At 71.4% G+C, this 55,949-nt stretch carries 57 protein-coding genes (2 of these 57 only partly in view); 23 read left to right on the top strand and 34 right to left on the bottom strand.

Annotated features, from left to right (window positions below):
* Together ACGFQ9_RS20320 and pyk are read left to right on the top strand one after the other, a co-directional pair.
* Positions 1–479, top strand: the 3' end of a protein-coding gene (locus ACGFQ9_RS20320; RefSeq protein ID WP_393575333.1) for an acetate kinase. The gene continues 730 nt to the left of window position 1, outside the view; only the last 479 of its 1,209 coding nucleotides appear in the window; its start codon lies beyond the left edge, outside the window; it ends in the stop codon at positions 477–479.
* 62 nt (positions 480–541) lie between these two features.
* A complete protein-coding gene (gene pyk / locus ACGFQ9_RS20315; protein WP_393575331.1) occupies positions 542–1,972 on the top strand; it encodes a pyruvate kinase in 1,431 nt (476 codons plus the stop codon).
* A gap of 100 nt (positions 1,973–2,072) precedes the next feature.
* Here the strand turns inward: pyk and ACGFQ9_RS20310 are convergent, their stop codons facing one another.
* From ACGFQ9_RS20310 to ACGFQ9_RS20295, 4 genes are all read right to left on the bottom strand, one after another.
* Complete coding sequence (locus ACGFQ9_RS20310) at positions 2,073–3,401, bottom strand: hypothetical protein (protein ID WP_393575330.1); 1,329 nt, start codon at positions 3,399–3,401, stop codon at positions 2,073–2,075.
* Positions 3,391–3,927, bottom strand: coding sequence for a DUF6114 domain-containing protein (locus tag ACGFQ9_RS20305; protein WP_393575328.1), 537 nt, complete (start codon positions 3,925–3,927; stop codon positions 3,391–3,393). Before ACGFQ9_RS20305 ends, ACGFQ9_RS20310 begins: the two co-directional genes overlap by 11 nt.
* A 118-nt stretch (positions 3,928–4,045) precedes the next feature.
* Positions 4,046–4,687: a DUF6230 family protein gene (locus ACGFQ9_RS20300; RefSeq protein WP_393575327.1), complete on the bottom strand. Its 642-nt coding sequence runs from the start codon at positions 4,685–4,687 to the stop codon at positions 4,046–4,048.
* Positions 4,688–5,254: 567 nt separating this feature from the next.
* On the bottom strand, positions 5,255–6,238 hold the full coding sequence (locus tag ACGFQ9_RS20295) for a tetratricopeptide repeat protein (RefSeq protein WP_393575325.1): 984 nt from the start codon (positions 6,236–6,238) through the stop codon (positions 5,255–5,257).
* Positions 6,239–6,501: 263 nt separating this feature from the next.
* Between ACGFQ9_RS20295 and ACGFQ9_RS20290 the strand changes: the two genes are divergently transcribed.
* Positions 6,502–7,125 carry a TetR/AcrR family transcriptional regulator gene (locus ACGFQ9_RS20290; RefSeq protein ID WP_393575324.1) on the top strand — a complete coding sequence of 208 codons (624 nt, stop codon included), beginning with the start codon at positions 6,502–6,504 and terminating at the stop codon, positions 7,123–7,125.
* 129 nt (positions 7,126–7,254) lie between these two features.
* On the opposite strand, the gene ACGFQ9_RS20285 is transcribed toward ACGFQ9_RS20290, so the two are convergent.
* The 5 genes from ACGFQ9_RS20285 to ACGFQ9_RS20265 form a co-directional block, all read right to left on the bottom strand.
* The gene (locus tag ACGFQ9_RS20285) at positions 7,255–8,955 is read right to left on the bottom strand and encodes a methylmalonyl-CoA mutase (RefSeq protein ID WP_393575322.1); all 1,701 of its coding nucleotides are present in this window, start codon (positions 8,953–8,955) and stop codon (positions 7,255–7,257) included.
* Positions 8,956–9,095: 140 nt separating this feature from the next.
* On the bottom strand, positions 9,096–9,425 hold the full coding sequence (locus ACGFQ9_RS20280) for a DUF3817 domain-containing protein (protein ID WP_393575321.1): 330 nt from the start codon (positions 9,423–9,425) through the stop codon (positions 9,096–9,098).
* An 87-nt stretch (positions 9,426–9,512) separates the two neighbouring features.
* Positions 9,513–10,022 (bottom strand): MarR family winged helix-turn-helix transcriptional regulator, encoded by a 510-nt coding sequence (locus tag ACGFQ9_RS20275; RefSeq protein ID WP_393575320.1) that lies wholly within the window; start codon positions 10,020–10,022, stop codon positions 9,513–9,515.
* 21 nt (positions 10,023–10,043) lie between these two features.
* A complete protein-coding gene (locus tag ACGFQ9_RS20270; RefSeq protein WP_393575318.1) occupies positions 10,044–11,279 on the bottom strand; it encodes an MFS transporter in 1,236 nt (411 codons plus the stop codon).
* Positions 11,280–11,334: 55 nt separating this feature from the next.
* Positions 11,335–12,078: a tyrosine-protein phosphatase gene (locus ACGFQ9_RS20265; protein ID WP_393575316.1), complete on the bottom strand. Its 744-nt coding sequence runs from the start codon at positions 12,076–12,078 to the stop codon at positions 11,335–11,337.
* Between the two features lie 18 nt (positions 12,079–12,096).
* Between ACGFQ9_RS20265 and ACGFQ9_RS20260 the strand changes: the two genes are divergently transcribed.
* Positions 12,097–13,101 (top strand): DUF5937 family protein, encoded by a 1,005-nt coding sequence (locus ACGFQ9_RS20260; RefSeq protein ID WP_393575314.1) that lies wholly within the window; start codon positions 12,097–12,099, stop codon positions 13,099–13,101.
* A gap of 84 nt (positions 13,102–13,185) precedes the next feature.
* Entirely contained in the window at positions 13,186–14,244 is a 1,059-nt protein-coding gene (locus tag ACGFQ9_RS20255; RefSeq protein WP_393575312.1) for a glycoside hydrolase family 6 protein, read from the top strand.
* Position 14,245: 1 nt separating this feature from the next.
* On the opposite strand, the gene ACGFQ9_RS20250 is transcribed toward ACGFQ9_RS20255, so the two are convergent.
* From ACGFQ9_RS20250 to ACGFQ9_RS20240, 3 genes are all read right to left on the bottom strand, one after another.
* Positions 14,246–14,581: a hypothetical protein gene (locus ACGFQ9_RS20250; protein ID WP_393575310.1), complete on the bottom strand. Its 336-nt coding sequence runs from the start codon at positions 14,579–14,581 to the stop codon at positions 14,246–14,248.
* 135 nt (positions 14,582–14,716) lie between these two features.
* Positions 14,717–15,013, bottom strand: a complete 297-nt coding sequence (locus ACGFQ9_RS20245; RefSeq protein WP_393575309.1) for an MTH1187 family thiamine-binding protein — start codon at positions 15,011–15,013, stop codon at positions 14,717–14,719.
* Positions 15,010–15,369, bottom strand: coding sequence for a DUF3817 domain-containing protein (locus tag ACGFQ9_RS20240; RefSeq protein WP_393575308.1), 360 nt, complete (start codon positions 15,367–15,369; stop codon positions 15,010–15,012). Before ACGFQ9_RS20240 ends, ACGFQ9_RS20245 begins: the two co-directional genes overlap by 4 nt.
* Before the next feature lie 162 nt (positions 15,370–15,531).
* Here ACGFQ9_RS20240 and ACGFQ9_RS20235 point away from each other — a divergent pair, with 162 nt between their 5' ends.
* The 5 genes from ACGFQ9_RS20235 to ACGFQ9_RS20215 all read left to right on the top strand — a co-directional run bounded on the left by ACGFQ9_RS20235 (position 15,532) and on the right by ACGFQ9_RS20215 (position 18,479).
* Positions 15,532–16,170, top strand: coding sequence for an AIM24 family protein (locus ACGFQ9_RS20235; protein WP_393575306.1), 639 nt, complete (start codon positions 15,532–15,534; stop codon positions 16,168–16,170).
* Entirely contained in the window at positions 16,170–16,820 is a 651-nt protein-coding gene (locus ACGFQ9_RS20230; protein WP_393575305.1) for an AIM24 family protein, read from the top strand. Before ACGFQ9_RS20235 ends, ACGFQ9_RS20230 begins: the two co-directional genes overlap by 1 nt.
* The gene (locus tag ACGFQ9_RS20225; RefSeq protein WP_393575303.1) at positions 16,817–17,725 is read left to right on the top strand and encodes an AIM24 family protein; all 909 of its coding nucleotides are present in this window, start codon (positions 16,817–16,819) and stop codon (positions 17,723–17,725) included. Before ACGFQ9_RS20230 ends, ACGFQ9_RS20225 begins: the two co-directional genes overlap by 4 nt.
* Before the next feature lie 70 nt (positions 17,726–17,795).
* Complete coding sequence (locus ACGFQ9_RS20220) at positions 17,796–18,272, top strand: MarR family winged helix-turn-helix transcriptional regulator (protein WP_393575395.1); 477 nt, start codon at positions 17,796–17,798, stop codon at positions 18,270–18,272.
* A gap of 132 nt (positions 18,273–18,404) precedes the next feature.
* Complete coding sequence (locus ACGFQ9_RS20215) at positions 18,405–18,479, top strand: 50S ribosomal protein bL37 (RefSeq protein WP_373297613.1); 75 nt, start codon at positions 18,405–18,407, stop codon at positions 18,477–18,479.
* A gap of 90 nt (positions 18,480–18,569) precedes the next feature.
* On the opposite strand, the gene meaB is transcribed toward ACGFQ9_RS20215, so the two are convergent.
* Together meaB and ACGFQ9_RS20205 are read right to left on the bottom strand one after the other, a co-directional pair.
* Positions 18,570–19,529 carry a methylmalonyl Co-A mutase-associated GTPase MeaB gene (gene meaB, locus ACGFQ9_RS20210; RefSeq protein WP_393575302.1) on the bottom strand — a complete coding sequence of 320 codons (960 nt, stop codon included), beginning with the start codon at positions 19,527–19,529 and terminating at the stop codon, positions 18,570–18,572.
* Between the two features lie 108 nt (positions 19,530–19,637).
* Entirely contained in the window at positions 19,638–20,840 is a 1,203-nt protein-coding gene (locus ACGFQ9_RS20205) for an acetyl-CoA C-acetyltransferase (RefSeq protein WP_393575301.1), read from the bottom strand.
* A 136-nt stretch (positions 20,841–20,976) separates the two neighbouring features.
* On the opposite strand from ACGFQ9_RS20205, the gene mce reads away from it, so the two are divergent.
* From mce to ACGFQ9_RS20170, 7 genes are all read left to right on the top strand, one after another.
* The gene (gene mce / locus ACGFQ9_RS20200; RefSeq protein WP_393575299.1) at positions 20,977–21,423 is read left to right on the top strand and encodes a methylmalonyl-CoA epimerase; all 447 of its coding nucleotides are present in this window, start codon (positions 20,977–20,979) and stop codon (positions 21,421–21,423) included.
* A 186-nt stretch (positions 21,424–21,609) separates the two neighbouring features.
* Entirely contained in the window at positions 21,610–26,199 is a 4,590-nt protein-coding gene (gene scy, locus ACGFQ9_RS20195) for a polarized growth protein Scy (RefSeq protein WP_393575394.1), read from the top strand.
* Between the two features lie 195 nt (positions 26,200–26,394).
* Positions 26,395–27,333: a cellulose-binding protein gene (locus ACGFQ9_RS20190; RefSeq protein WP_393575298.1), complete on the top strand. Its 939-nt coding sequence runs from the start codon at positions 26,395–26,397 to the stop codon at positions 27,331–27,333.
* A 134-nt stretch (positions 27,334–27,467) separates the two neighbouring features.
* Complete coding sequence (locus ACGFQ9_RS20185) at positions 27,468–28,496, top strand: ATP-binding cassette domain-containing protein (RefSeq protein ID WP_393575297.1); 1,029 nt, start codon at positions 27,468–27,470, stop codon at positions 28,494–28,496.
* A gap of 2 nt (positions 28,497–28,498) precedes the next feature.
* Positions 28,499–29,275, top strand: coding sequence for an ABC transporter permease subunit (locus ACGFQ9_RS20180; protein ID WP_393575295.1), 777 nt, complete (start codon positions 28,499–28,501; stop codon positions 29,273–29,275).
* Between the two features lie 135 nt (positions 29,276–29,410).
* Complete coding sequence (locus ACGFQ9_RS20175; RefSeq protein ID WP_393575293.1) at positions 29,411–30,559, top strand: ABC transporter ATP-binding protein; 1,149 nt, start codon at positions 29,411–29,413, stop codon at positions 30,557–30,559.
* Entirely contained in the window at positions 30,556–31,437 is an 882-nt protein-coding gene (locus ACGFQ9_RS20170; protein ID WP_393575291.1) for an ABC transporter permease, read from the top strand. Before ACGFQ9_RS20175 ends, ACGFQ9_RS20170 begins: the two co-directional genes overlap by 4 nt.
* Positions 31,438–31,450: 13 nt before the next feature.
* Here ACGFQ9_RS20170 and ACGFQ9_RS20165 read toward each other — a convergent pair whose 3' ends face one another.
* Entirely contained in the window at positions 31,451–31,777 is a 327-nt protein-coding gene (locus ACGFQ9_RS20165) for an ATP/GTP-binding protein (RefSeq protein ID WP_393575290.1), read from the bottom strand.
* A gap of 211 nt (positions 31,778–31,988) precedes the next feature.
* Here ACGFQ9_RS20165 and ACGFQ9_RS20160 point away from each other — a divergent pair, with 211 nt between their 5' ends.
* Entirely contained in the window at positions 31,989–33,020 is a 1,032-nt protein-coding gene (locus ACGFQ9_RS20160) for an LLM class flavin-dependent oxidoreductase (protein WP_393575289.1), read from the top strand.
* 174 nt (positions 33,021–33,194) lie between these two features.
* On the opposite strand, the gene ACGFQ9_RS20155 is transcribed toward ACGFQ9_RS20160, so the two are convergent.
* Positions 33,195–33,587 carry an SCO5389 family protein gene (locus ACGFQ9_RS20155; protein WP_030685118.1) on the bottom strand — a complete coding sequence of 131 codons (393 nt, stop codon included), beginning with the start codon at positions 33,585–33,587 and terminating at the stop codon, positions 33,195–33,197.
* Between the two features lie 232 nt (positions 33,588–33,819).
* Between ACGFQ9_RS20155 and nucS the strand changes: the two genes are divergently transcribed.
* Positions 33,820–34,491 (top strand): endonuclease NucS, encoded by a 672-nt coding sequence (gene nucS / locus ACGFQ9_RS20150; protein ID WP_393575287.1) that lies wholly within the window; start codon positions 33,820–33,822, stop codon positions 34,489–34,491.
* Positions 34,492–34,743: 252 nt separating this feature from the next.
* On the opposite strand, the gene ACGFQ9_RS20145 is transcribed toward nucS, so the two are convergent.
* From ACGFQ9_RS20145 to ACGFQ9_RS20135, 3 genes are all read right to left on the bottom strand, one after another.
* Positions 34,744–37,449: an ATP-binding protein gene (locus tag ACGFQ9_RS20145; protein WP_393575285.1), complete on the bottom strand. Its 2,706-nt coding sequence runs from the start codon at positions 37,447–37,449 to the stop codon at positions 34,744–34,746.
* Between the two features lie 166 nt (positions 37,450–37,615).
* Positions 37,616–37,939: an STAS domain-containing protein gene (locus ACGFQ9_RS20140; RefSeq protein ID WP_393575284.1), complete on the bottom strand. Its 324-nt coding sequence runs from the start codon at positions 37,937–37,939 to the stop codon at positions 37,616–37,618.
* Positions 37,940–38,114: 175 nt separating this feature from the next.
* Positions 38,115–38,963, bottom strand: coding sequence for a 3-hydroxyacyl-CoA dehydrogenase family protein (locus ACGFQ9_RS20135; protein ID WP_393575283.1), 849 nt, complete (start codon positions 38,961–38,963; stop codon positions 38,115–38,117).
* A 182-nt stretch (positions 38,964–39,145) separates the two neighbouring features.
* On the opposite strand from ACGFQ9_RS20135, the gene ACGFQ9_RS20130 reads away from it, so the two are divergent.
* On the top strand, positions 39,146–39,718 hold the full coding sequence (locus ACGFQ9_RS20130) for a cob(I)yrinic acid a,c-diamide adenosyltransferase (RefSeq protein ID WP_393575281.1): 573 nt from the start codon (positions 39,146–39,148) through the stop codon (positions 39,716–39,718).
* 11 nt (positions 39,719–39,729) lie between these two features.
* Here the strand turns inward: ACGFQ9_RS20130 and ACGFQ9_RS20125 are convergent, their stop codons facing one another.
* The 3 genes from ACGFQ9_RS20125 to ACGFQ9_RS20115 are packed head-to-tail and all read right to left on the bottom strand — an operon-like array spanning position 39,730 to position 40,889.
* Positions 39,730–39,999 (bottom strand): type II toxin-antitoxin system RelE/ParE family toxin, encoded by a 270-nt coding sequence (locus ACGFQ9_RS20125; RefSeq protein WP_393575280.1) that lies wholly within the window; start codon positions 39,997–39,999, stop codon positions 39,730–39,732.
* Positions 39,996–40,271: a type II toxin-antitoxin system Phd/YefM family antitoxin gene (locus ACGFQ9_RS20120; protein WP_393575279.1), complete on the bottom strand. Its 276-nt coding sequence runs from the start codon at positions 40,269–40,271 to the stop codon at positions 39,996–39,998. The genes ACGFQ9_RS20125 and ACGFQ9_RS20120 overlap by 4 nt, the downstream gene beginning before the upstream one ends.
* A 54-nt stretch (positions 40,272–40,325) precedes the next feature.
* The gene (locus tag ACGFQ9_RS20115) at positions 40,326–40,889 is read right to left on the bottom strand and encodes a hypothetical protein (RefSeq protein ID WP_393575277.1); all 564 of its coding nucleotides are present in this window, start codon (positions 40,887–40,889) and stop codon (positions 40,326–40,328) included.
* Between the two features lie 218 nt (positions 40,890–41,107).
* Between ACGFQ9_RS20115 and ACGFQ9_RS20110 the strand changes: the two genes are divergently transcribed.
* From ACGFQ9_RS20110 to ACGFQ9_RS20100, 3 genes are all read left to right on the top strand, one after another.
* Positions 41,108–42,283, top strand: coding sequence for a sensor histidine kinase (locus ACGFQ9_RS20110; protein ID WP_393575393.1), 1,176 nt, complete (start codon positions 41,108–41,110; stop codon positions 42,281–42,283).
* Complete coding sequence (locus tag ACGFQ9_RS20105) at positions 42,280–42,942, top strand: response regulator (RefSeq protein WP_393575275.1); 663 nt, start codon at positions 42,280–42,282, stop codon at positions 42,940–42,942. The genes ACGFQ9_RS20110 and ACGFQ9_RS20105 overlap by 4 nt, the downstream gene beginning before the upstream one ends.
* Before the next feature lie 230 nt (positions 42,943–43,172).
* Positions 43,173–44,978 carry a glycosyl hydrolase family 18 protein gene (locus ACGFQ9_RS20100; protein WP_393575391.1) on the top strand — a complete coding sequence of 602 codons (1,806 nt, stop codon included), beginning with the start codon at positions 43,173–43,175 and terminating at the stop codon, positions 44,976–44,978.
* Between the two features lie 65 nt (positions 44,979–45,043).
* On the opposite strand, the gene ACGFQ9_RS20095 is transcribed toward ACGFQ9_RS20100, so the two are convergent.
* The 12 genes from ACGFQ9_RS20095 to glyA all read right to left on the bottom strand — a co-directional run.
* Entirely contained in the window at positions 45,044–45,490 is a 447-nt protein-coding gene (locus ACGFQ9_RS20095; protein WP_393575273.1) for a DUF2550 domain-containing protein, read from the bottom strand.
* A gap of 145 nt (positions 45,491–45,635) precedes the next feature.
* Positions 45,636–46,010, bottom strand: coding sequence for a F0F1 ATP synthase subunit epsilon (locus ACGFQ9_RS20090; RefSeq protein ID WP_393575271.1), 375 nt, complete (start codon positions 46,008–46,010; stop codon positions 45,636–45,638).
* 134 nt (positions 46,011–46,144) lie between these two features.
* On the bottom strand, positions 46,145–47,587 hold the full coding sequence (gene atpD, locus ACGFQ9_RS20085) for a F0F1 ATP synthase subunit beta (protein ID WP_393575270.1): 1,443 nt from the start codon (positions 47,585–47,587) through the stop codon (positions 46,145–46,147).
* On the bottom strand, positions 47,587–48,504 hold the full coding sequence (locus ACGFQ9_RS20080; RefSeq protein ID WP_393575269.1) for a F0F1 ATP synthase subunit gamma: 918 nt from the start codon (positions 48,502–48,504) through the stop codon (positions 47,587–47,589). Before ACGFQ9_RS20080 ends, atpD begins: the two co-directional genes overlap by 1 nt.
* A gap of 20 nt (positions 48,505–48,524) precedes the next feature.
* Entirely contained in the window at positions 48,525–50,120 is a 1,596-nt protein-coding gene (gene atpA / locus ACGFQ9_RS20075; protein ID WP_393575267.1) for a F0F1 ATP synthase subunit alpha, read from the bottom strand.
* Positions 50,121–50,249: 129 nt separating this feature from the next.
* A complete protein-coding gene (locus ACGFQ9_RS20070; RefSeq protein ID WP_393575265.1) occupies positions 50,250–51,065 on the bottom strand; it encodes a F0F1 ATP synthase subunit delta in 816 nt (271 codons plus the stop codon).
* Positions 51,062–51,604, bottom strand: a complete 543-nt coding sequence (locus tag ACGFQ9_RS20065; protein WP_393575263.1) for a F0F1 ATP synthase subunit B — start codon at positions 51,602–51,604, stop codon at positions 51,062–51,064. Before ACGFQ9_RS20065 ends, ACGFQ9_RS20070 begins: the two co-directional genes overlap by 4 nt.
* A 41-nt stretch (positions 51,605–51,645) precedes the next feature.
* Entirely contained in the window at positions 51,646–51,876 is a 231-nt protein-coding gene (locus ACGFQ9_RS20060) for a F0F1 ATP synthase subunit C (protein ID WP_393575261.1), read from the bottom strand.
* A gap of 72 nt (positions 51,877–51,948) precedes the next feature.
* Complete coding sequence (gene atpB / locus ACGFQ9_RS20055) at positions 51,949–52,788, bottom strand: F0F1 ATP synthase subunit A (RefSeq protein WP_393575390.1); 840 nt, start codon at positions 52,786–52,788, stop codon at positions 51,949–51,951.
* 210 nt (positions 52,789–52,998) lie between these two features.
* Complete coding sequence (locus tag ACGFQ9_RS20050; protein WP_393575259.1) at positions 52,999–53,436, bottom strand: hypothetical protein; 438 nt, start codon at positions 53,434–53,436, stop codon at positions 52,999–53,001.
* 284 nt (positions 53,437–53,720) lie between these two features.
* On the bottom strand, positions 53,721–55,067 hold the full coding sequence (locus ACGFQ9_RS20045; RefSeq protein ID WP_393575388.1) for an MraY family glycosyltransferase: 1,347 nt from the start codon (positions 55,065–55,067) through the stop codon (positions 53,721–53,723).
* 104 nt (positions 55,068–55,171) lie between these two features.
* On the bottom strand, positions 55,172–55,949 hold the 3' portion of the coding sequence (gene glyA / locus ACGFQ9_RS20040; RefSeq protein ID WP_393575257.1) for a serine hydroxymethyltransferase. The gene runs 458 nt beyond the window's last position; 778 of the gene's 1,236 nt are visible here — the last part of the coding sequence; the start codon falls outside the window, past its right edge — the gene reads right to left on this strand; it ends in the stop codon at positions 55,172–55,174.

The following is a 55,949-nucleotide window of genomic DNA, read 5'->3' as shown; positions in this document are numbered from 1 at the left end:
CCCGCTCGGGCGATCTGGACCCGGCGGTGATCTTCCACCTGGCCCGGGTCGGCGGACTGTCCGTCGACGAGATCGACTCGCTGCTGAACAAGCGGAGCGGTCTGCTGGGCATGTGCGGGGACAACGACATGCGGGAGGTGCTGCGCCGGGCCGGCGAGGGCGACGAGGCGGCGCGGACCGCCTTCGCGACGTACACGTACCGGCTGAGGAAGTACATCGGCGCCTACACGGCGGCGCTCGGCCGGGTGGACGCGGTGGTCTTCACGGCCGGGGTCGGCGAGAACTCGGCCGAGGTGCGGGAAGCTGCCGTGGACGGACTGGACGCGCTGGGTCTGGTGCTGGACCCGGAGGCGAACTCCGTGCGCTCCCCGGAGCCGCGGATCGTCTCCGCCGACCGGGCGCGGGTGGCCGTCGCCGTGATCCCGACCGATGAGGAGCTGGAAATCGCCGAGCAGAGCTACGCGCTCGTTACTCGCTAGTCACTTGGACTTTCCGCCAGACGGAATATTCCGCTACGAAACAAACGGGATAGGATCCGCTTATGCGCCGTTCCAAAATCGTCTGCACGCTGGGCCCCGCCGTCGACTCGTATGAGCAGCTGAAAGCACTCATCGAGGCAGGCATGAACGTGGCCCGATTCAACTTCAGCCACGGCTCCCAGGCAGAACACCAGGAGCGGTACGACCGCGTCCGGAAGGCCGCCGAGGACACCGGGCGCGCCATCGGCGTCCTCGCCGACCTGCAGGGACCCAAGATCCGTCTCGAGACCTTCGCCGAGGGTCCCGTCGAGCTGGTGCGCGGTGACGAGTTCACCATCACCACCGAGGACGTCCCGGGCGACAAGTCCATCTGCGGCACCACCTACAAGGGTCTGCCGGGGGACGTCACCAAGGGCGACCAGGTCCTGATCAACGACGGAAACGTCGAGCTCCAGGTGATCTCGGTCGAGGGCCCCCGGGTCAAGACCGTCGTCATCGAGGGCGGTGTCATCTCCGACCACAAGGGCATCAACCTGCCCGGTGCGGCGGTCAACGTGCCCGCCCTGTCGGAGAAGGACAAGGAGGACCTCCGCTTCGCCCTCCGGATGGGCTGCGACATGGTCGCGCTGTCCTTCGTCCGTGACGCCAACGACGTCCGCGACGTCCACCAGGTCATGGACGAGGAGGGCCGCCGGGTCCCCGTCATCGCCAAGGTCGAGAAGCCGCAGGCGGTGGAGAACATGGAGGCCGTGGTCGCCGCCTTCGACGCCGTCATGGTGGCGCGCGGTGACCTGGCCGTCGAGTACCCGCTCGAGAAGGTCCCGATGGTCCAGAAGCGGCTCATCGAGATGTGCCGCCGCAACGCCAAGCCGGTGATCGTCGCGACCCAGATGATGGAGTCGATGATCACCAACTCCCGGCCGACCCGCGCCGAGGCCTCCGACGTGGCCAACGCCATCCTGGACGGCGCGGACGCGGTCATGCTGTCCGCCGAGTCCTCGGTCGGCCAGTACCCGATCGAGACCGTCAAGACGATGTCGAAGATCGTCGCGGCGGCCGAGGAGGAGCTGCTCTCCAAGGGCCTGCAGCCGCTGGTCCAGGGCAAGAAGCCGCGCACCCAGGGCGGCTCCGTGGCCCGTGCGGCCTGCGAGATCGCCGACTTCCTGGACGGCAAGGCGCTGGTCGCCTTCACCCAGTCCGGCGACACCGCCCGCCGGCTGGCGCGCTACCGCGCCTCCCAGCCGATCGTGGCCTTCACCACCGACGTGAACACCCGCAACCAGCTCACCCTGAGCTGGGGCGTCGAGTCCCACATCGTCCCGTTCGTGGACAACACGGACGCGATGGTCGACCTGGTGGACGGCGAGATGCTCAAGCTCAAGCGCTTCAACCCGGGCGACACCATGATCATCACGGCCGGTTCGCCCCCCGGCGTCCCGGGCACCACCAACATGGTCCGGGTCCACCACCTGGGCGGCGGCGACCTCGACTGAGGCCGTCCCCACACCGAGCGCCCGCACAGCGCGCCGAGGCCCGCACCCCCTTCCCGGGGTGCGGGCCTCGGCCGTTGTCGCGGTGTGCGCGGGTACGCCGCTACTCGGGCGGGCCGATGTAGTTCTTCAGGCCCGGGACGGTCAGGGTGCCGCCGAACTGGCCGGCCTGGACGACCTTGACCTTGGTGAAGAAGGCGAACGGGACGTCCAGCGGAGGCGGGCTGTTCGGGCTGAACTCGATCGGGATGATCCCGAACAGGTTGCCCTTCAGGGACTCGGTGTACATGGTCACCGTGCCCCCGCGGATCTTCGAGGTGGAGCCGGGCCGCGACTTGAGGTGCGCGACGTTCCCGCTCTTGCCCACGGTCTGGTAGAGGTCCTTGATGTCCAGCGAGTCCGCGGTGAACTTCAGTACCTTCTTGACCTTGCCGCTCCCCGTCTTCACCTCGACGATGCCGTGGTACTTCAGCCCGTAGAGGGTCAGCAGCGAGCTGTCCAGGTACCAGGGCTCGTCCGGCAGGAGGGGGATGCCGGGTTCGAGCTCGGCCTCGGCCAGGGCCTTCGCGTCGTACGTCGGGCAGGGGAACGGCTCCTTGCCGTCCTTGTCCTTCTTCGCGTCGGCGGCCTTGTCGTCCTCGGCGTCCTTGGCGGACGTGTCGTCCTTGGCGTCCTTGATGCCGGTCTGCTCGTCCCCGGTGCCGGGCTTGCCGGTCTCGTCCTTGGGGTTGGCCTTGGTGCCCTTGACCTCGTCGGAGAGCTCGCCGACCCGTACGCCGGCCTGCTTGGCGGCGTCCCGGATCGCCTGCTCCTGCGGGTGCGGAGCAGCCGGTGGCTGCGAAGGGGCGGGCGTGGTGGGAGCGGCGGGAGCGGTGGGAGTTGCGGTGGGCTGCTTGCCGGTCAGCCCGTCGAAGAAGTCACCGACCTTGTCGCTCAGGCCCAGCGGGTCGAGCGGGTCGGCCTTCTGCGTGGCGGTCGGGGACGGGGACGCGGTCGGCGCGGACGGGCTCTGCTTCTGGGGCTTCGCCTGGGAGGACGAGGAAGCCGACGGCGTGGGGGCCGGCGCCTTGCTCGATCGCGCCGAGGGGCTCGCGCCGGGCGAGGCACCCGGCGAGGGCGTCTTGGAGGGGCTCTTCGAGGCCGACGGGGACGGGGACGCGGACTTGCTCTCCTCGTCCTTCGGCTCGTCCGAGCGTGTCACGCACGGTCCCGGAGCGAACGGGATGTCCTTCTCGTCGGCCAGGGCCAGCTTCGGCCCCATGCCCATGCCGACGAACACGGCCGTGGGCATCGCGGCGAGCGCCATGGTCTTGCCGACGGGTATCTGGAGCTTCGTCAGCAGCGACTTCCTGGGCGCCGCGTGCCGCGGGCCCTTCCTTTCACGGGACTCTGCGTCTGGGGCCACGGCCCGCTGCGTCTCGTCACCCCGCACTGTTCCTCCCGCCATCGGCGTGGCCGCTCGTCTCGGTCGCGTGATCCGTTTCCATGGCGCGGGGGCCGGGGACGGCGGCCGCGGCCATCGCCTCGGCGGGCTGTCCGGCCGGCTCCTCGACGGGGATGCCCGGCGCCCACGACAGGGCGAGGCAGCCGCCCACCAGTGCGCAGAGGAAGCCCATGAAGAAGCCGCCGAGGTTGGACACCGGCAGCGACACCAGGCCGAGCAGGAGCGTGGCCACACCCGCGAAGATCCGGATCGACTGCTGGAACCAGAGGGCGAGGCCCAGGGTGATCAGCAGGACTCCGATGATCAGGGCGCCGGCACCGCCGGTCGTCGCCATCGCGAGGGTGACGCTGCCGAGCCGGAGGTCCGCGTACGGGAAGTAGGCGATCGGCACACCGGCGAGCAGGGTGAACAGCCCTGCCCAGAACGGCCGCGCGCCGCTCCAGGTGTGGAAGCGGTAGTACACCACGGTGAGCCAGTGGTCGCGAGCGGCGTTGACCGGGGCCTGGGGGTTCATGGACACAGCTCCCTGGAAACGGTGGTACTGGAGAACTACGTGGAGCCCGGACGGGCGGAGCGCACCGCGGGGCACTGGCCTCCGCGGCCCGCCCGTCCGGTCCTGCGACGGGGACGGACTACTTCTCGTCCTCGTAGCACGGCTGGTCGCCGCCGAGCAGGCGGAGCTTGAGGTCGGGCAGGCTGAAGGTGCCCGCCGTCGTCGCCCACGCCTTCTGCCGCACGTTGGACAGCGTCGCCTTGTCGGCGCGCTGCGAGAACGCGTACGGGCTCTTCACCGTGCCGGGCTGCGGCTTCGTCTTGTGGCTGGGGTCGCCCACGGCCACGCCGATGTCGAGGTTCTCGAACTCGGCGTCTGCGTCCAGCTCGGCGACATCCAGGTAGATGTTCTTCGCCACGGCCGGACGGCCCTTGTGACCGGTCTGCAGCTTCAGCGTGATGTTGCCGATGCCGGGGATCGGGGTCACCAGCGACTGGCACATGTTGGTGATCTTGGCCTCGCTGAACCCGGAGATGGTGACCGGGTGGTGGGCCGGGTTGCCCTTGAGGTCGTGACCCTCGGCGACACCGCCGTACTGGATCAGGTCCTTGCCCTCAAGCTTGTCGGCGCGGACCTTGAAGTCCTGGCCGGAGACGCTGAAGGACGCCGCGAGTGCGCCCTGCGCCAGACCCACGCCCACCGCGGCGGTGGCCGCGATGCTGGGGACCATGACGAGCGCGAAGCGCTTCCATCTGGTCCCGCCACGAACCTGGGAATTCATGTTGTTCCTCCTTCTCGGACGTACATCTCCGGTCCGGGCCCTGCCCGTCCTGGGATGGGAGAAGTGCTACGTCCTCGGGAAGGAGCGCAGGAGACCGAGGCGCGGATCCGCGACAGGTACACCGGCGATCACCCCCGAGCGACAACCACTGGGCCACGCGTCCGCGCAACCTGGAGGACAGGCCCTGCCGGTTCGGCAGAGACCCCCCTGTCCCGGGCCGGCGGCACAGCCACCGGTCCACTCGGTGGGGACCCATCTCCTCAGCTCCGGGTGAGGGCTCTGCGGGATGGACCGAGCGTGGCCGATCGTGGTCCATTCCAGGCCGCCGCACAAGGGGGTTCGTTACTCGCGGGTAACGGCTGGATAACCGGGGTGCGACGCGCGGCTTCCGGGTCGCCACAGAGGGTGCCACCCAGGGCCACGACAGAACCCCCGATTCCATCCGCAAGCGGACAGAACCGGGGGTTCGACTTACTCCCAGTAACAGCTCTTCCCATTACCAAGTTTTGGTAAAGCGCAGGCGCTGTTCGTCTCCGTGTCAATAAATCGTCGAGGCTCCGTGGGCTTTCAGAAGAGCACCCGGGCAAGGGCGGTACGGGCCGCCGTCACCCGCGGGTCGTCGGCGCCGATGACCTCGAACAGCTCCAGCAGCCTCAGCCGCACCGCGTCCCGGTCCTCGCCGGCGGTCACCCGCACGGTGTCGACCAGCCGCCCGAAGGCGTCCTCGACGTGTCCGCCCACCAGGTCCAGGTCCGCCGCCGCGATCTGCGCCGCCGGGTCCCGCGGGTTCTCCGCCGCCGCGGCGCGCACCGCCTGCGGATTCATGTCCTGCACCCGGGAGAGGAGTTCGGCCTGGGCCAGCCCCAGCCTGGCCTCCGGGTGCGCCGGGTCCTCGGCCAGCACGTTCTTGTACGCCTGGACGGCACCGCCCAGGTCACCGGCGTCCAGCGCGCGCATGGCCGCTTCCAGCAGCGAGTCGTACGGGCCCACGGGCACGGCGGCCCCCGCACCGGCACCGGCGCCGGGGGCGTCCTCGGCGTCCGGGTCCACGGTGATCCCGGTCAGGCCGAAGCGCTCCTCGGCGACCTGGATCAGCTGGGCGAGGGTCTCGCGGATCTGCTGCTCGGGCGCGGCGCCCTGGAACAGCGGCAGGGCCTGGCCGGCCACCACCGCGAAGACCGCCGGAATGCCCTGGATGCCGAACTGCTGCATCAGCATCTGGTTGGCGTCGACGTCCACCTTGGCCAGCACGAAGCGGCCGTTGGCCTCCACGGCCATCCGCTCCAGCAGCGGGCCGAGCTGCTTGCACGGCTCACACCACTCGGCCCAGAAGTCGATGACGACCGGGACCTCGGTGGACCGCTGGATCACATCACGTTCAAAGCCGGCCTCGTCGACGTCGATGACGAGCGCGGACGGCGGCACCGCTGCGGAACCGCCCTGCCGGGCGGTCTCCGCCCGCGCCTGCTCCGCCTTGGCCTTGGCCTCGCCGGCTGCCTTCACCGCGGCGAGGTCGACGACGCCGCTCATGGACATGTTTCTGGGCTGCATGCGTACATCCTCCCCCGTGTGCGCGCGCCTGCGAAAAAGTTCGCCGGAAAGCCGGAAATCCGACTGTTTGGCGCCTGGTCCCCACCTGGCGCCGGTAGCGGTTGCGTGGTTGTCGCATCGGTCTCGCTCTTACGCTACGAGTCGTAGCGTAACTCCCCCGTAAGCATCCGTGGCCGTGACGTCAGCCACAGGTGCGGTCCCGCCGACATGGACGGTGACGAGGGTCATGGCGGTTTCCCTACTGACGGGTATGGTCCTCTGCCATGCACACGCTTGGCTCCAGTTCCGGCCGCACCGGCCGTCCGCGCAGCGCAGCGGCGGACGCCGCGATCCTCGCGGCGACCCGGGACGCGCTCTGCGAGCTGGGCTGGTCCAAGCTGACGATGAGCGATGTCTCGGCCCGCGCGGGTGTCGCCAAGACCACCCTCTACCGGCGCTGGGCCGGGAAGAACGAGCTGGTCGTGGACGCGGTCGCGGAGCTGTTCGACTCCCTGGAGCTGCCGGACCGCGGCTCGCTGGAGGCGGACGTCGAGTACGTGGTGCTCCGGTTCGCGGAGCTGCTGCGGCGCCCGGAGGCCCGTACGGCCCTGATGGCGGTGGTCGCCGAGTCCACCCGGGACGAGGCGCTCCGTGACCGGATCCGGTCGGCGATCGTGGACCGGCAGAAGCACCTGGTCGTCCTGGGCCGGGAACGCGCCCAGGCCCGGGGCGAACTCCCCTACGAGGAGGACGAGTCCCTCGCCGGCCGCACCACCGACCTGATCTTCGACGTGATCGCCGGGACCGTGGTGCACCGCGCGCTGGTCAGCTCGGAGCCGGTGGACGAGGAGTGGGTGGCCACCTTCACGGCCCTGCTGATGCACGGTCTGCGCGGCCCCGCCGCCTGACCCCGGCCCCTGTCCCTGCCCCCGACCCGTGCCGACCCGGCCCGGCCCGGCCCGGCGCGAAAACGGCCCCGCCGCGCAGGGGATTCGCGACGGGGCCGGATGCGGGCCGGCGGGGGGCCGGCCGGGCGCCTAGAAGCCGGGCGGCTCGACGTACACGCCCCACTCCTCGCGCAGCACGTTGCAGATCTCCCCGAGCGTGGCCTCGGCCCGTACGGCGTCCAGCATGGCCGGGATCATGTTCGAGCCGTCCCGGGCCGCGGTGAGCATGGCCGCCAGCGCGCCGGTCACCTTCGCCTCGTCGCGCCGGCCCTTGCGCTCGCCCAGGACCCGGACCTGCTCCCACTCCACCTCGTGGCTGACCCGGAGGATCTCCAGGTCGCCGGTGACCGAGCCGTCGTGGCAGTTGACGCCGACGACCCGCTTGTCACCCTTCTCCAGCGAGCGCTGGTACTGGAAGGCGGACTCGGCGATCTCGCCGGTGAACCAGCCGTCCTCGATGCCGCGGAGGATGCCCGAGGTGATCGGACCGATCGGGTGCCTGCCGTCCGGGTGGGCCCGCAGGCCGCGCTCCTTGATCTGGTCGAAGATCTTCTCCGCGTCGGCCTCGATGCGGTCGGTGAGCTGCTCGACGTACCAGGAGCCGCCCAGCGGGTCGGCCACGTTGGCCACGCCGGTCTCCTCCATCAGCACCTGCTGGGTGCGCAGGGCGATCTCGGCGGCCTGCTCGCTGGGCAGCGCGAGGGTCTCGTCGAGGGCGTTGGTGTGGAGGGAGTTGGTGCCGCCGAGCACGGCCGCCAGGGCCTCCACGGCGGTCCGCACCACGTTGTTGTACGGCTGCTGGGCGGTGAGCGAGACCCCGGCCGTCTGGGTGTGGAAGCGCAGCCACATCGCCTTGTCGGTCTTGGCTCCGTAGACCTCCTTCATCCAGCGCGCCCAGATCCGGCGGGCGGCCCGGAACTTGGCGATCTCCTCGAAGAAGTCGAGGTGGGCGTCGAAGAAGAAGGAGAGGCCGGAGGCGAAGTGGTCCACGTCCAGGCCGCGGGAGAGGCCGAGCTCCACGTAGCCGAAGCCGTCGGCCAGGGTGTAGGCGAGCTCCTGCGCGGCCGTCGCACCCGCCTCGCGGATGTGGTAGCCGGAGACCGAGAGCGGCTTGTAGGCGGGGATGCCGTTGGCGCAGTACTCCATGAGGTCGCCGATGAGCCGCAGGTGCGGCTCCGGAGCGAAGATCCACTCCTTCTGGGCGATGTACTCCTTGAAGATGTCGGTCTGCAGCGTGCCGTTGAGCACCGCGGGGTCGACCCCCTGGCGCTCGGCGGCGACCAGGTACATGCAGAAGGCCGGGACGGCGGGGCCGGAGATGGTCATCGACGTGGTCACGTCGCCGAGCGGGATGTCCTTGAAGAGGATCTCCATGTCGGCGGCGGAGTCGATGGCCACACCGCAGTGCCCGACCTCGCCCAGGGAGCGCGGGTCGTCGGAGTCCCGGCCCATCAGGGTGGGCATGTCGAAGGCCACCGAGAGTCCGCCGCCGCCGGCGGCCAGGATCATCTTGTAGCGCTCGTTGGTCTGCTCGGCGTTGCCGAAACCGGCGAACTGCCGGATCGTCCAGGTGCGGCCCCGGTAGCCGGTGGGGTGCAGTCCTCGGGTGTACGGGTACTCGCCCGGCCAGCCGATCCGCTCGAAGCCCTCGTAGGTGTCGCCGGGCCGGGGTCCGTAGACCGGGTCGACGGCATCGCCGGAGAGCGTGGTGAAGTCGGCGTCGCGCTTGCGGGCCTTGTCATAACGGGCCTGCCAGCGGCGGCGGCCCTCCTCGATGGCGTCAGCGTCCATGCTGCGAATTTACTAGGACGTCCTAGTAAATGTCGATGGCAAACTCCGGGGAGTCCTCCGGAGTCCCCCGGAACGCGTAAGGGCGCCGCGGCCTGGAGGCCGCGGCGCCCGTGGCACCCGTGTCCCGAAGGGCTCCGGATCTACGCCTGAACGGTGACGGGGGCGCCGGAGACCAGCGGTTCGATCTCGGCGCGGACCTTGCGCTCGACGAAGAACGCGACCAGCGGGATGGTGCCGGAGACCAGCACCCACAGCAGCTTCCCGAACGGCCACTTGGCCTTGGAGCCCAGGTCGAAGGCGAACACGAGGTAGATCATGAAGAGCACGCCGTGCGCCTGCGAGACCGCGAAGGTCAGGTCGGCGCCGGTGCCGAAGCCGTACTTCGCCACCATGCAGGCACAGAGGATCAGCAGCATCACGGCGGTGACGTAGGCCATGACGCGGTAGCGGGTCAGCACGCTTCGTTTCATGCCGTCGAGCGTAACGGTCCGGTTTGCGAGATCTTGACCCGGGCGCCGCTTCCCCGGACGTGACCCCGCTTACCCGCCCGCGGCCTGCTACGACTCGTCGAAGTCGGCGGCGGCGACCCGCAGCGGCCGGAGCATCGCGAAGATCTCCGCACACTCCTCCGCGTCGTACACGCCGAGCCCGAAGTCCATCCCCATCAGGTCCCGGGTCGCGGCCTCCACGACCTCCCGGCCCTTGTCCGTGATCGAGGCCAGGGTCCCGCGGCCGTCGTTCGGGTTGGGCCGCTTGGCGACCAGACCGGACTTCACCAGGCGGTCCACGGTGTTGGTGACCGAGGTCGGGTGGACCATCAGCCGCTCGCCGATCTTCGACATCGGCAGCTCGCCGGACTTGGAGAAGGTCAGCAGCACCAGCGCCTCGTAGCGGGCGAAGGTCAGCCCGTACGGCTTCACCACCGCGTCGACCTCGCCGAGCAGGATCTGGTGGGCCCGCATGATCGAGGTGATCGCGGCCATCGAGGGCACCGGGCCCCAGCGCTGCTGCCAGAGCTCGTCGGCGCGGGCGATGGGATCGAAGGGAAGGCTGAGCGGCTTGGGCACGTACCAGACCTTACCGGCCGGTCATTTGGTGGAAAGGGCCGTCTCATTCCTCGATCGCACCACCTCGCCGAGCAGCACGGCCACACACAGCGTCCCGAGGACCCCGGCCCCGGCGACGACCAGATGCACCGGCAGGAACTCGGCGGCCAGCCCGGCCGCCGCCATCCCGGCCCCCTGGAGCGTCATCAGCCCCGTGCTCAGCAGGGTCATGGCCCGGCCGCGCAGTTCTTCCGGCAGCGCGGCGACGTACCACTGGTCCAGCCCGAGGGTGTGGGCGTGAGCCAGCCCGGCGAGCAGCAGCAGGGCCAGGGCGGCGGCGAGGCCGGGCCGTACGGCGTACCCGGCGAGCGGCAGCAGCCCGACGGCGGCCAGCGGCACGGTGATCCGGGCCCGGGCCCGCGGGCCGAGCGCGGACCCGGCCCACAGTTCGCCCGCGACGGTGCCGACGGGCAGGGCGCACATCAGCAGACCCAGTGCGGCCGGCCCGGCGCCGAGCCCTTCGGCGTACGGGGCCATCAGGGCCTCCGGCACGACCAGGAAGAGCGGCGGCACCCAGAACAGCAGGGTGAGCGCGCGCAGCCACCGGTCCCCGAACACCGCGCGGAACCCGGCGAACGGCGAGGTCCGGGGCCCGCCCCCGGACCGGGGGGGCCGGGCCCGGGTGCCCAGGCGCAGGAGCAGCGCTGACCCGGCGAACCCCGCCGCCGTCAGGACCAGAGCCGCGCGCGGCTGGATCACGGTGAGCAGCAGCCCGCCCAGCCCGAATCCGGCGAGCAGGGCGCCCTGCGCGACCATCCGCAGCAGCGACCGCCCGAGCACGAAGGCGTCCCCGTCACCGAGGACGTCGGGCAGGGAGGCGGCCCGGGTGCCCTGGAAGAGCGGCGCGACCAGCGCCATGACACAGCGCAGGCCGAGCAGCAGGGCGACCGGTGTCCCCGGCAGCACCATGGCGGCGGCCGCCGCGGCGCACACCAGGTCGCAGCCGACCAGCAGCCGCCGGGCCGGGTACCGGTCGGCGAGTCCCGCGAGCAGGGTCCCGCCGACGGCGTACGGCAGGAACCCCAGGGCGAAGGTCAGCGCGCTCAGCAGGGGCGACCCGGTCAGCCGGTACACCAGCACGGTCAGGGCGATCTCGGCGACCACCACCCCCAGCACGGACACCAGGTGTGCGGCGAACACGGCCCGGAACTCCCGGACCCGGAACACGGAGCGGTAACCGGACGCCGGGGCGGCGCCGGCAGCGGTTTCGGTCGGCATGCGTCGACCCTGCCGCCGGGACCCGCCGCGGCCCAGTGATTCGGCCTCGGCCGAATCAGTCGGCCAGCAGCCGCTTGCGGAGCCGGGCCAGGAGGTCCTCGTCCACGCCCAGCCGGGTGGTGGCGTATCCGTGCACGGAGCCGTACGCCGCGGTCAGGTCCGCCAGGAAGAGGCGGATGACCTCCTCCGGCGCCCGCCCGTACGCCGGCCAGCGCAGCTCCCGGCCGGGGTGGGCCGCGTGCCAGTCGGCCACCAGGCGGGCGGTGGCCAGTTCGGTGAGGGCGAAGTCGGCGGCGATGGTGTCCTCGTCGACCCCCAGCAGGGCCAGGAGCAGGGCCGCGAGAAGCCCCGTCCGGTCCTTCCCGGAGGCGCAGTGGAAGACCTGCGGGGCGTCCCAGTCGGCGATCACCTCCAGGGCCTGCCGCAGTTCGGCGGTGCCGTCGTCGGCGACCTCCGCGAACCGGTCCGCGAGGTACCGCCAGGAGTCGAGCTCCGGGTCGATCTCCGCCTGGTCGTAGGGCCGGTGCTCGATGCTGCAGTTGTGGTACGCCAGGCCCGCCGCCTCCGGGACCCGGCCCTTGGCCTCGATCTCCCAGGGGTAGCGCAGGTCGATGACGGCCCGGACGCCCAGCGCCTCGAACCGCTCCCGGTCGGCCGCGGCTCCCGGTCCGGCGAGCTTGCCGAGGGAGTCGGAGCGGTAGAGGCGTCCCCAGCGCACGGTCCGGCCGTCACGCGTCCGATAGCCGCCCAGATCACGGAAGTTGTGCAGATTCTCGAAGTCCACATGTCGTCGCGTCACTCGCGCCACTGTAGGTGCGTGCCGTACCGCCACCACCTGAATTCCGGCGATCTTCTCCGCTGCCGGTTCGCCATATCGCCCCGCTGGGAGACCCAGGAAGCGGTGCGGGTGCTGCTCCGCCCGGAGCGGCACGGCTACCACCTGCCCTGGATCCGGCGGATCCGGGACGCGGCCCGGGAGCTCGACCTCCGCCCCCTGTGGCTGCTGATGCCGGTCCGCGGGCACAACCCGGACTTCCTCTGGCCGCCGCCGACCGGGCCCGCCGCCACCTTCGAGGAGGAGATGGCGGCGGTCCGCCGGACCGACCCCGAGGCGGCCCGGGAGGACCTGCGCCGCTCCCTGGTGTGCACTCCGGGCGCGCTGGAGAGCCCCATCGGCCGGGCCATGCTGGACGATCCGGCACGTGCCGTACAGGACTTGGCCGATCTCTCGGAAGCGGCCTGGCGGGCCCTGGTGGAACCGGAGTGGCCACGGCTCCGGGCGCTGCTGGAGGCGGACATCGCCTTCCACTCCCGGCGCCTGGCAGCCGGTGGCCTGGCCGCCCTCTTCGACGGCCTGCATCCGGACCTGACCTGGGACGAGGACACCGGCACCCTGACGGTCGACCGCGCGACCCGCTACGACCGCGAACTCGGCGGGCGGGGACTGGTGCTGATGCCGAGCGCCTTCGTCTGGCCGGACGTGGTGGGCGGCTTCGACCCGCCCTGGCAGCCGACCGTGGTGTACCCGGCGCGAGGCGTCGGCGCCCTGTGGGCCCCCTCCGCGGACCGCGCCCCGGACGCGCTGGCCCGGTTGCTGGGCCGGGCGCGCGCCGACGTCCTGTGCGCGCTGCCCGAGCCCGCGTCGACCACGGCCCTCGCCCGCCGCCTCGGCCTGGCGCCGTCGTCCGTCTCCGCCCACCTGAAGGCACTGCACGGCGCGGGCCTGCTGACCCGCCGGCGGGACGGCCGCCACGTGCGGTACGAGCAGTCGGCGCTCGGCACCGCACTGGCCGCCGGGGGTGGCGCCCCGGCGGTGTCGTGACCCGCCGTCACCTGCCCGACATGTCAGGATGGCCCGGTCATGTCCCGGTTACAGGGTCCCAGCCGATCCGTCCCGAGGAAGCTGATGCCAGGCCGTCACTGCCACCGCGCGTTCCTCGCCCCGGCCCTCGCGCCGTTCCTCGCCGCCCTGCTGGCGACGGCCGGCTGCGCCTCCGCCGAGCCCGGTTGGGCCGGCCCGCCGGCTCCGTCCGGGTCCCCGTCCGGGTCCCCGTCCGGTGCCGCGGCGGCCGACGACGCCGGGTCGCCCTTCTGGGTGGACCCGGACACCGACGCCGCCCGCCAGGTAGCCGACTGGGAGGCGCAGGGCCGCAACGGGGACGCGCAGGTCCTCCGGCGCATCTCCGACCGGCCCGCCGCGGTGTGGGCCGCGGCCGGGAACCCTGGGCCGGAGGTCAGCCGGGCCGCCCGCGCCGCCGCGGCGGCCGGGCAGACCCTGGTGGTCGCCGCCCGCAACCTCCCGCACCGGGACTGCGGCCCGCGCCCCGCCGGGGGCGCCCGCGACGCCGGCGCCTACCGGGCCTGGATCACGGCCCTGGCCACCGCCATCGGCCGGACCCGCGCCCTCGTGGTCCTCGAACCGGGTGCCGTCGCGCAGCTCGCCGACGGGTGCACCCCGCCGGCCCGCCACGAGGAGCAGCTGCGCCTGCTCTCCGAGGCGGTGCACCGGCTCAAGCAGAACCCCGGCACCCGGGTCTACCTGGACGCCGGGGACCCCGTCCGGCGGCCCGGCCCGGAGGCGGTGGCCGATCCGCTCCTGAAGGCCGGTCTGGCGCACGCCGACGGCTTCGCCCTGAACACCGGCGGCTTCCAGGACGAGGCGGCCGTCCGTGCCTACGGCGCCCGGCTCTCCCGGGCCACCGGCGGCCGGCACTTCGTCGTCGACACCGGCCGCAACGGCGAAGGCGCCCTCCCCGGCGACCCGGCGGCCGCCTCCTGCAACCCGCCCGGCCGCGCCCTGGGCACCCCGCCCACCGACCGTACGGGCGACCCGCTGGTCGACGCGTACCTGTGGGTCAGGCAGCCGGGCGAGTCCGACGGCACCTGCCGCGGCGGCCCGGCGGCGGGCACCTGGTGGCCGGACTACGCCCTGGGCCTGGCCCGCCGCGCCAAGGACACGCCCTGACTCAGGGGCCCTCGTACTCCCGGTCGTCCACGGGCGCGTCCGGGAGCTGCCGGTCCAGGGATTCCCGGTACCGCACGCAACCGCGCAGGAACCGCGGCCACGGCGGTACGGCCACCTCCGCCTCCATCGGTTCCGGCAGCAGGCCCCACAACTGAGGGTGGTGCCAGCACAGCGCATGGCCCGAGCTGTCCCGGTGCGCCCGGATCGCCGCGCGCAACCGCCGTACCTCCGCCGCCAGCTCGTCCCGGCCCAGCCCGTCCAGGTCACCGTCCGGGTCGCCGTCGAGGTCACCGTCCGGGTGCACGTCCGCCTCCATGGCCGCACCGTAGTCCGGCACCGTCCGCTCCCGCCGAAGGCCCGCCGAAGCCCCGCCGAAGCCCCGCCGACGCGCCCCGCCGCGGCACGCGAGAGCCCCCGGCCCGGGAAGGAGGGCCAGGGGCTCAGCGGACGGAAACGACAGCGGCGGCAGCGGTCAGCCTGCGGCGAGGTGCCGTTCGACCGTGTCCACCTTGGAGGTGATGCCGTCCGTCACGCCGGGGCGGATGTCGGCCTTGAGGATGAAGGACACCCGAGGCGCCCGCTCCTCCACCGCCGCCACCGCGCGCCGGATGACGTCCATCACTTCGTCCCACTCGCCTTCCAGCGTGGTGAACATGGCGTCGGTGCGGTTCGGGAGTCCGGACTCGCGCACCACGCGGACCGCGTCGGCGACGTACTCACCGACCTCTTCACCGACCCCGAGCGGGGTCACCGAGAACGCGACGATCACGCGGCCGCGCCTTCCTTGCCGGCCTCCCGGCGCGCCCGGGCCGCCACCACGCTGTCGGCCTCCTCGCGCTTGAGGAGCTTGTCGCCGTACAGACCGCCGAACGGCAGCAGCGCGAGGACGAAGAACAGCGCGACCTTCTTCACCGGCCACTTGGCCTTGTTCCACACGTCCAGCAGGAAGAGCGCGTAGATGACGAACAGCACGCCGTGGAGGATGCCGAGCGGCATCATCAGGTAGTCGATGTCCGAGATCCGGCTCAGCAGCGAACCGAAGATCAGCAGGGCCGGGAAGGAAAGCGCCTCCGGGACGGAGATGAGGCGCAGCCGGTGCAGGGCGGAGGCGGTCTTTATGTCCACGGAGAACCTTCGGGAGGGCGGCCGGTAGTCCGTACCAGTGTCCCATCCGCTTTGCACGATCTTGACCCGGGGGCCGCTCCCGGCTCGCCCCGGGGACCGGTCCGGGCGTATATCCGCCAAGGGGCCCTGTTCGGTGTCGCCCGCTGCCGATACCGTCTCCCCGTGGCTCAGTTCCGACTCCAAGGCAGCAAGGTGCTCGCCGTCGACCTGACCGGGGATGCCGTCAAAGCGAAGAACGGCTCCATGGTTGCGTACGACGGCCAGATGTCCTTCAAGAAGATGTCCGGCGGCGGTGAGGGCCTGCGCGGCATGGTGACCCGCAGGCTGACCGGCGAACAGATGACCGTGATGGAAGTACAGGGGCATGGCACCTGCTTCTTCGCGGACCGCGCGAGTGAGATCAATCTGGTCAGTCTCCGCGGCGAGAAGCTCTACGTCGAGTCCAGCAACCTGCTGTGCACCGACGCCGGACTCCGCACCGGCACCACCTTCACCGGGCTCCGCGGCGGGGCGACCGGAAATGGCCTGTTCACGACCACCGTCGAGGGCACCGGCCAGGCGGCGATCATGTCCGACGGGCCGGCGGTGGTCCTGCGGGTGAGCGCCCAGTACCCGCTCTCCGTCGACCCGGGCGCCTACATCGCCCACACCGGCAACCTCCAGCAGCACTTCCAGTCGGGTGTGACGTTCCGCACGCTGATGGGCGAGGGCGGCGGCGAGGCGTTCCAGATCCGTTTCGAGGGCGAGGGGCTCGTGTACGTCCAGCCGAGCGAGCGCAACACCATCGGCGGTGACGTCTGATGCCGTTCCGCGAGATCAACTCCAAGATGATCGAGGCCCAGGTGATCCCGGGTCAGCGGCTCTACAGTCAGCGCGGCGCGATGCTCGCCTACCGCGGCGACGTCTCCTTCACCCCGAACCTGACCGGCGGTCAGGGCGGGGTGATGGGCATGATCGGGCGCCGCATCGCCAACGAGCAGACCCCGCTGATGACCGTCGAGGGCAGCGGCACCGTGATGTTCGGCCACGGCGGCCACCACATCCAGGTGATCAGCCTCCAGGGCGAGACCCTCTACGTCGAGGCCGACCGGCTGCTCGCCTTCGACGGCACGCTCCAGCAGGGCACCATGTTCATGGGCTCGCAGGGCGGCGTCATGGGCATGGTCCGCGGCCAGGTCACCGGCCAGGGCCTGTTCACCACGACCCTCCAGGGCCACGGCTCGGTGGCCGTGATGGCCCACGGCGGGGTCATCGAGCTCCCGATCACCCCGCAGCGCCCGGTCCACGTCGACCCCCAGGCGTACGTGGCCCACCACGGCGACGTGCGCAACAAGCTGTCCACGGCGCTGGGCTGGCGCGACATGGTGGGCCGCGGTTCGGGCGAGGCGTTCCAGCTGGAGCTGTCCGGCCAGGGCGCGGTGTACGTACAGGCATCGGAGGAGAAGCTGTGACGTTCGGACCCCCCATGGACGGCTACGGAGCCGGCCCGTACGGCGCCGGCGCCCCGGCACCGGGCGGCTACGGACCGGGCGCCACGCTGCCCGGCGCCCCGGCGCCCGCGGGCCCGGCCGGCCCGACGGTCCTGGACCCCTACGCGCTCCCCTCCGACGACAACGTCAACGCGTACACCTTCTGCGTGGAACTCAAGGGCAGCCAGTGGTTCCTGCAGAAGGGCAAGATGATCGCCTATTACGGGCAGATCGAGTTCAACGGCATCGGACACGGCCGCTTCCAGGGGCTGCTGCGCTCCAGCTTCCACTCGCCGCTGCACGCCGCCGACTGGGTGGTGGCCGAGGGCCAGGGCAAGATGCTCCTCGCCGACCGGGCCTTCGACGTGAACTCGTACGACCTGGAGGACGGCAACCTCACGATCCGCTCCGGGAACCTGCTGGCCTACCAGCCCACCCTGGCGCTCAAGCAGTCGATCGTCCCGGGCTTCCTGACCCTGATCGGAACCGGGAAGTTCGTGGCGGCGTCCAACGGTCCGGTGGTCTTCATGGAGCCGCCGCTGCGGGTCGACCCGCAGGCCCTGGTGGGCTGGGCCGACTGCCCCTCCCCCTGCCACCACTACGACCACGGCTACATGGCCGGTGTGATGGGGGGTCTGCGTCAGCTGGCCGGGATCGGCGGCGCCTCCGGCGAGGAGCACCAGTTCGAGTTCGTGGGGGCCGGTACGGTCCTGCTGCAGTCCACGGAGATGCTCATGGCGGAGCAGCCGGTGGGCACGGTCGGCGCGGAGCCGGGTGTGCCGGGTCACGGGCCGTACGCCCAGGGCGGGCACGGCCAGCAGGGGCAGACGGGGATCCCCCGGATGCCGGGGCAGCTGGGCGACCTGCAGCGCCGCTTCGGTCTCTGAAAACCGGACTCGGATCGTCCTAATTTTGTACGTAATTCAACTTCTTAGGTAGAGTTCTTTCATGGACACGATGGAGACCGAGACGGCCACGCGCTGGCTGACCGATGCCGAGCAGTGCGCCTGGCGCACCCATCTGGACGTCAGCAGGCTGCTGATGCACCAGCTGGAAAAGGATCTCCAGCCCTTCGGACTCACCAACAACGACTACGAGATCCTCGTGAACCTCTCGGAGTCGGAGGGGCACCGGATGCGGATGAGCGACCTCGCGACCGCGACGCTGCAGTCCAAGAGCCGGCTGTCCCACCAGATCACCCGCATGGAGACGGCGGGCCTGGTCCGGCGGGTGAACTGCGAGTCCGACCGGCGGGGCCTGTACGCGGTGCTGACGGACGAGGGCATGGAGACGATGCGGAAGGTCGCGCCGCACCACGTGGCGTCCGTCCGCGAGCACTTCATCGACCTGCTCACCCCGGAGGCGCTGACCGCGCTGCACGCCTCGCTGACGCCGGTCGCGGAGCACCTGCGCGGCCACCGCGGCAAGCCGTAGCCGCGCCGGGGCACGGCCTTCCGGGCGCCTCCGGGCCCGGGCCGGGCGTGGGTCCGACTCCCCGAGCGGGGATCCGGGCCCACGCCTAGACTGGCGTACGCCCGATTTGCCCCGATACCGGGAGGCCCCACCATGTCCAAGCGCGGCAACAAGCGGCGGGCCCGCAAGAAGAAGGGCGCGAACCACGGCAAGCGCCCCAACGCCTGAACCGCCCGCGCGGGCCGGATCGCAGTGCGATCCGGCCCGCGCGGCGCTTCCGGACGGGCTCCGCGCAGCGGGCCCGGACGCCCGCCGGGCTCAGCTCTCGGTAAGGGTGGCCAGGAGGGTGTCGGACGCCGTGTACGGGTCCAGCTCGCCCGCAGCGACGCGAGTCGCGAGGCCGGCCAGGTGCGCGTCCCCGTGCACGTCCGCCAGCCGCGACCGCAGGGCCGTGATCGCGATCGTCTCGATCTCCCGCGCCGCCCGGGCGGCCCGCCGCTCGGCCAGCACGCCCCGCTCGTCCATCCAGGCGCGGTGCTTCTCCAGGGCCTCCACGACCTCGTCGACGCCCTCCGCCCGGGCCGCGACCGTCTTGATGATCGGCGGCCGCCAGTCCCCCGCCCCGCGCGCCTCGCCCAGCCCCAGCATGTGGTTCAGCTCCCGGGCCGTGGCGTCCGCGCCGTCCCGGTCCGCCTTGTTCACCACGTAGACGTCGCCGATCTCCAGGATGCCCGCCTTGGCGGCCTGGATCCCGTCGCCCATGCCCGGTGCCAGCAGCACCACGCAGGTGTCCGCCTGGGCCGCGATCTCGACCTCGGACTGGCCCACGCCCACCGTCTCGACCAGGATCACGTCGCAGCCCGCCGCGTCCAGCACCCGGATCGCCTGCGGCGCGGCCCAGGACAGTCCGCCCAGGTGGCCGCGGGTGGCCATCGAGCGGATGTACACGCCGGGGTCCGAGGCGTGGTCGGACATCCGGACCCGGTCGCCGAGCAGCGCACCGCCCGAGAACGGCGAGGACGGGTCCACCGCCAGCACCCCGACCCGCTTCCCGGCCCGGCGGTACGCCGTCACCAGCGCCGAGGTCGACGTCGACTTGCCGACGCCGGGCGAGCCCGTGAGGCCCACCACGTACGCCCCTCCGGTGAGCGGGGCCAGGGCCGCCATCACCTCGCGGAGCTGCGGGGACGCCCCCTCCACCAGTGAGATCAGCCGGGCGACCGCCCTCGGCCTCCCCTCACGGGCCTGGGCCACCAGCTGGGGGACGTCCACCGTCATACGTGCTGCGCTCCTCGGTTCGCGTTCGCTTTTCGGGTACCGCTACGGGCGTGACCCCGGCCGGGGGCGGGCGCCGGACCCCCTGGTCCGGCGCCCGCACCGCCGACGTCAGGACGTGGGCACCCGCACGATCAGCGCGTCGCCCTGCCCGCCGCCGCCGCACAGCGCGGCCGCGCCGACGCCGCCGCCGCGCCGCTTCAGCTCCAGCGCCAGGTGCAGGACCACGCGGGCGCCGGACATGCCGATGGGGTGTCCCAGGGCGATCGCGCCACCGTTGACGTTCACCTTTTCCGGGGTCACGCCCAGATCCTTCATTGACTGGACCGCGACCGCGGCGAACGCCTCGTTGATCTCGATCAGGTCCAGGTCGGCGACCTCCAGGCCCTCCTTCTTCAGGGCGTGGGCGATCGCGTTCGACGGCTGGGACTGGAGCGAGTTGTCCGGGCCGGCCACGTTGCCGTGGGCGCCGATCTCGGCGATCCACTCCAGGCCCAGCTCCTCGGCCTTGGCCTTGCTCATCACGACCACCGCGGCGGCGCCGTCGGAGATCTGCGAGGAGGTGCCGGCCGTGATCGTGCCGTCCTTGGCGAAGGCCGGGCGGAGCTTGCCCAGGGACTCCGCCGTGGTCTCCGGGCGGATGCCCTCGTCGGAGGCGAAGAGCACCGGGTCGCCCTTGCGCTGCGGGATCTCGACCGGGGTGATCTCGGCCTCGAAGATCCCGTTCTTCTGGGCGGCCGCCGCGCGCTGGTGCGAGAGCGCCGCGAACTCGTCCTGCGGGCCGCGCTCGATGCCGAGGCGGGCGTTGTGCTTCTCCGTGGACTCGCCCATCGCGATGCCCTCGAAGGCGTCGGTCAGGCCGTCGTACGCCATCGCGTCGAGCATCTCGACGGCGCCGTACTTGTAGCCCTCACGGGTCTTGGGCAGCAGGTGCGGGGCGTTGGTCATGGACTCCTGGCCGCCCGCGACCACGATGTCGAACTCACCGGCGCGGATCAGCTGGTCGGCCAGCGCGATCGCGTCCAGGCCCGAGAGGCACACCTTGTTGATGGTCAGCGCGGGAACGTTCATGGGGATCCCGGCCTTGACCGCGGCCTGGCGGGCGGGGATCTGGCCCGCGCCGGCCTGCAGCACCTGGCCCATGATCACGTACTGCACCTGGTCGCCGGAGATCCCGGCCCGGTCCAGTGCGGCCTTGATGGCGAAACCGCCGAGGTCGGCACCCGAGAAGGACTTGAGCGAGCCCAGCAGGCGTCCCATGGGCGTGCGGGCCCCTGCGACGATCACTGAAGTGGTGTGGTTCGTTCCGGACATGAGGCACAGCCCCTTGGATGAGGAGTGAACGAGGGTTCACACGAATGTACTGAGCGGTACCGGTGGCCGTCACCGGGCCGTCGGTGTGATCGCGCGCACGTTGCGTAACCGGGCCCCGTGGCAGTGCACTGGACCCATGCTGACAAGAATCGACCACATCGGGATCGCCTGCTTCGACCTCGACAAGACTGTCGAGTTCTACCGTGCCACGTACGGATTCGAGGTGTTCCACTCCGAGGTCAACGAGGAGCAGGGCGTCCGCGAGGCCATGCTCAGGATCAACGGGACCTCCGACGGCGGCGCCTCCTACATCCAGCTCCTGGAGCCCACCCGCGAGGACTCCACCGTCGCGAAGTGGCTGGACAAGAACGGTGAGGGCGTCCACCACATCGCCTTCGGCACCGAGGACGTCACGGCCGACTCCGAGGCCATCCGCGGCAAGGGCGTCCGGGTCCTCTACGACCAGCCCCGCACCGGCTCCATGGGCTCGAAGATCACCTTCCTGCACCCCAAGGACTGCCACGGAGTCCTCACCGAACTGGTCACTTCCGATCCCGCGCAGTCCGAGCACCCGGAGCACTGACCTCCCCCGTATCCCCGGCCGGTAGAGTGACCGTTGGCTCGGCCGGGGTTTCGGTGCGGAGGGGGTCGGGTGCTATGACCCCTGCCCCGGCATCTGACACCATATTTCCCCGGGGGCGCCGTTCAGCGGGCGGACGGTGCTCAATTGGGAGTGAGCTTGCGACCAGGGGACGGATGGGACCGCGCCGTGCGGGGCTACGAACGCCAGGAGAGCCATCAGGCTGAGGCCGACCATCTCTCGCGCTTCGAGGCCGAGATGGAGCGGCTGAAGAAGGAGCGCGAGAAGGCCGTCCAGCACGCCGAGGACCTGGGCTACCAGGTCGAGGTGCTGCGGGCCAAGCTCCACGAGGTGCGTCGCGCACTCGCGTCCCGCCCCGCCTACAACGGCCAGGACATCGGCTACCAGGCCGAGCAGATGCTGCGCGAGGCGCAGCTCCAGGCCGACCAGATGCGTTCCGACGCCGAGCGCGAGATGCGCGAGGCCCGGGCCCAGACCCAGCGCATCCTGCAGGAGCACGCCGAGCACCAGGCCCGTCTGCAAGCCGAACTGCACTCCGAGGCGGTCAGCCGCCGCCAGCGGCTGGACCAGGAGCTCAACGAGCGCCGGCAGACCGTCGAGGCGCACGTCAACGAGAACGTGGCCTGGGCCGAGCAGCTGCGCGCCCGTACGGAGTCCCAGGCGCGCCGGCTCATGGAGGAGTCCCGCGCCGAGGCCGAGCAGGCCCTGAGCGCGGCCCGCGCCGAGGCCGCCCGGGTCGCCGAGGAGACCCGGCGCCGGCTCGCCGAGGCCTCCGAGGCCGGCCGGGCCGAGGCCGAGGCCACCCTGCTGCGCGCCCGCAAGGAGGCCGAGCGGCTGCTGGCCGCCGCCTCCTCGCAGGCCCAGGAGGCCACCGACCACGCCGAGCGGCTGCGCTCCGCCGCCAGCGCCGAGTCCGAGCAGACCCGGCAGCAGACCCTCGACCTCGGCCGGGTCGCCGACCAGCGGGTCCAGGAGGCCGAGGGCGCGCTCCGCGAGGCCCGCGCCGAGGCCGAGAAGCTGCTCGCCGACGCCAAGGAGTCCGCTTCCAAGCAGGTGGCCTCCGCCGAGTCGGTCAACGAGCAGCGCACCCGCACCGCCAAGGAGCAGGTCGCGCGACTGGTCACCGAGGCCACCAAGGAGGCCGAGGCCCTCAAGGCGGAGGCGGAGCAGTCGCTCGCCGACGCCCGCGCCGAGGCCGAGCGGCTGCGCGCCGAGGCCGGCGAGGAGGCCCGTACGGCCGCCGCCGAGGACACCGCCGCACAGCTCGCCAAGGCGGCCCGGACCGCCGAGGACATCCTCAACAAGGCGTCCGAGGACGCCAGGGCCACCACCCGGGCCGCGACCGAGGAGGCCGAGCGGGTCCGCCGCGAGGCGGAGGCCGAGGCCGAGCGGCTGCACGCACAGGCCGCCACCAGCGCCGAGCAGCTCAAGGGCGCCGCCAAGGACGACACCGCCGAGTACCGGGCCAAGACCGTCGAGCTCCAGGAGGAGGCGCGGCGGCTGCGCGGCGAGGCCGAGCAGCTGCGTGCCGAGGCCGTCGCCGAGGGCGAGCGGATCCGCGGCGAGGCCCGCCGCGAGGCCGTCACCCAGATCGAGGAGGCGGCCAAGACCGCCGAGGAGCTGCTCAGCAAGGCCAAGGCGGACGCCGACGAGCTGCGCCGCGGCGCCGGTGCGGAGAGCGAGCGGGTCCGTGCCGAGGCCATCGAGCGGGCCCAGACCCTGCGCGCCCAGGCCGAGGAGACCCTGGAGCGCACCCGCGCCGAGGCCGAGCGGCTGCGCACCGAGGCCGAGGAGGCCGCCGAGGCGCTGCGCACCGAGACCGACACCGCGCTGCGCGAGCGGCGCGAGGAGGCGGACCGGGCGCTGGCCGCCCGCCGGGCCGAGGCCGGCACCGAACTGGCCCGGCTGCAGGAGGAGGCGGAGGCACGGCTGACCACGGCCGAGCAGACGCTGCGCGACGCGCGCGCCGCCGCCGAGACCATCCGCCGCGAGACCACCGAGGAGAACGACCGGCTGCGGGCCGAGTCGGCCGAGCGGATCCGCACCCTGCAGTCGCAGTCGGAGGCCGAGGCCGACCAGCTGCGCACCGATGCGGCGGAGGACGCCGGCCGGGTCCGGGCGGAGGCCGAGCAGGTCGCCGTACGGCTGACCGGTGAGGCCGAGGCCGAGGCCGAGCGGGTGCGTGCCGAGGCCCAGGACACCGCCGACCGGCTGCGCGCCGAGGCGAAGGCGGCCGCCGAGCGGGTCGCCGAGGAGGCCGCCGAGGCCCTCGCCGCCGCGCAGGACGAGGCCGCGCGCCGCCGCCGGGAGGCCGAGGAGACCCTGACCGGTGCCCGCGAGGAGGCCGGCAGCGAGCGCGCCCAGGCCCGCGAGCAGAGCGAGGAGCTCCTCGCGGCGGCCCGCAAGCGCACCGAGGAGGCACAGGCCGAGGCGACCCGGCTGGTCGAGGAGGCGGACCGGCGGGCCGCCGAGCTGGTGGCGGCCGCGGAGACCACCGCCCGCGAGGTGCGGGAGTCCGTGTCCGGCCTGCGCGAGGAGGCCGAGGAGGAGATCACCGGGCTGCGCAGCGCCGCCGAGCACGCCGCGGAGCGCACCCGGACCGAGGCACAGGAGGAGGCGGACCGGCTCCGCTCCGACGCGCACGCGGAGCGGGAGCGGGCCGGCGAGGACGCCGCCCGGATCCGCACCGAGGCGAAGTCGGAGACGGACGCGGCGAAGGCGCTGGCCGAGCGCACCGTCGCGGACGCCATCGCCGAGGCCGAGCAGCTGCGTACGGACACCGGCGAGTACGCGCAGCGGGTGCGTACGGAGGCGACGGACGCGCTGGCCGCGGCCGAGCGGGACGCGGCCCGGACCCGGGCGGACGCCCGTGAGGACGCCAACCGCATCCGCAGCGACGCCGCGGTCTCGCTGGAGGAGTCCCGCGCGGAGGGCCTGCGGATCACGGCCGAGGCGACCGCGGAGGCGGAGCGGCTGACCGCGGAGACCCGTACGGCCAACGAGGCCACGGTCGGCGAGGCCACCGCCGAGGCGGAGCGGATCACCGCCGAGGCCGCGGAGGCCGCCGAGGCCACCCGGGCCGAGGCCGCCGGCACCCTGGACGAGGCGCGCGCCGAGGGCAACCGGCTGCGCACCGAGGCCGCCGAGCAGGCCGACCGGCTCATCACCGAGGCCGCCGGCGAAGCCGAGCGGCTGGTCGAGGAGACCCGCAAGGACAACGAACGCACCGTCGGCGAGGCCGCCGCGGAGGCCGAGCGGCTCACCACCGAGGCGGAGGCGCTCACCGCGAAGGCGGCCGAGACGCTGGCCGGTGCCGAGCGGGACGGCGCACGCACCCTGGACGAGGCGCGGGCCGAGGGCGAGCGGCTGATCGCCGAGGCCACCGCCGAGACCGAGCGGATGACGGCCGAGACCCGTGCGGCCAACGACCGTACGGTCGGCGAGGCGACCGAGCGGGCCGAGGCCCTCAAGGCCGTGGCCGAGCGGATCCTCGACGACGCCCGTACCGAGGGCGGCCGGATCATCGGCGAGGCCACCGCCGAGGCCGAGCGGGTCACCGCCGCGGCCTCCGAGACCCTGGCCGCCGCCGAGCGCGAGTCCGAGCAGACCATGGACGAGGCGCGCGCCGAGGGCAACCGGCTGCGCACCGAGGCCGCCGAGCAGGCCGACCGGCTCATCACCGAGGCCGCCGGCGAAGCCGAGCGGCTGGTCGAGGAGACCCGCAAGGACAACGAACGCACCGTCGGCGAGGCCGCCGCGGAGGCCGAGCGGCTGCGCGCCGAGGCGTCCGAGGCGCTGTCCTCGGCGCAGGAGCACGCCACCCGCACCCGGTCGGAGGCCGAGCGGGTCAAGTCGGAAGCGGCGACCGACGCCGAGCGGACCCGCAACGAGGCCCGCGAGGAGTCCGAGCGGCTGCTCGACGATGCCCGGGAGGCGGCGAACAAGCGCCGTACCGAGGCCGCCGAGCAGGTCGACCGGCTCATCTCGGAGTCCGTCGCGGAGGCGGAGAAGCTCACCGCCGACGCGCAGAAGCAGGCGCTCGCCGCGACCACCGCGGCCGAGGAGCAGGCGGACACGATGGTGGACGCGGCCCGGAAGGAGGCCGCCCGGATCACCTCGGAGGCCACCGTCGAGGGCAACCTGACGGTGGAGAAGGCCCGTACGGACGCCGACGAGCTGCTGGTCGGCGCGCGCACGGACGCGGCCGCCATAAGGGAGCGGGTGGAGGAGCTCCGCGGCCGGGTCGAGTCCGAGGTGGAGGAGCTGCACGAGCGGGCCCGCCGGGAGACGGCGGAGCAGATGAAGTCGGCCGGCGAGCGGGTCGACAAGCTGGTGAAGGCCGCCACCGAGCAGAGCGCCGAGGCCGAGGCGAAGGCCAAGGAGCTGGTTTCGGACGCCAGCAGCGAGGCGTCGAAGGTACGTATCGCCGCGGTACGCAAGGCCGAGCAGCTGCTGAAGGAGGCCGAGCAGAAGAAGGCCGACCTGTCGCGCGAGGCCGAGGAGGTCCTGGAACGGGCCAAGGCCGAGGCCGAACGCCTGGTCGAGGAGGGTCGTCGGGAACTGGACGTTCTCGTCCGCCGCCGGGAGGACATTCAGGCGGAGATCTCCCGTGTCCAGGATGTGCTTGAGGCGTTGGAATCATTCGAGGCGCCTGCAAATGGCGGAAAGTCATCGGTGGGAAGCCAGGGCTCCGGTGGAGTGAAGGCGGGAGCGGCAGCAGGTTCCACTCGTTCGGGTGGCAAGTCGTCAGAGGGGTAGCGAACTGACACCGAGGTGTGCTCCTGATGGGACTTCAGGCGAACGGCGGACAAGCATTCCGTCGCCTTGCCACTCAAAAGGGGTGTCATTGTCCAGATCAAACTGGGATTGACTCGATGACACGCCGCTCCGGCGCCTAGGATTCCCCTTAACACCTCACGTAGCACCTCATCGGTCTCATTCGACAGGAACCCCATGAGCGACACTTCCTCCCCCTTCGGCTTCGAGCTCGTGCGGCGTGGTTACGACCGCGGTCAGGTGGACGACCGCATTACCAAGCTCGTCGCCGACCGTGACAGCGCCCTGTCCCGCATCAACTCCCTGGAAAAGCGCATCGAGGAGCTCCACCTCGAAACGCAGAACGCCCAGGCCCAGGTCAGCGACGCGGAGCCGTCGTACGCCGGCCTCGGCGCCCGGGTCGAGAAGATCCTGCGGCTCGCCGAGGAGGAGGCGAAGGACCTGCGCGAGGAGGCCCGTCGCGCGGCCGAGCAGCACCGCGAGCTGGCCGAGTCCGCCGCCCAGCAGGTCCGCAACGACGCCGAGTCCTTCGCCGCCGAGCGCAAGTCCAAGGCCGAGGACGAGGGCGTCCGGATCGTCGAGAAGGCCAAGGGCGACGCGCAGCAGCTGCGCGCCGAGGCCACCAAGGACGCCCAGTCCAAGCGCGAGGAAGCCGACGCGCTGTTCGAGGAGACCCGCGCCAAGGCCGCCCAGGCCGCCGCGGACTTCGAGACCAACCTGGCCAAGCGCCGCGAGCAGTCCGAGCGCGACCTGGCCTCCCGTCAGGCCAAGGCCGAGAAGCGCCTCGCCGAGATCGAGCACCGGGCCGAGCAGCTGCGCCTGGAGGCCGAGAAGCTGCGCACGGACGCCGAGCGCCGGGCCCGCCAGACCGTGGAGACCGCGCAGCGCCAGGCCGAGGACATCGTGGCCGACGCCAACGCCAAGGCGGACCGCATCCGCAGCGAATCCGAGCGCGAGCTGGCTGCGCTCACCAACCGCCGCGACTCCATCAACGCGCAGCTGACCAACGTCCGCGAGATGCTCGCGACGCTGACCGGCGCGGCCGTCGCCGCCGCCACCCCGGTGATCGACGACGAGCCGGTCAGCCGCGGCGTGCCGGCCCAGCAGAGCCGCTGACCCACGAGCGACACCCACGGCGCCCGACTGGTACCCCCCTCCTGTACCCGCCGGTAGCGAACACCCCGTGCCCGAAGGCCCCACGTCCGTTTCCGAATTGGCGTGGGGCCTTCGGCCGTTCTAGTGTCAGGCGCATGATCGAGCTAGAGGGCCTTACGAAACGATTCGGCGCCAAGACCGCCGTCGACAGCCTCAGCTTCCAGGTCAAACCGGGGGTGGTCACCGGTTTCCTCGGTCCCAACGGGGCCGGGAAGTCCACGACCATGCGCATGATGCTCGACCTCGACAACCCGACCAGTGGCACGGTCCGGATCGACGGCAAGCACTACCGGGACCTCAGGGAGCCACTGAAACACATCGGAGCACTGCTGGACGCCAAGGCGATGCACGGCGGCCGCAGCGCGTACAACAACCTTCTCTGCCTCGCCCAGTCGAACAGCATCCCGCAGAGCCGGGTCGACGAGGTGCTTGACCTGGTCGGACTGACGGCCGTGGCCAAGAAGAAGTCGAAGGGATTCTCCCTGGGCATGGGCCAGCGCCTCGGCATCGCCGCCGCGCTGCTCGGCGACCCCGAGATCCTGATGTTCGACGAACCCGTCAATGGTCTGGACCCGGAGGGAATTCTCTGGATCCGCAATCTTATGAAGGGTCTCGCCTCCGAGGGAAGGACGATCTTCGTTTCGTCTCACCTGATGAGCGAAATGGCTCTCACGGCCGACCATTTGATCGTCATCGGGCAGGGAAAGCTGCTGGCCGACACTTCGATGACGGATTTCATCCAGAAGAACTCGCGGAGCTTCGTACGGCTCCGCTCCCCGCAGCAGGAACGCCTCAAGGACGTCCTGCACGAAGCCGGGATCATCGCGGTCGACGTCCCCGGCACCGGCGCCCTGGAAGTCAACGGGACTCCGGCCGAGGAACTCGGCGAGCTCGCGGCACGGCACCAGATCGTGCTGCACGAACTCAGCCCGCAGCAGGCTTCACTGGAGGAAGCGTTCATGCGTATGACGGCGGACGCGGTCGAATACCACGCGCACGCCCCCGGAGCACCCGGGGTTCCCGGCATCCCGGCACCCGGCATGGCCGCGGACAACCCGGCCCGGCCCGCCGAGGTCCCCGCGTGGGGCACCGGCGCCCCGGCGGCCCCGAAGGGCGGTGAGTGACCGTGGCCTTCTCCGCAGTCCTCCGCTCCGAGTGGACCAAGATCCGCACGGTGGCCTCCACCGTCTGGACCCTCGCCGCGGCCCTCGTGGTCACCGTCGCGATGGGCTCGCTGCTGGCCGCCTACCTCGGCTCGTCCTTCGAGGACCTGCCGGCGGCCGAGCAGGCCACCTTCGACCCCGCCCTGGTGAGCTTCTCCGGCATGGGCCTCGGCCAGCTGGCGATGATCGTCTTCGGTGTGCTGGTGGTCGGCACCGAGTACAGCACCGGCATGATCCGCACCTCCCTCGCGGCGGTGCCGCGCCGGGAGAGCTTCCTGCTCGGCAAGCTCACCGTGGCCACGGTGCTGGCCCTGGTGGTCGGCCTGGTCACCAGCTTCCTGTCGTTCTTCATCTCCCAGGCCCTGCTCGGTGACCACGGCATCGGCCTCGGCAAGGAGAACGTGCTGCGCGCCGTCGTCGGCGCCGGCCTCTACATGGCGCTGCTCGCCCTGTTCTCCATGGGCGTGGCCATGATGCTGCGCAGCACCGTCGCCTCGCTGGGCATCCTGATCCCCTTCTTCCTGATCATCTCGAACATCCTCACCGCGTTCGAGGGCCCCCGGAAGATCGCCCAGTTCCTGCCCGACAAGGCCGGCTCCGCGATCATGCAGACCGTGCCCAACTCCATGAACAGCCCGGACCTCGCCTACGGCCCGTGGGGCGGACTCGGGATCATGGTGCTCTGGGTTCTCGCCTCCGTGCTCGGCGGCCTGCTGGTGCTGAAGAAGCGCGACGCCTGACCCCTACCCCGGGCCGGTCTCAGGGATACCTCAGGGGTACCTCAGGGATCGGTCCGGGGCGGAACCGAACGACACTCGATATCCTCTTAACTCTTACTCGGGCGAGAGCCGCCCATCCGGCAAGAGGCAGAGAGCATGATCGAGGCAGTCGGCCTGACCAAGCGCTTCGGCGCGAAGACCGCCGTCGACCAGCTGTCCTTCCAGGTCAGGCCCGGTCACGTGACGGGATTCCTGGGGCCCAACGGCTCCGGCAAGTCCACCACCATGCGCATGATCCTCGGCCTGGACCGGCCCACCTCCGGCCGCGTCACGATCAACGGACACCCCTTCCGGGAGCTGCCGAACGCGCAGCGCAGCGTCGGCGCGCTGCTCGACGCCAAGGCCGTGCACGGCGGCCGCCGGGCCCGCACCCACCTGCTCTCCCTCGCCCAGCTCTCCGGCATCCCGGAGAAGCGGGTGGACGAGGTGCTGGGCGTGGTCGGCCTGCAGGACGTGGCCCGCCAGCGCACCAAGGGCTTCTCCCTCGGCATGGGCCAGCGCCTCGGCATCGCGGCCGCCCTGCTCGGCGACCCCGAGGTGCTGCTGTTCGACGAGCCGGTCAACGGCCTCGACCCGGAGGGCATCTTCTGGGTCCGCAACCTCATGAAGCAGCTCGCCGCCGAGGGCCGCACCGTCTTCGTCTCCTCGCACCTGATGAGTGAGATGGCCCTCACCGCCGACCACCTGATCGTGATCGGGCGCGGGCGGCTGCTGGCCGACATGGGCGTGCAGGAGTTCATCGCCCGCAATTCGGCCGGATTCGCTCGGCTCCGGGTCGCCGACGGCGACCCCGCGGACCGGCAGGCCCTGCACGAGCTGCTCGTCAAGGAGGGCGGCCGGGTGCTCCAGGAGCCCGACGGCGCCCTGCGGGTGACCGGTCTGGAACTGCCCCGGATCTCCGATCTCGCGCACGGGGCCGGCGTACGGCTGTGGGAGCTGTCCCCGCACAAGGCCTCGCTCGAGGAGGCGTACATGCGGATGACGCAGAGCTCCGTCGAGTACACCTCCACCGAGGACCCCCGGGCCGAGCTCTTCGAGACCGACCCGATGGCGCTGCCGCCCTGGGAGGACGAGGGCTCCGCCGAGCTGGCGGCCGAGACCGCCGCCGGGTTCTACGCTCCCCCGCCGCCGGGCTCCCCCGGCAGCCGGCCCTTCCTGATGCCGCGCAGCCCCGCCGAGCTGGCGGGCAACCCCTCAAACGACCACGAGCACGACCGCGAGAACGACCCGGAGGAGGCCCGATGACCGGCCCGGCCACCGGCCCTGCGAACGGCACGGCCACCGCGCCGGCCGGCGCACCCGCCACCGCACCGGCCCCGGCGTACACCTCGCCGCTGCCCACCCCGAAGCCCAGCCTCGCGCATGCCGTGGCCTCGGAGTGGACCAAGCTGGTCTCGGTGCGCTCCACCATGTTCACCCTCGGCTCGCTGGTGCTGGTGGTGACCGGCATCGGCGGACTCGCGGTGACGCAGACCGCGTCGGCGGACTACGAGCAGATGCCGTTCACCGGCCCCGCAATGTTCGGCCTGATGGTCGGGCAGGTGTCGGTGATCGTGCTGGGGGTGCTGGCCATCAGCTCCGAGTACGGCACCGGACTGATCCGCACCACGCTGACCGCCGCCCCGGACCGGAACCGGGTGCTGACCGCGAAGTACATCGTCTTCAGCACGGTCGCCTACGCCACGGTCGCCGCTTCGGTCTTCCTGGTCGGCGTCGCCGCCGCGCTGGTGCACTCCGGCCGCGGTGCCGGGGTGCACTCCGCGTCCGAGTGGTCGGGGGCGCTGGCCGGCAGCCTGTACGTGACCCTGCTGGGGGTGCTGGCGCTCGCGGTCGGCGCGCTGGTGCGGCACTCGGCGGGCGGCATCGCCCTGATGCTGGGGCTGGTCACCGTGCCGCCGGTGCTGGGCTCGATGCTCGGCGTGTGGGACGCGACCGCGGGGGTCGGCCGGGTCCTGGTCGGCTACAGCTCGCCGCTGGCCCTGATCCAGCTCTTCGGGGCGACCGACGGGACCGACGGCGACATGACGATGCCGGGCGACCTCGCCCAGCTGACCGCGCTCGGCCTGGTCACGGCGGCCGCGGTGGCGGCTTCGTACGCGGTGGTCGGCCGCCGCGACGTCTGACCGGAGGCGCCCCTCAGTGCTTCGGCGCGTTCCTGGACCGCTGCACCTTCGTGGTGCGGCGGTCCTTCGCGTTCCAGCAGGCCTTGTGCCAGTGCCGGCGGTCGTCGACGCCGCCGTACTCGGGCCAGGCCACCAGGTGCGGGGTGCCGGAGGGGATCTCCTGGTCGCAGCCGGGGCAGCGGTAGCGCTTGCCCACCGCGCTCGCGCCCGCGACGTGCCGCACCTTCCAGTCCTCGCCCATCCACTCCTCGGTGTTCTCCAGGCCGAAGCGGCCGGGAGGGGTCCGGGGACCTTCGGCCGGGTTCTCGCCGCCCTTGGGGCGGTTGTGGCGCGGTGACACGTATACCTCACGGAGCAGCGGACGGAAGGGACTTTCCACCAGACTACGCGGAGCGAACCGGGGAACCCGCAGGGTGTTCACGGAGCGGATCCCCCGGGCCGAGCTGGGCCGAAAATCTCAATAACTTTCCTGTCAGGCCGTGCCTTTGGCACGTGTCAGACGTTGTTGCCAGGGAGGGGGAGCCGCGTCAGCCGCAAGGAGGCAGAAGGCGATGCGCGTAGGAGCGTTTGTACTGGCGGCCCAGTTCCCGGGCCAGGGGCAGGGGGAGGCGCTGCACCGGGCGGTGCGGACCGCGGAGGTGGCGGAGGAGGCCGGGCTGGACTCGGTCTGGGTGGCCGAGCACCACTTCGTCCCGTACGGGGTGTGCCCGTCGGCGGTGACCCTGGCCGCCCAGCTGCTCGGCCTGACCAGACGGATCCGGGTCGGCACGGCGGTGAGCGTGCTGCCGAACACCCACCCGGTGGCGCTCGGCGAACAGGCCGCGCTGCTGCACCTGACCTCGGGCGGCCGGTTCACGCTGGGGGTCGGCCGGGGCGGTCCCTGGGTGGACCTGGAGGTCTTCGGCGGCGGTCTGACGGCGTACGAGCGGGACTTCCCGGAGGCACTGGACCTGCTGCGGCACTGGCTGGGCGAATCCCGGGTGGGGTCGGCAGGCGGGCGGTACTCGTTCCGCGACGTGGCCGTCGTACCGCGGCCGGCGGAGGCCCTGGACGGTGACGGAACAGGGCCGGAAGTGATCCTCGCCTGCACCTCGCCCACCTCGGTACGGGCCGCCGCCGAGCGCGGGTTGCCGATGCTGCTGGGCATGCACTGCGGGGACGAGGAGAAGGCGGCGATGGTCGCCCTCTGGCGGGAGACGGCGCTCGCGGCGGGCCATTCCCCCGGCGCGGTCCGGGCTGCCGGCCATGTCTCGGCGGGCGTCTGCCAGCTGGCGGACCGGACGGCGGACGCCCGGGAGACGCTTCTGAAGGCGATGCCGGGCTGGCTGAAGCAGGGGCTGGACGCTCATGTGACGGTGGACGGGCGGCAGCGCGCGATGCGGGACCCCGTCGCGTACACGGACCTGCTGTGCGCCCTCCACCCGGTCGGGACGGTGGAACTCGCCGCGGACCGGCTGGCGGCCACTGCCGAGCGCACCGGGATCACCCGGTTCGCGCTGCTGGCCGAGGGCTCGGGCGACCTCGCGGCGACCGAGGAGAACGTACGGCGGCTGGGCGCCGAGGTCCTGCCCCGGCTGACCTGAGGGCCGGGCCGCGGCGACGGTGGCGGGCGGTGGCTGCCGCTCCGGGTGGGGAGCGGCAGCGAGGAGCCTGCGAATCGTTCGGATGCCTTGAATCGGTTCGGGTGGATCAGATGGTTCGGGTGGATCGGGTGGATCGGCCGTAGACGACGGGCAGGTGGGCCTGATCTGATCCGCTCAGCAGTCCCGGAGCTCCGGGGACTGGTTCAGCAGCTGACCGCGGATCGACGTGAACTTGGCCAGCCGGTCATCGGCCGAGGCGTCCAGGGGGAACACCGCGACCCGGTGGCAGTTCTGGAAGGCGAGCCGCACTCCGAAGTGCCGCTGCAGCGCACCGCGTATCGCGTCACTCGCGAGCGCACGCAGCAGCTGGCCACGCGCCTGCTCGTCCGGCGGCGGCGTCTGGTTGTCGGCGAACTCTCCGCCGTCGACCTTCAGCTGGGCCACCAGCGAGCTGATCATCTCCCATGCGTAGGGCAGGGAGGTCCGGACGCAGTCGACGAAAGCGGCTTCGTCGACCTCGCCTCGCTCGGCCTGTTCGAGTAGGGCCGGTGAGACGTCGAGCGACATGGGTTCTCCTCTCGCGACCCCGGCCGTTTCGGTGACCGGAGTCTTACGGGCAGGGAAGGAGGCGCCGCGACGCGCGGCGACGAAGTGTGCGCGTTCGGCAACCTCCTGCTCACCACGGTAGGCGTCCCATGGGGACCGCACCAGGAGAATGCGCATACAACGCGCCATCCGCGAACGGGGCTTTCGGGGGCGAATCGCGTGAGGGCGGCTCCTTCGAGTAGCGTTGCCGACCATGCGTCTCGTCATTGCCCGCTGCTCCGTCGACTACGCGGGCCGGCTCACCGCCCATCTGCCCTCCGCACCCCGTCTGATCCTCGTGAAGGCCGACGGCAGTGTCTCGATCCACGCGGACGACCGGGCGTACAAACCGCTCAACTGGATGTCCCCGCCGTGCACCCTCAAGGAGGGGACGGGGGACGAGGAAGGCGTCTGGACGGTCGTCAACAAGGCGGGCGAGAAGCTCATCATCACGATGGAAGAAGTCCTCCACGACTCCTCGCACGAGCTGGGCGTGGACCCCGGGCTGATCAAGGACGGCGTCGAGGCGCACCTCCAGGAGCTGCTCGCGGACCGCATCGAGACCCTGGGCGACGGCTACACGCTGATCCGCCGCGAGTACATGACGGCGATCGGGCCGGTGGACATCCTGTGCCGGGACGCCGACGGCGCCACCGTGGCGGTCGAGATCAAGCGGCGGGGCGAGATCGACGGCGTCGAGCAGCTCACCCGCTACCTGGAACTGCTGAACCGGGACCCGCACCTGGCGCCGGTCCGCGGCGTCTTCGCGGCCCAGGAGATCAAGCCGCAGGCCCGCGTGCTCGCCACCGACCGCGGCATGGACTGCGTGGTCCTGGACTACGACGCCCTGCGCGGCATCGAGGACGACAAGCTCCGCCTCTTCTGAGCTCCGCCTCTTCTGAGGCCACTCGCCACCCGGTGTGGGCAGGCGTCCCGCAGGGCGATGGGGGTCCTCCCCCTGGCTTTCGCCGGGGGTACCCCCACCTGCTCGAGCAAAGCCGAGAGCTTGGGGGTGGGGGTCCCCCCGGACGAAGTCCGGGGGAGGTGGGCACACCGGGACACCGCCGTCCCCGCGGCCGTACCCCGCCCGTCCGGAGCCGCTCCCGGCCTTGGACGCGGCACGGCCCACCCGAAGCCGCTACGAGGACGCGCTCGCCTCAGGCGACCGGCCGCTCGCCGTCACGCTCGCCGAGGACGAACTCGACGGCCCCCCGGTCGGAGTCGCCGGAGCCGTGGACGTCGGCGGCTCGGACGTGGGCGGCTGCGACGTGGGGGTCGTCGGCGGCGTGGAGACCGGCGAGGAGACCGGCGGCGAGGACGAAGGCTTCACCGGCGGCGTCCGGGTGCCGCTCGCACTCGCCGACGGCGACGCCGACACCGACTGGCTGGGCCCCGGTGACGGGCTGGACGTGGCCGTCCCCGACGGCGACGCGCTCCCCGAGGCGGACGGCCTCGAAGTCCCCGCCACCTCCTCCGAGGGATCCGGCGCAGGATCGTTCCAGCTGTTCTTGGGGTCGACCGAGGTCGCCGTCCCGGACTTCGGCTGCACGCCCGGTTCCGAACCGTCGCCCGAGGTCAGCACCAGACTGATGCCCGTTCCCAGCAGGGCCACCACCAGGACGGCCGCACCGGCCAGCACCACCGGGTCCCGGCGGTTCTGCTTCGGCCGGGGACCCGCCGGCACCGGACCGAGGTGCACGTCGTCCTCGAACGCCGCGGCCTGCGTGGTCGGGACCGTTCCGGAAACCCCCGGAAGTCCCACCCCGGGACCGTGCGGCGACGGAACCGGCAGCGGCCCCGTCATCCGCGGCACGACCTGCGTGGCCGCTTCCGAACCGCCCCCGGCGGCCAGGCCCGCCGCCGCGGCGGCAGCGGCAGCTGCGGCCGCGGGCGCTCCGGCGGCCGCGGCAGCTGCCGCGGCGGGCCGGACCGGTGCCCCGGGCGCCCCGGCCGAGGGCACGCCGGGAGCCGCGCCCGAAGGGCCCGCGCGGCCGGGCAGAGCGGGCGGGGCGGACAGCGCGGCGGGCAGCGCCGGCGCTCCCGCGGCACCGCGCGGCAGCGCAGGCGCACCGGCAGAACCGGCAGCACCCGCAGCACCGGCAGAACCGGCCGCGGCACCACCCGGCGCCGAACCGCCCTGCGGCGCCTCCAGCCGCAGCGGCGGCGAGGCCACCGGCCGTACGGCCGTCGCGGCCCGCTCCTGGTCCGCGACCAGCGCCAGCGCCCGCCGCCCCGCGACGGTGCCGCGCTTGTCCGCCAGCGCGCCCCTCAGCCCGATCGAGGCCTCGAGTTCCGCCCGGGCCCGGTCCAGCCGGCCCCCGCACAGCGCGAGTACGCCCAACTCGTGGTGGAAGTAAGCCTGTTCCGCGACCTCTCCGGCCGTCCGCGCGGCCTCCGCACCGGCCCGCAGCACCCGCTCCCAGGCACCCCACTGCAGTGATGCCGCGAAGGCGGGTGCGGCGCTGCGCGCCAGCATCACGCCCGCGACCACGTCCGCGCCCGCCAGTGCCGCCAGCACCGCGTCCGCCTCCGCAGCGACCCGCTCCGGGGTCACCGAGGAGTGCCCGGTCCACCAGGCGTAGTGCCGGGCCGCCGTGCGCGCCTCCTCGTCCGGCTCCCAGCCGGCCTCGGTCAGCTGGCGTGCCACGCCGGCCGCCAGCCGGTACCGGGTTCCGGCGGGGGTCAGCAGTCCGCAGGCCAGGAGTTCACCGACGGCCAGGTCCGCGTGGGTGTCCCCGACCAGGGCCGGCAGGTGCGCGTGGTGCGGCATCTCGCCGCCCAGGGCGCCGGCGAAGCGGAGGGCCGCCCGTGCGGCCTCGCCGGCCCGGGCCGCCAGCAGCTGGGCGGGGGCGGCGGCTTCCGCGAGGGTCGGTGCCGGGACCGGTGCCGCGTCGCGCGGACGCTCCTCGAAGACGCCCGGCTCCTCGGCGTCCTCGTCCTCGGACTCCGCGACCCGCCGGTTGAGCTCGTCGCACTGCCGCAGCAGCGCCGCCGCCTGGACGAACCGCAGCGGCAGCCCCTCCGAGGCGAAGCGCAGGTCCTCCGCCCAGGCGGTCTCCTCCTCGGTCAGGGCCCGCCCGAGCGCCGTCTCCAGCAGTTCCGCGCAGCCGTCCCGGGTGAGCCCGCCGAGGGCGACCTCGTCCAGGTGGGCGCCCTCCGAGGGCGCCGGGGTGTCGGGGCCGGCGGCCAGCAGGTAGGCGCATTCCGGGGTGGCGCGCAGCAGTTCGTCGAGGGCGGGGCCGCCCAGCTCCAGGTCGTCGACGAGCACGATGGCGCCGATCTCCCGGACACCGGTGAGGAGTTCGTCCCGGTCGGGCCGCCGCAGGTCCGCGTCGTAGACCGTGGTGTAGAGGGCGTGCAGGAGTTCGGTGGCCGTGTACCGGTGGCCGGAGAGCCGTACGACCCCGTCCGGTGCCAGTCCGGCGCAGTCCTCGGCGACCGCGTCGAGGAGGGCGCTGCGGCCGGATCCGGAGGGCCCGGTCAGCCGCACGGACCGGCCGCGCCCGAGCAGCCGTACGAGCCGTTCCCGCTCCTCCTGGCGCTCCAGCAGCGGGAGGGCGGGCAGGCCGGGTCCGGGCGGTACGGCGGGCAGTGCGGCGGCGGCGAGGGAGGCCCGGGCGGCGGCGTCGCGGCGGGCGGGTTGGCCGGTGCCGCCGGCGGTGTCCGCTCCGGGGCGGCGCGGCTCTATCTCGCTGCCGTCCACGGGGTTGACGGTCAGGGCGAACGCGCCGGCCGTCAGCCGGACGACCCGGGCCGGGGCGGCTGCCGACCCCGCCGCGCTTGCGGCCGGGACTCCTGTCGGAACACCCGGTTCCGAGCCTCCGTGTCCCTCTGTGCGGTCCATGACCCTGTCCCCCGATCCCATCGTGCGCGCCCAAACCTAAACGGTGGTTCGGACAGCCGGAACCGCAGGGGGCCCATCACCACCGGACCGTTACGTTTCACCCGGTCTGCACGCACAGAAACGGGGCCGCACGCTCCGGTTCAGCACCGGATCCACCGCCGGGGGATCACACCCGGGGCAGGGACTCCGCCTCCAGGCCGCCTTCGATGGCGAGGATCCGGTGCAGCCGGGTCGCGACCAGCAGACGCTGCATCTGCGGCGGAACCCCGCGGAGCACCAGCCGCCGTCCGGTCCGGCCGGCCCGACGGTGCGCGCCCATGATGACGCCGAGGCCGGTCGCGTCCCAGGAGTCGAGTCCGGTGAGGTCGAGGACGAGGTCACCGGCGCCGTCGTCGAGGGCGGTGTGGAGGGCCGAACGGGCGTCCGCCGCGCTGCGCACGTCGAGGCGGCCCCCGACAGCGAGTTCGGCGTGGTCGCCCCTGATGTGCATATGTGCTCCCCGGCAAGGACTGCGTAGGCGTGCAACTCTCACTGCAACTGACTGCCGCGCGGGCAGGGAAGTTGCCGACCGTGAGCGAACCGATACCAAATTCACCCGTGGGGGTGAGAAAGGTATCGGCCGCTATCGACAGGTTCCAACTGGTTTACGGGTGCGCGGTGAGCGCTCAGTGCTTGTAGAAGCCCTGCCCGCTCTTGCGGCCGATGTCGCCCGCGTCGACCATGCGGCGCATGAGCTCCGGCGGCGCGAACTTCTCGTCCTGGGATTCGGTGTAGATGTTGCTGGTGGCGTGCAGCAGGATGTCCACGCCCGTCAGGTCGGCGGTGGCCAGGGGGCCCATCGCGTGCCCGAAGCCCAGCTTGCACGCGATGTCGATGTCCTCGGCGGACGCCACGCCCGATTCGTACAGCTTCGCCGCTTCCACGACCAGGGCGGAGATCAGACGGGTCGTCACGAAGCCGGCCACGTCGCGGTTGACCACGATGCAGGTCTTGCCGACGGACTCGGCGAAGGCGCGGGTGGTGGCGAGGGTCTCGTCGCTCGTCTTGTAGCCGCGGACCAGCTCGCAGAGCTGCATCATCGGGACCGGGGAGAAGAAGTGCGCGCCGACGACCCGCTCCGGGCGCTCCGTCACGGCCGCGATCTTGGTGATCGGGATGGCGGAGGTGTTGGAGGCGAGGACGGCGTCGTCGCGGACCAGCTTGTCGAGGGCGCGGAAGATCTCGTGCTTGACCTCGAGCTTCTCGAAGACGGCCTCGACGACGATGTCGGCGTCGGCGACGGCCTCCAGCTCGGTGGTCGTGGTGATCCGGCCGAGCGCCGCACCGGCGTCCTCGGCGGAGAGCTTCCCCTTGGCCACGAACCGGTCGTACGACGCCTTGATGCCGTCGGTCCCGCGGGTCAGGGCGGCGTCGGTGACATCGCGCAGAACGACGTCCCAGCCCGCCTGCGCGGACACCTGAGCGATCCCGGAACCCATCAAGCCGGCACCGATGACGGCGAGCTTCCCAGCCACTGCACACCCCTGGTTTCTCGTAGGTCTCCGGCGGAGAGTAGCGCTCGCGGGCCGCCGTGTGACCGGGAAGTAACACGCGTCACGTCTCAGATGACGGACATCACACCGGTCCGGCCCAGCACCCCGCCCGCGCCCGGGACTTCACTCCGTGGGCCCGCCCGGCCAGGGCATACGCTGGCGGCATGGTGAACCTCACGCGCATCTACACCCGTACCGGCGACAAGGGCACGACCGCGCTCGGCGACATGAGCCGCACGGCCAAGACGGACCTGCGGATCTCCGCGTACGCCGACGCCAACGAGGCCAACGCGGCGATCGGGACGGCGATCGCGCTGGGCGCGCTGCCCGAGGAGGTCGTGAAGGTCCTGGTCCGGATCCAGAACGACCTGTTCGACGTGGGCGCGGACCTGTGCACCCCGGTGGTGGAGGACCCGGAGTACCCGCCGCTGCGGGTGGAGCAGTTCTACGTCGACAAGCTGGAGGCGGACTGCGACCGCTTCAACGAGCAGCTGGAGAAGCTGCGGAGCTTCATCCTGCCGGGCGGCACCCCGGGAGCGGCCCTGCTGCACCAGGCGTGCACGGTGGTCCGCCGAGCCGAGCGCTCCACCTGGGCGGCGCTGGAGGTGCACGGCGAGACGATGAACCCGCTCACCGCGACCTACCTGAACCGCCTTTCCGACCTCCTCTTCATCCTGGCCCGCACGGCCAACAAGGAGGTCGGCGACGTCCTGTGGGTCCCGGGCGGCGACCGCTGACCCATCCGGGCTCAGACCCGGCGGTAGATCTCCCGGCGGTACCCGACCTGGACGACGAGGATGATCAGTTTGCCGTTGTCGACGGTGTAGGCGATCCGGCAGGCGCCCACGCGCAGCCGGTGGAGCGCTTCGTGACCAGTGAACTTCCTGACGTCCGGGTGCTCGCGGTACGGGTCGTCACCGAGCAGGCTCAGGGCGTGCAGGAGGCGCAGTGCGGTCGGCTGGTCGATGCCGCGCAGCTGCCTCCGCGCCGTGGCCGTGAACTCGAAGGCGTACTTCACGCGACGTCCGACGCGGAGGGCCCGAACAGGTCGGCGAGCACGTCCGCCAGCGAGGCCCGGGGCTCGTCGGCCTCCTCGGCCAGGGTCCGCAGGGCCTGGCGGGCGAGGAGTTCGTCCGCCGCCTCCTCCAGCGCCTCGTACTCCTCGATGGGCACGATGGCGGCCACCGGGGCGCCGGCGCGGGTGATGACGGTGGCCTCGCCTTCCTCGGCCTGGTCGAGCAGCTTCGCGAGGTTCGCACGGGCTTCGCGTACCGACACCGATTCATCCATACCCGGAGTGTACCCAGCAGCGTGTACACACGCGACGGATCCGAAGGGCCTGGGTCAGCGGACCCGCTCGGACTCGGCCGGGGCCGACACAGGGGCCTTTTTCGGCCAGATCGTGTAGGCGGCGGCGACCAGGGCGTGGATGCCCAGGACCCTGAGGGCGGCGAACTGCCAGGACTCCAGCGAGCCGGTGTCGCCGGCGTCGCCGACGTACAGGATGGCGGCCTGGAGCAGGGCGAGGGCGACCGCGGCGGCGGCCAGGGTGCGCAGCCAGAGCTTCCACTCGTGGACGGCCCGGGCCTTTCCGTGGCCGGCACCGGGCGGCTTCGGGCCCCCGGCGAAGCGGTACGCCGCATGGGCATCCAGCCACTTGATCGTGTAGTGCCCGAAGGCGACGGTGTAGCCGATGTAGAGGGCGGCCAGGCCGTGCGTCCAGTCGGGCTCGGCGCCGTTCTTCAGGTCCAGGGTGGTGACGATCAGCAGCACGAGTTCGAGCAGCGGCTCGACCAGCAGGACCGCCGCGCCCAGCCGGCGTTTCCCGGCGAGGTAGCGCAGGGCGAGGCCGGCGGCCAGCAGCACCCAGAAGCCGACCTCGCAGGCGATGATCAGCGCGACGATCACGGCGGTGTCTCCGTTCGGATCGGTGGAGTGGATACCCGGTGAGGTACTCCTCAAGGTTCGCGCCGGGTCCGGCCGGATTCGTCGTCTGCGGAGACGACCTTCCACTGCATCCTTCGATGTACTGCGGTTTCACCTCCGGCGTCGACGCCGGGGCCGCCCGCACCGTGTTGGATGGTGCCGTGAGACAGCCTCGGTTCGCCCCCCATCCACACGACGTCATGATCGCCGTGATCAGCGTGCTGTCCGGTCTGGCACTGTGGTCGCTCGGGCTGTACACCACTCCCTTCCGGGAGCTGCTGCCCGCGTGGGTGGCCCTGCTGCCCCTGGCGGTGATGGGCGTGCTGGAGCTGTTCCGGCGGACCGCCCCGCAGCCCGCGCTCTTCATCGGGACCGTCGCGCTGATCGCGGACCAGATCACCGTGGGGAACCTCGCCACCGTCTTCATGTTCACGGACGTGATGTACGCAGCCGTGGTCTACGGGCATCCCGCGATGGCCCGCCGTCTGCCGGTGACCACCGGGCTGATCACCGTCGCGGTCACCCTCCTCTCGGTAGCCTGGCTGCGCACTCCGGACTCGGTCCTGATCGGCGTGATCACCGGCATCGTGTGCTTCGGCCCGGCCCTCACCGGGGCCTCGGTCCGCAACCACCGCGAGGCCGCGGAGGCGGCCCGGCTGCGGGCCGAGCAGACCGCCCTGCTGGCCGAAATGGACCGCAAGTCGGCCATCGTGGCCGAGCGCGCCCGGATGGCCCGGGAGCTGCACGACATGGTGGCCAACCACCTTTCCGCCATCGCCATCCACTCCACCGCCGCGCTCTCCATCGACGACGCCGGCACCAGCCGGGAGGCCCTGGGCGTGATCCGGGAGAACAGCGTGCAGGGGCTGTCGGAGATGCGCCGGCTGATCGGGCTGCTGCGGGAGGCGGGGGCGGAGCAGGAGCCGGTGGCGGTGCCCTCGCTGGCCGGGCTGGAGGCGCTCCTGGCGCAGGCGCGCACGACCGGCTCGGCGAGCGGGCTGGACTTCGTCCTGGAGGACGGCCGGCCGCCCGGCGGGGAACCGCTGCCGGCGCCGGTGGAGCTGGCCGCGTACAGGATCGTGCAGGAGTCCGTGACGAACGCGCTCAAGCACGCGGTGCCCGGGACGGTCCGGGTCCGGGTGGACCGTTCGGACGGGCTGCTGACCGTACGGGTGGACAGTCCGTACGGGGAGCGGACGGGCCCGCGGGCGCCCGGCTCGGGGGCCGGGCTGGTCGGCATGCGGGAGCGGGCGGAGCTGCTGGGCGGGGAGTTCGGGGCGGGCCCGGCCGCCGGTGGTGTCCCCGGCGGGGCCGGGGCGACGGTGTGGCGGGTGCGGGCGGCGCTGCCCGCCGAGGAGAAGGCGGTGGAGGCGTGACGATCAGGGTGCTGGTGGCCGAGGACCAGTCAGCGGTACGGGCCGGGCTGGTGCTGATCCTCCGCAGCGCGGGCGACATCGAGGTCGTGGGCGAGGCGGCGGACGGCGAGGAGGCGGTCCGGCTGGCCCGGGAGCTGCGGCCGGACCTGGTCCTGATGGACGTCCAGATGCCGAGGCTGGACGGGGTCGCCGCGACGGCGCGGGTGGTGTCGGAGGGGCTGGCCGACGTACTGGTGCTGACCACCTTCGACCTGGACGAGTACGTGTTCGGGGCGCTGCGCGCGGGCGCGGCGGGCTTCCTGCTGAAGAACGCGGAGGCCCGGGAGCTGATCGAGGCGGTCCGTACGGTCGCCCGCGGGGAGGGGCTGATCGCCCCGGCGGTGACCCGGCGGCTGATCGCGGAGTTCGCGGCGCCGCGCGCCGGACGCCCGGCACCCGCCCCGGCCGACCCGCGGCGGGGCGCGGCCGTGGAGACGCTGACCCGGCGGGAGCGGGAGGTCCTGTCCTGTCTGGGTGAGGGCCTGTCGAACGCGGAGATCGCGGTGCGGCTGGAGATGGCAGAGGCGACGGTGAAGACCCACGTCAGCCGTCTGCTGGGGAAGCTGGAACTGAAGAGCCGGGTCCAAGCAGCCGTTCTGGCACAGGAGTTGGGGCTGTAGAGGACAGAACACACAGTTGGTCCAGACCTCTTGACGGTTGGTACAGACCTTTCTACGCTCACGCCCATACTGCGGTGAGCGCACCATGACAAAAGTGCCCCTGGCGCGCTCACGGGCGGCGCAGGTCCCACCCCCAAGCCGCTGCCGGACTCCGGCAGCGGCGGACCTACGGAGGAGCACCCTTGAGCGCAGCATCCCCCCCACGCACCCGCACCCGAATCCTGTCCCAGGTGGCGGCGACCGTCGCCGCCTTCGCCCTTCCCGTCGCCGGACTCGTCGCCCTGGCCTCCCCCGCCCAGGCCGCGACCTCCGCGACCGCCACCTACACCAAGGTCTCCGACTGGGGATCCGGCTTCGAGGGCAAGTGGACGATCAAGAACACCGGCACCGCCACCATCAACAGCTGGGCCGTCGAGTGGGACTATCCCTCCGACACCCGGGTCACCTCGGCCTGGGACGCCACCGTCACCAACTCCGGCAACCACTGGACCGGCAAGAACGTCGGCTGGAACGGCACCCTCTCCCCCGGTGCCAGCATCAGCTTCGGCTTCAACGGCGCGGGCCCCGGCGCCCCCTCCGGATGCAAGATCAACGGAGCCTCCTGCGACGGCGGCACCCAGCCCGGCGACGCTCCCCCGTCCGCCCCCGGCACCCCCACCGCCTCCAGCGTCACCGAGACCTCCCTGACCCTGAACTGGGCAGCCGCCACCGACGACAAGGGCGTCAAGAACTACGACGTCTACCGCAACGGCAGCAAGGTCGCCACGGTCACCGGCACCTCCCGCGCCGAGACCGGCCTGACCAAGGGCACCGCCTACAGCTACCACGTCATCGCCCGGGACACCGCCGACCAGACCGGCCCCGCCTCCGGCACCCTGTCGGTCACCACCCCCGGCGGCGTCGTCGACCCGCCGCTCCCCGGCGGCCCGGTCAAACTCGGCTACTTCACCAACTGGGGCGTCTACGGCCGCAACTACCACGTGAAGAACCTGGTCACCTCGGGTACGGCGAGCAAGATCACGCACATCAACTACGCCTTCGGCAACGTCCAGAACGGACAGTGCACGATCGGTGACTCCTACGCCGACTACGACAAGGCCTACACCGCCGACCAGAGCGTCGACGGCGTCGCCGACACCTGGGACCAGAGCCTCCGCGGCAACTTCAACCAGCTCCGCAAGCTGAAGAAGCAGTACCCGCACATCAAGGTGCTGTGGTCCTTCGGCGGCTGGACCTGGTCCGGCGGCTTCGGCCAGGCCGCGGCCAACCCGGCCGCCTTCGCCAACTCCTGCTACAACCTGGTCGAGGACCCGCGCTGGGCCGACGTCTTCGACGGCATCGACCTCGACTGGGAGTACCCGAATGCCTGCGGCCTGACCTGCGACACCTCGGGAGCGGCCGCCTTCAAGAACATGATGCAGGCCATGCGCGCCAAGTTCGGCGCGAACAACCTGGTCACCGCCGCCATCACGGCCGACGCCTCGGACGGCGGGAAGATCGACAAGGCGGACTACGCGGGCGCCGCCGCGTACACGGACTTCTACAACGTCATGACGTACGACTTCTTCGGCGCCTGGGCCGCCCAGGGCCCGACCGCCCCGCACTCCCCGCTCACCTCGTACGCCGGCATCCCGCAGGCCGGATTCAACTCCGCCGACGCCATCGCCAAGCTCAAGGCCAAGGGCGTCCCGGGCAGCAAGCTCAACCTGGGCATCGGCTTCTACGGCCGCGGCTGGACCGGCGTCACCCAGGCCGCCCCCGGCGGCACCGCCACCGGCCCGGCGCAGGGCACGTACGAGCAGGGCATCGAGGACTACAAGGTGCTCAAGAACAGCTGCCCCGCCACGGGCACCGTCGCCGGCACCGCCTACGCCAAGTGCGGCAGCAACTGGTGGAGCTACGACACCCCGGCCACCATCGCCGGGAAGATGAGCTGGGCCAAGCAGCAGGGGCTGCGCGGAGCCTTCTACTGGGAGTTCAGCGGCGACACGGCCAACGGGGAACTGGCCGGCGCCGTCCACAGCGGACTGCAGTAGGAACGACCGAAGCCGGGATGACGGGCCGCCCCCGTCATCCCGGCTTCTTCACGTCTTGAAAGCCCTCAGGCCACATTGACCCGTTGTCCCGGAGGCGCCGCCTCCAGCCAGGCCAGGAAACCGGTCAGCGCGTCCTCGCTCATCGCCAGCTCCAGGCGCGTCCCCTGGTGGAGACAGCCGAGCACGACCGCGTCGGACAGCAGGGCCAGCTCCTCCTCGCCCTCCGGAGCACGGCGGGCCAGCACCTCGATGGAGTCCCGCTCCAGCAGGCGGCGCGGCTTCGGCGAATAGCTGAACACACGGAACCACTCGATGCGGTCACCGCTGTACCGGGCGACCCCGTACACCCAGCCCTTGCCGGACAGGTCCGGCTCCTCCGCGACACCCCAGCGGAGCGAACAGTCGAACGTACCGCCGGACCGCTGGATCAGCCGCCGGCGCAGCCCGAACACGAAGAGCCCGATCACCACCAGGGCTACGACCAGGCCGCTCACAAGCAGAGCGAGGAGCATCTTCACCGACCTCCTCGCTCATTCGAACTCGACGATTCCTTCGCCAGACAGAGTCTGACAAGGCGCTGCATCGCCTCAGCCGCGACCCGCTCCGGAAAACTCCGGTCGGACCGCGGCTGAGGTTTCACACTCTTCGGTGCAGGGCTCAGTGCCCCGCGACCGCGCGCAGCCGGACATCGGCGCGCCGCTCGGCGGCCGCATCGGCCTCCGACTTGGCGCGCTCCAGTGCCCGCTCCGCCCGCTGGACGTCGATCTCGTCCGCGAGCTCGGCGATCTCGGCCAGCAGGGACAGCTTGTTGTCCGCGAACGAGATGAATCCGCCGTGCACCGCGGCGACGACCGTGTCGCCACCGGCGGTACGGATGGTCACCGGGCCCGATTCCAGCACGCCGAGAAGCGGCTGGTGACCGGGCATGACGCCGATGTCGCCGGACGTGGTGCGGGCGACGACCAGGGTGGCCTCGCCGGACCAGACACTCCGGTCCGCCGCGACCAGCTCGACGTGCAGCTCAGCAGCCAAGGTGGCTCCTCGGGTCACCACCCGGCAGGTCTGCCGGGTGTTGGGTCAAATTCTAATGGGCGTGAGGAGAGGGACGGGACGCGCCCGCCCCTCTCCGGTGATCCTTGGCGATCCTTTGGGAGGGATCAGCAAGATCAGGAGACGCCCAGCTCCTTGGCGTTGGCCTTCAGGTCCTCGATGCCACCGCACATGAAGAACGCCTGCTCGGGGAAGTGGTCGTACTCACCGTCGCAGATCGCGTTGAACGCGGCGATCGACTCGTCGAGCGGGACGTCCGAACCGTCGACGCCGGTGAACTGCTTGGCGACGTGCGTGTTCTGGGACAGGAAGCGCTCGACACGACGGGCACGGTGGACAACGAGCTTGTCCTCCTCGCCCAGCTCGTCGATACCGAGGATCGCGATGATGTCCTGGAGGTCCTTGTACTTCTGAAGGATTCCCTTGACGCGCATCGCGGCCGAGTAGTGGTCCGCGGCGATGTACCGCGGGTCCAGGATCCGGGACGTGGAGTCCAGCGGGTCCACGGCCGGGTAGATGCCCTTCTCGGAGATCGGACGGGAAAGAACCGTCGTCGCGTCGAGGTGGGCGAAGGTGGTCGCCGGCGCCGGGTCGGTGAGGTCGTCGGCGGGGACGTAGATCGCCTGCATGGAGGTGATCGAGTGACCACGGGTCGAGGTGATGCGCTCCTGGAGGAGACCCATCTCGTCGGCCAGGTTCGGCTGGTAACCCACCGCGGAGGGCATACGGCCGAGCAGGGTCGACACCTCGGAACCGGCCTGGGTGTACCGGAAGATGTTGTCGATGAAGAAGAGCACGTCCTGCTTCTGAACATCGCGGAAGTACTCCGCCATGGTCAGACCGGCCAGGGCGACGCGCAGACGGGTGCCCGGGGGCTCGTCCATCTGGCCGAAGACCAGCGCGGTCTTGTCCAGAACGCCGGAGTCCGACATCTCCTCGATGAGGTCGTTGCCCTCACGGGTACGCTCACCGACACCCGCGAACACCGACACACCGTCGTGGTTGTTGGCGACGCGGTAGATCATTTCCTGGATCAGAACGGTCTTGCCGACACCGGCACCACCGAACAGACCGATCTTTCCACCCTTGACGTACGGGGTGAGGAGGTCGATGACCTTGACGCCGGTCTCGAACATCTCGGTCTTCGACTCGAGCTCGTCGAAGTTCGGGGCCTTGCGGTGGATCGCCCAGCGCTCGGTCACCTCGGAGTTGGCCTCCGGGTAGTTGAGCACCTCACCCAGGGTGTTGAACACCTTGCCCTTGGTGAAGTCGCCGACCGGGACGGTGATGCCCGCGCCCGTGTCGGTCACCGTGGCCTGGCGGACCAGGCCGTCGGTGGGCTGCATGGAGATGGTGCGGACCAGGCCGTCACCGAGGTGCTGCGCGACCTCGAGGGTCAGCGTCTTCAGCGCGCCGTCCTGGGCCGGGTCGGCGACCTGAACGGTCAGCGCGTTGTAGATCTCGGGCATCGCGTCGACGGGGAACTCCACGTCGACGACCGGGCCGATGACCCGGGCGACGCGGCCCGTGGCAGCAGCCGTCTCAACAGAGGTCGTCATTACTTGTCACTCCCCGCGGTCGCGTCGGCCAGGGCGCTGGCGCCACCGACGATCTCGCTGATTTCCTGGGTGATTTCGGCCTGTCGGGCCGCGTTGGCAAGCCGGGAGAGGCTCTTGATGAGCTCACCGGCGTTGTCGGTGGCCGACTTCATCGCGCGCCGGCGGGCGGCGTGCTCGGAAGCGGCCGCCTGCAGCAGCGCGTTGTAGATCCGGCTCTCGACGTAGCGCGGCAGCAGGGCGTCGAGGACGTCCTCAGCCGACGGCTCGAACTCGAAGAGGGGACGGATCTCGCCCTTCGCGGCGTCAGCCTCGGAGGTCTCCGAGAGGCTGAGCGGCAGCATCCGCTGGTCCACCGCGTTCTGCGTCATCATCGACACGAATTCCGTGTAGACGATGTGCAGCTCGTCGACACCGCCGTCGGCCGTCTCCTTGGAGACCGCCTCGATCAGCGGAGCCGCCACCTTCTTCGCGTCCGCGTAGGTCGGGCTGTCGGTGAAGCCGGTCCAGCTGTCCGCGACCTTGCGCTCGCGGAAGCTGTAGTAGGCGACACCCTTGCGGCCGACGATGTAGCTGTCGACCTCCTTGCCCTCGCCGCGCAGCCGCTCGATGAGGCCCTCCGCCGCCTTGATGGCGTTGGAGGAGTAGCCGCCGGCCAGACCGCGGTCGCTCGTGACGAGCAGGACCGCGGCGCGGGCCGGGGCGTCAGCCTCGGTCGTCAGCGGGTGCTTGGTGTTGGAACCGGTTGCCACCGCGGTCACCGCACGGGTGAGCTCGGTCGCGTACGGCGTGGAGGCCGCCACCTGGCGCTGCGCCTTGACGATGCGCGAGGCGGCGATCATCTCCATCGCCTTGGTGATCTTCTTGGTCGCGGTGACGGATCGGATGCGACGCTTGTAGACCCGGAGCTGGGCTCCCATGAGTCAGGTCCCTTCCGTCGTCACTTGGAGACGTTGACGGCCGGAGCGTCCTCGCCCAGGAGCTTGCCGTCCGAGGTCTCGAACTGCTTCTTGAAGTCGGCGATCGCGTCCGCGATGGACTGCAGGGTGTCGTCCGACATCTTGCCGCCCTCGCGGATCGAGGTCAGGAGGTCCTTGCGGTTCAGACGCAGGTTCTCCAGCAGCTCCGACTCGAAGCGGCGGATGTCGGCGACCGGGACGTCGTCCATCTTGCCGGTGGTGCCGGCCCAGACGGAGACGACCTGCTCCTCGACGGGCATCGGCTGGTACTGGCCCTGCTTCAGCAGCTCGACCATGCGCTTGCCGCGCTCCAGGGCGTTCTTCGACGCGGCGTCCAGGTCGGAACCGAAGGCGGCGAACGCCTCCAGCTCACGGTACTGGGCCAGGTCCACGCGGAGACGGCCGGAAACCTGCTTCATCGCCTTGTGCTGGGCGGAGCCACCGACGCGGGAGACCGAGATACCGACGTTCAGGGCCGGACGCTGGCCGGCGTTGAACAGGTCGGACTCCAGGAAGCACTGGCCGTCGGTGATGGAGATGACGTTGGTCGGGATGAACGCCGAGACGTCGTTGGCCTTGGTCTCGACGATCGGCAGACCGGTCATCGAGCCGGCGCCCATGTCGTCGGAGAGCTTGGCGCAGCGCTCCAGCAGACGCGAGTGCAGGTAGAAGACGTCACCCGGGTACGCCTCACGGCCCGGCGGGCGGCGCAGCAGCAGCGAGACGGCGCGGTAGGCGTCGGCCTGCTTCGACAGGTCGTCGAAGATGATCAGGACGTGCTTGCCGGCGTACATCCAGTGCTGACCGATGGCGGAGCCGGTGTAGGGCGCCAGGTACTTGAAGCCGGCCGGGTCGGACGCCGGGGCGGCGACGATGGTCGTGTACTCCAGCGCGCCGGCCTCCTCCAGGGCACCGCGCACGGACGCGATGGTGGAGCCCTTCTGGCCGATGGCGACGTAGATGCAGCGGACCTGCTTGTTCACGTCACCCGAGCGCCAGTTGTCGCGCTGGTTGATGATGGTGTCGACGGCCAGAGCGGTCTTGCCGGTCTGACGGTCGCCGATGATCAGCTGGCGCTGGCCGCGGCCGACCGGAACCATCGCGTCGACGGCCTTGTAGCCGGTCTGCATCGGCTCGTGGACCGACTTGCGGACCATGACGCCGGGGGCCTGCAGCTCGAGGGCGCGGCGGCCCTCGGTCGCGATCTCGCCGAGGCCGTCGATCGGGTTGCCGAGCGGGTCGACAACGCGGCCGAGGTAGCCCTCGCCGACGCCTACGGAGAGAACCTCACCGGTGCGCTGCACCGGCTGGCCCTCCTCGATACCGCTGAACTCGCCGAGGACGATCGCACCGATCTCGCGCTCCTCGAGGTTGAGGGCGAGACCGAGGGTGCCGTCCTCGAACTTCAGCAGCTCGTTCGCCATGGCGGAGGGCAGGCCCTCCACCTTCGCGATGCCGTCGCCGGCAAGGCTGACCGTGCCGACCTCCTCGCGCGAGGCCGCGTCCGGCTTGTACGACTGGACAAAGTTCTCCAGCGCGTCCCGGATCTCCTCCGGCCGGATCGTGAGCTCCGCCATCTGGGTTCCCTGCTCTCCTTGTTGGGCCTGAAGCTTCTTAGGGGTCTGGGGGTGACCCCCAGGAATCTTCTGCAAGTTCTGCACGGCCCAACCGGGCCGTCGACAAATGCTTCTTGAGTTGGTGGCTGGTCAGCCGGCCATACGACGGGACGCCTCGGCGAGGCGCTCCGCGATGGAGCCGTCGATGACCTCGTCACCGACGCGCACCGTGATCCCGCCGAGGACCTCGGGGTCCACGTCGAGGTTCAGGTGCATCTCGCGGCCGTACAGCTTGGCCAGCACCGCGCCGAGACGCTGCTTCTGCACGTCGCTGAGCGGCACCGCGGTGGTCACGGTGGCGACCACACGGTTGCGGCGCTCGGCGGCGAGCTTGGAAAGGGACTCCAGCCCCGCTTCCAGGCTACGTCCACGCGGCTGCGTGACGAGACGGGCGACCAGGCGCTCGGTCGTGGCGTTGGCCTTGCCGCCGAGCAGGCTGCGGAGCAGCTCGCCCTTGGCGGTGCCGGACGCGGCCTTGTCGGTCAGCGCGGCCCGCAGCTCGGTGTTCGAGGCGAGGATCCGGCCGAACCGGAACAGCTCGTCCTCGACGTCATCGAGCGTGCCGGCGCCCTGGGCCGCCGTGAGGTCGGCGGTGTCCGCCAGCTCCTCCAGCGAATCCACCAGGTCACGCGACTGCGACCAGCGGGACCGGACCATGCCCGTCACCAGGTCGAGGGTCTCCCCGCCGACCTGGCTGCCGAGCAGCCGGTTCGCGAGCTCGGCCTTGGCCTCGCCGGCCTGCGCCGGGTCGGTCAGGACCCGACGCAGCGAGACCTCGCGGTCGAGCAGCGCGGTAACGGCAGCCAGCTCGCCGGCGAGCTTCGTCGCGTCGACGGACGTGTTGTCCGTCAGCGCGTCGAGACGCTCGCGCGCGGCGCCCAGCGCCTCGCGGCTCGCTCCGTTCATCGGGCGGCCTCGGCCTTCGCCTCGAGCTCGTCGAGGAACCGGTCGATGGTGCGGCTCTGCCGGGCGTGGTCCTCGAGGGACTCACCGACGAGCTTGCCCGCCAGGTCGGTGGCGAGCTTGCCCACGTCCTGACGCAGTGCCTGCGAGGCGGCCTTGCGGTCGGCCTCGATCTGGGCGTGGCCGGCAGCGATGATCTCCTCACGCTGCCGCTGGCCCTCTGCGCGCAGTTCTTCCTTGAGCGCAGTGCCCTGCTCCAGCGCGTCCTGGCGCAGGCGAGCGGCCTCATGCCGCGCCTCGGCGAGCTGGGCCTTGTACTGCTCCAGCACGCTCTGGGCCTCGGTCTGAGCGGCTTCCGCCTTCTCGATACCGCCTTCGATGGCCTCGCGGCGCTCTTCCAGAACCTTGTTGATGTTCGGGAGGAGCTTCTTGGCGAGGAAGCCGAAGACGATCAGGAAGGCGATAAGGCCGATGACCAGCTCAGGGAGCGGCGGAATGAGGGGGCTCTGAACTTCCTCGGCCGCGAGAACCGTGAGGTTCACATCAGTGCCTTTCGTCTAGTGGGCTGATCGGGATCCGTAGATCAGGTGCCGTAGACGAACGGCATGACCAGACCGATGAGGGCGAGCGCCTCACAGAAGGCGAAGCCGAGGATCTGGTTGGCGCGGATGATGCCGGCCGCCTCGGGCTGGCGGGCGAGCGCCTGGGTGCCGTTGCCGAAGATGATGCCGACGCCGACGCCCGGGCCGATGGCCGCGAGACCGTAACCGATGGAACCGAGGGAGCCAGAGACAGCGGCAAGGGTCTGGGACATGCCAGTTCTTCCTTCTCTTTCACGGACCGGTGGGGGTTGGCCACCGGACGAATAGGGCTTGGGGGAGGGCGATCAGTGGTGCTCGGCGAGCGCGCCCTGGATGAAGCTGCAGGCCAGGAGGACGAACACGTAGGCCTGAACAGCCTGGATGAAGAGCTCGAAGGCCGTCATCACGAGGACCATCACGAAGGACACGCCCGCGTAGGCGATGCCGATCCCGTTCAGCAGGTACCAGCTGGCGATGGTGAACAGCAGCAGCAGGGTGTGACCGGCGAACATGTTCGCGAACAGTCGGACCGCGTGGGTGAACGGGCGCACCAGGACGTTCGAGAAGAACTCGATGACCATGACCATCGGAAGGACCGGGCCGAGGGACTTGTCGTAGCCGGTGATGTTCTTGAAGCCGCCGACGAAGCCGTGACGCTTGAAGGTCACCGACATCCAGATGCCGTAGACGATCAGCGCGAGCCCGGCCGGGTACGCGATGATCGCGGTCACCGGGAACTGGGCCAGCGGGATGATCGACCAGAGGTTCATCATCCAGACGAAGAAGAACAGCGTCACCATGAAGGGGACGTACTTCTCGCCCTCCTTCTTGCCCAGGGTCTCGTAGACGATCCCGCGGCGCACGAAGTCGTAGCCGGCCTCGGCGACCATCTGCAGCTTGCCCGGAACCAGCTTCGGCTTGCGGAACGCGGCCCAGAAGAAGCCGACGATGACGACGGTGCCCAGGAGGGCGAGCAGCATCGTCTTGTTGAAATAGCCGAAGCTGCTGTCTGCGTCACCGAAGATCGGCTCGAAGAGGAACGAGTGCAGGCCCGGGGCCGGGAAGCCACATCCGTCGAAGATGTGACAGTCGGTCTCGAAGGCGAGAACCTGCGTCGGGTCAGCACTCACCGCGAGCTCCTTCAGCGTGGCGCATAGGTACGGCAACCTCGTTGTGTCGGCGCGGCGCGCAGCCGCGGTTCGGCACTGGACTGGTGTTACGGATGGTGGGGCGGCGGGCAGGCAGCGAGCCTCGCGATGGAACAGGCGTCAGCTCAGATGCCCGCGCCCGTAGTGCCGCACTCGGCACCGGACGATAGCAGTATCTCGAACGAGCACTTATCCCGCCCCTACCCTTCACGACTTCGGGCCCGAGTTCTCGGGCTTCTCGGTCTTCGTCGAGTCCGGCTCGACGTAAAGGATCTTGGCCTTCATGTGAGCACGCGTCTGCGCACCGATCCACACGAGGGTGGTGGCGACGAGCGTGATGGCGAAGGCCTTGGGGTTGAACAGGGTGGTGTCCTTGAACGCGGCGACAAAGATGAACAGCAGAAGAATTTGTGCCGTGTAAAGCATCAGTCCCATCGCCTGGAACAGATGCGGCAGCGATCGTGCCGTGCGCTGGAGCACGACGAATCCCATGCCCATGAAGAGGATCACGACCAGCGTCGCGACGACGGCCCCTATCGCCCCTTCACCGCCGGCGACCACACCGCTGATGACCGCGGCGAGAACGCCGGCGGCAGCGGTGGGTACAGCGGCTTGCAGGAGTGATCGGACGTCATCAGACCGCATGGCGGGTGGCTCCGCATGGTTTGGGGGGCACGGGACTCGTACAGGACGAGCGTAAGCCCGGTCCGAGAGAGAACCTCGGGCCAACGGACCGTCGCACTACGGTCCTTCGGCTCTGTCGCCGGGTTTAGTGAACGGTATCACAAACTATTTGATGAGGTCTTTACCTGAGGGTGTGCGCACTGTCACACATGAGTGTGACAGTGCCCGTCTGTGCGCGACACGGTGGCGTTCTGTCTGATATAGGCCGTTCGGTCCCGGTCGCCTGGCATCCGGGAGGGGGCGCGTCAGCGCGACGATCCGGCCTTACGCCGGTCGGGGAAGCGCGAACGGGGGCCCACCGCGGTCGCGCCGTTGACGCCGGAGACCCCGCCGACGAGCAGCCGGGCCGGCTCCGGCTCGGCGCCCTGCCCGGCCGCGGCCTCGCGGGCCGCCGCCTCCTCGGCGTCCCGCTCCGCGTGCCGGTAGCGGGGCGGCACCATGCCCTCGGCCCACTGCGGGGCGCGCGGGGTGAAACGCGGCAGCAGGAGCAGGAGCAGGCCGACACCGCTGAGCGCGGCGATCGCCAGCACGATCCACATCGAGGTGGAGTTCACCGAATAGGCCACGGCGCCGAAGGCGATCAGCGCCGACCAGAAGTACATGATCAGGACAGCCCGGCTGTGCGAATGTCCGATTTCCAGCAGCCGGTGGTGCAGGTGCCCGCGGTCGGCGGCGAACGGCGACTGCCCGTTCCAGGTCCGCCGGACGATCGCCAGCACCAGGTCCGCGGCCGGCAGCGCGATGATCGTCAGCGGCATCAGAAGCGGGATGAAGACCGGGAGCATCGCGTGGGTCGCGTTGCGCTCACCGCCGGCCCACAGGGCCATCGCGTCGGGGTCCACCTGGCCGGTGATGGAAATGGCGCCGGCCGCCAGCACCAGCCCGATCAGCATCGAGCCGGAGTCGCCCATGAAGATCCGGGCCGGGTGCATGTTGTGCGGCAGGAAGCCCAGGCACATGCCCATCAGGATGGCCGCGAACAGGGTCGCGGGGGCCGCGGCCTCGATGCCGTAGCCGTACCAGATGCGGTACGAGTACATGAAGAACGCGGCGGCCGCGATGCAGACCATGCCCGCCGCCAGGCCGTCCAGGCCGTCCACGAAGTTCACCGCGTTGATCGTGATGACCACCAGGGCGACGGTGAGCAGGTTGCCCTGCCACTGGGTCAGCGAGACCGTCCCGATGCCCGGGACCGGAATCCACAGGATGGTCAGGCCCTGCATCACCATCACGCCCGCCGAGATCATCTGGGCGCCGAGCTTGATCAGCGCGTCGATCTCGAACTTGTCGTCCAGCACGCCGACCAGCCAGATCAGCGCCGCCCCGGAGAGCAGCGCCCGAGGCTCGTTCGACAGCTCGAAGACCCCGTTGAGGTTCTGCAGGTGGTCGGCGACGAGCAGGCCGGCGCAGAGCCCGCCGAACATGGCGATGCCGCCCAGCCGCGGAGTGGGCTCGCGGTGCACGTCGCGGGCGCGGATCGCCGGCATCGCGCCGGCCGCGATCGCGAACTTCCGCACCGGCCCGGTCAGCAGGTAGGTCACCGCGACCGTGACGCAGAGCGTCAGCAGGTATTCACGCACGGGCTGCCCCAGATGTATCGCCGGCCATCTCAGCCCCACACATTAGCCGTGATGTGCTCTCGACCGAGGACGCGAGGGGAGCACTTCCCGGTTGCGCTAAGCCCCGCTCGGGTCGGTTACTCCCCATAAGGGGGAAAAGCGCGCACCAGCTCGGCCACCTCCGCGCGGACCCGCGGGGCCTCCTCGCCGCGCAGCGCCCGCCCGAACAGCCCGGCGATCCGCACCATCTCCGGCTCCCCCATCCCCTGCGTGGTCACCGCCGCCGTACCGAGCCGGACGCCGCGCTGGTCGCCGTACGGGAGGGCGCAGGTGTCCAGGACCATCCCCGCGGCCGCCAGACGGCCGCGTGCGGCCCGTCCGTCCATGCCCAGGGGTGCCGGGTCGGCGGTGATCATGTGGGTGTCCGTACCGCCCGTGGTGATCGCGAAGCCGAGGCCGGCGAGGGCCTGGGCGAGCGCGCGCGCATTGGTGACGACCCGGTGCGCGTAGCGCGCGAAGGCCGGCGTCGCGGCCTCGCCGAACGCGACCGCCTTCGCGGCGATGGTGTGCATCTGCGCGCCGCCCTGGGTGAACGGGAACACCGCCCGGTCGATCCGCTCGGCGAGCTCCGCACCGCAGAGGATCATTCCGCCGCGGGGGCCGCGGAGCACCTTGTGGGTGGTCGCGCAGACCACGTCCGCGTACGGCAGCGGACTCGGCGCGGCTCCGCCGGCCACCAGCCCGATCGGATGCGCCGCGTCGGCGATCAGGACCGCCCCGACCTCGTCGGCGATCTCCCGGAAGGCGGAGTACTCGGGGTGCCTGGGGTAGCAGATGGAACCGCAGACGATGGCCTTGGGCCGGTGGCTGCGGGCCAGGGTCTGCACCTGGTGGTAGTCGATGATCCCGGTCTCG

The organism is Streptomyces sp. NPDC048603, from assembly GCF_043199475.1.
Lineage (GTDB): Bacteria > Actinomycetota > Actinomycetes > Streptomycetales > Streptomycetaceae > Streptomyces.
This window is presented reverse-complemented; position numbering and strand designations above follow the sequence as displayed.

Excerpts from the sequence above, each read along its gene's own strand:
- pyk (WP_393575331.1), top strand. The coding sequence starts at position 542 with ATGCGCCGTTCCAAAATCGTCTGCACGCTGGGCCCCGCCGTCGACTCG.
- ACGFQ9_RS20305 (WP_393575328.1), bottom strand. The coding sequence starts at position 3,927 with ATGAACCCCCAGGCCCCGGTCAACGCCGCTCGCGACCACTGGCTCACC.
- ACGFQ9_RS20300 (WP_393575327.1), bottom strand. The coding sequence starts at position 4,687 with ATGAATTCCCAGGTTCGTGGCGGGACCAGATGGAAGCGCTTCGCGCTC.
- ACGFQ9_RS20295 (WP_393575325.1), bottom strand. The coding sequence starts at position 6,238 with ATGCAGCCCAGAAACATGTCCATGAGCGGCGTCGTCGACCTCGCCGCG.
- ACGFQ9_RS20290 (WP_393575324.1), top strand. The coding sequence starts at position 6,502 with ATGCACACGCTTGGCTCCAGTTCCGGCCGCACCGGCCGTCCGCGCAGC.
- ACGFQ9_RS20285 (WP_393575322.1), bottom strand. The coding sequence starts at position 8,955 with ATGGACGCTGACGCCATCGAGGAGGGCCGCCGCCGCTGGCAGGCCCGT.
- ACGFQ9_RS20280 (WP_393575321.1), bottom strand. The coding sequence starts at position 9,425 with ATGAAACGAAGCGTGCTGACCCGCTACCGCGTCATGGCCTACGTCACC.
- ACGFQ9_RS20270 (WP_393575318.1), bottom strand. The coding sequence starts at position 11,279 with ATGCCGACCGAAACCGCTGCCGGCGCCGCCCCGGCGTCCGGTTACCGC.
- ACGFQ9_RS20255 (WP_393575312.1), top strand. The coding sequence starts at position 13,186 with ATGCCAGGCCGTCACTGCCACCGCGCGTTCCTCGCCCCGGCCCTCGCG.
- ACGFQ9_RS20230 (WP_393575305.1), top strand. The coding sequence starts at position 16,170 with ATGCCGTTCCGCGAGATCAACTCCAAGATGATCGAGGCCCAGGTGATC.
- ACGFQ9_RS20220 (WP_393575395.1), top strand. The coding sequence starts at position 17,796 with ATGGAGACCGAGACGGCCACGCGCTGGCTGACCGATGCCGAGCAGTGC.
- meaB (WP_393575302.1), bottom strand. The coding sequence starts at position 19,529 with ATGACGGTGGACGTCCCCCAGCTGGTGGCCCAGGCCCGTGAGGGGAGG.
- ACGFQ9_RS20205 (WP_393575301.1), bottom strand. The coding sequence starts at position 20,840 with ATGTCCGGAACGAACCACACCACTTCAGTGATCGTCGCAGGGGCCCGC.
- mce (WP_393575299.1), top strand. The coding sequence starts at position 20,977 with ATGCTGACAAGAATCGACCACATCGGGATCGCCTGCTTCGACCTCGAC.
- ACGFQ9_RS20190 (WP_393575298.1), top strand. The coding sequence starts at position 26,395 with ATGAGCGACACTTCCTCCCCCTTCGGCTTCGAGCTCGTGCGGCGTGGT.
- ACGFQ9_RS20185 (WP_393575297.1), top strand. The coding sequence starts at position 27,468 with ATGATCGAGCTAGAGGGCCTTACGAAACGATTCGGCGCCAAGACCGCC.
- ACGFQ9_RS20175 (WP_393575293.1), top strand. The coding sequence starts at position 29,411 with ATGATCGAGGCAGTCGGCCTGACCAAGCGCTTCGGCGCGAAGACCGCC.
- ACGFQ9_RS20170 (WP_393575291.1), top strand. The coding sequence starts at position 30,556 with ATGACCGGCCCGGCCACCGGCCCTGCGAACGGCACGGCCACCGCGCCG.
- ACGFQ9_RS20160 (WP_393575289.1), top strand. The coding sequence starts at position 31,989 with ATGCGCGTAGGAGCGTTTGTACTGGCGGCCCAGTTCCCGGGCCAGGGG.
- ACGFQ9_RS20155 (WP_030685118.1), bottom strand. The coding sequence starts at position 33,587 with ATGTCGCTCGACGTCTCACCGGCCCTACTCGAACAGGCCGAGCGAGGC.
- nucS (WP_393575287.1), top strand. The coding sequence starts at position 33,820 with ATGCGTCTCGTCATTGCCCGCTGCTCCGTCGACTACGCGGGCCGGCTC.
- ACGFQ9_RS20145 (WP_393575285.1), bottom strand. The coding sequence starts at position 37,449 with ATGGACCGCACAGAGGGACACGGAGGCTCGGAACCGGGTGTTCCGACA.
- ACGFQ9_RS20140 (WP_393575284.1), bottom strand. The coding sequence starts at position 37,939 with ATGCACATCAGGGGCGACCACGCCGAACTCGCTGTCGGGGGCCGCCTC.
- ACGFQ9_RS20130 (WP_393575281.1), top strand. The coding sequence starts at position 39,146 with ATGGTGAACCTCACGCGCATCTACACCCGTACCGGCGACAAGGGCACG.
- ACGFQ9_RS20120 (WP_393575279.1), bottom strand. The coding sequence starts at position 40,271 with ATGGATGAATCGGTGTCGGTACGCGAAGCCCGTGCGAACCTCGCGAAG.
- ACGFQ9_RS20110 (WP_393575393.1), top strand. The coding sequence starts at position 41,108 with ATGATCGCCGTGATCAGCGTGCTGTCCGGTCTGGCACTGTGGTCGCTC.
- ACGFQ9_RS20095 (WP_393575273.1), bottom strand. The coding sequence starts at position 45,490 with ATGCTCCTCGCTCTGCTTGTGAGCGGCCTGGTCGTAGCCCTGGTGGTG.
- atpD (WP_393575270.1), bottom strand. The coding sequence starts at position 47,587 with ATGACGACCTCTGTTGAGACGGCTGCTGCCACGGGCCGCGTCGCCCGG.
- ACGFQ9_RS20080 (WP_393575269.1), bottom strand. The coding sequence starts at position 48,504 with ATGGGAGCCCAGCTCCGGGTCTACAAGCGTCGCATCCGATCCGTCACC.
- atpA (WP_393575267.1), bottom strand. The coding sequence starts at position 50,120 with ATGGCGGAGCTCACGATCCGGCCGGAGGAGATCCGGGACGCGCTGGAG.
- ACGFQ9_RS20070 (WP_393575265.1), bottom strand. The coding sequence starts at position 51,065 with ATGAACGGAGCGAGCCGCGAGGCGCTGGGCGCCGCGCGCGAGCGTCTC.
- ACGFQ9_RS20060 (WP_393575261.1), bottom strand. The coding sequence starts at position 51,876 with ATGTCCCAGACCCTTGCCGCTGTCTCTGGCTCCCTCGGTTCCATCGGT.
- ACGFQ9_RS20050 (WP_393575259.1), bottom strand. The coding sequence starts at position 53,436 with ATGCGGTCTGATGACGTCCGATCACTCCTGCAAGCCGCTGTACCCACC.